Genomic DNA, 56047 nt, shown 5'->3' on the forward strand with positions numbered 1-56047 from the left:
ACGACCTGCACCTTGAGCGTGTCATACGCCACCTGGTCGGTCTCGAAAGTGCCGATGCGGCTGTAGTACCCCAACCACGCCTGGTTCACGTTGCTCGGGATGGTGACCTGCTGGGACATCGTCTGCATTTCCGTCGCTCCATAGCCGCCGAACCAGGCGTAGTTGGAGCCGGTGTTTGCCGGGTACGTCGACCAGTTGCCGACGAACGACCCACCCATCGTGGCCGTCCAGTTCCAACCGGCCGTGCCTGTCTGGCCGCCTGACGTGTTGGCCTCGAAGCTGGAGTTGAGCAGGCTGGGCCGGTAGTCGATGGTGTGCCAGTAGACCCAGTTGCGGGTATTGTTCGACGTGTCCAGCCCGGCGCCGGGGCGGTCGTTCTTGAAGAACTCGTCGAAGCTCGACTCCCTGTGATTCAGCAGCAGGTTGATCGTGCTCGCCTGTCCACCGTCGACGTTGTTCCACAGGTCGAGCAGGGAGCCGGCCACGCGGCCTTCCACCGCGTCGCCGTTCTGCCAGTTGGTGCTGGAGACCGGCTGGCCGGAGTTGAACCAGGTGGAGTTGATCATGCTGACCGAGGAGCCGTTGGGCCAGATGAACTGGTTGTCGCCCTTGACGCTGCCGGCGACAGCGTTGGCGAACCCCTCGGTCCAGGCGCACGAGGTGTTCAGAGCCCCCCAGATCAGGTGACCGTTGCAATTTGCGCTGGGCCACCACCAGTTGTACAGCTGGTGCATCAGAGCGTGACCGGATTCGTGGACCACAAGGTGCTCGGAGTCGGGGTCATTGTCCCGCAGTCTGATGTAACTGACAGCTGCGTTGGCCCCGGGGACGTAGTAGCCGCCGTCAATGTTGCCAGCCCACCATTGGACTGTGATCTTGCTGCAGTTGCTGGTCTCGTGGGCGGTCCAACAGCTGGTGTTGGAGCCGCGCCACCACCAGGTCAGGTTGAGGGTGTCGAAGGCGTGCCAGGCGCGCATCTGGGCTGCCGCCGGCGCCGTCCAGCCGAAACTCTGGCTGGTGGAGACGTTGTAGACTGCAGGCGTGGTGGTCGAGTACACCGACCCGCCGCTGCCGTTGGTCACCTGCCACACCGCACTCTCCGACCGGAACTCCACGAAGAGCAGGTACATCGAGTTGACCGGCAGGGTGAAGCAGAGGTTGTAGGCGCCGGAGTTGTCCGTCAGGCCGCTGGCGTAGACCTGCTGCGCACTGTTTGCGTTGGCCTTCCCCCACAGCTTCACGGTGAGGTTGCGGCCGCCCAGCCACGCCCCCGCCTGGTTGGTGAAGTTGAAGCCGCCGCTGATGCAGACCTGCTGGCCAGCGACCTGGGCAACGACGCCGGCGCCTCCGCCGGTCTGCGGAACCTTCGCGAACTTCTTGCTCACCGAGGCCGACGTCGAGCGCCGATCGCCCGAACGTCCCCGGAGCGAGGTGATGTCCACCCCCGACCGGGAGACGCTCTCGCCCGGTTTGTTCGTGCCGACGGTGAGCAGCACCGAACCGTGGGCTTCCCGCTCCGGCCGCGGCGAGTCGACGTCGGAGAGGTTGGCCTCGATCTGGGCGGGCCCCTCCGCCGTGGCGCGGACATGCAGGGTGAGGGTCCGCTTGTTGGTGTCGAGGGCCATCACGCCCTTGGCGTCCAGCCAGGGGCCGACCTGCTTGGGCGCGCTCAGAGTTGAACCCTCGGTGATGAGCTGGAGGGTGTCGGGCACCCGGACTGTCAGCTGGGCGCGTGCGACTTGGATCTGGGAACGGAGGCTGACCCGCAGGGCCGCCGTCTCACCCTTGGCCGGGAGCTTGTCCAGCTTCACATCGACCGCGACACAACTCGACGGGGTCTCCGACCTGGGGCTGGCCGGGACGTTGAGCGTACATTTCGGGCTCGCGGTCTGGGGGACAGCTGTCGCCGTCGACGCGAGCCCACTGGATATGAGGGCGGCCGCCACGCCGATCGCGACGGCCCATCGTCTGGGCCTGAACCTGGGGATCATTACGGTCCTCCGCTGCGAGGGGAGCTCCTGGCAGGGCTGGCCAGGAGGTTGACACAGCATGGAGGCAAGGTAATCCAGTGTGCAATATCACATGACACATAATTTTGGGTGGGTAATCCAGCACACACTGTGAAGATGAGCACGGCTGGCCACCGGCGAGGCGGAAGGGCCGGGAGACCACCAGACGCCCAAATCGCCTCGCCAGGGCTTACTCTGCGGTCACGTAATGCGCTCGCTGTCCTGCTTGCACCGCGGGATATCGAGAGGGAGGCTGGGGCCGGGTCGACACCGGTCACGACCATTCCGCGGCCGGCCAGTATCAGCGCGAACGTACCCGTCCCGCGCCTCACGTCGAGCACCTGACGTGTCTTCAATTCCCCGGCTACGGCAGCGCATACGTCCAGGTCGCTGGCAGAGGGCCACTCCGGGCGGCCGGGCCGTGGCCGGGAGTTTGGCCCGGAGCACGCGGTCGGTTGCGACGAGGTGGTACATCGCTGGAGAGCGGATGAGCGGAACACCGTCATATCGGGTTCGGCGGGAGGCCGCGCGGAACCGGACCTGCCACGGCAGACACCTCGCCGCGCTCGATCTACCCGCCCACTGGTGCCGGGCAAGCCAGGCTCTTCTTCGCGAATCGCTGGGCGGCTAGCCTCCGGTCATGAGTCTGACGCTCGCTTGAACCTCCTGGCCGTCCTGGTCGCGTTGGCAACGTCAGTGGCCGTCTCACGGCGTCAACTGCGGCTTGCGCAGAACTCCAATGTGCTGCCCGTCGTCATACAGCTATTCCGAGAGACGAGAGAGCCAGAGTTCTCCCAAGCGATCGAGTACGTAAGTACGCAGCTTGCAGCCGATCATCCACCCGACAGCGGGTACAGACGCCTGCCGCCTGAGGCGAAGCGCCATGTCCGCCGCATCAGTCTCTTCTACGACGACGTGGGCAAGCTCGTTGCTCACGGCGTAGTCGATGAGCGGCTCATCATCGGTTCCTACGGCCTGAACGTCGTGAACATGTGGGACGCCTTGGCTCCCTACATCTACAGGGAGCGGATTTTGACCACCAAGGCAATGCTCTACTTCGAGGACCTCGCAGCCAGGGCCAAAGCAAGGCCCATGGAGACTGTGCATGCCGAGATCGGGCTCTCCCAGTGCCCCCCGGGACGCTGAGCCGACGGGCATGTTTCGGCGCTCGGAGAGCATCGCGGCCCAGCGACGGCCCCAGGATGCCGGCAATCCCTCCGGAGGGAGCATCGCCACAGGGCTTGCTGGCGTAACGAAGCACTTCTCGCCCGGGTCTGCCCCGGCTGTTCGGGTAGCGGCCGGGGGCTGGGTTGTTCAGCGGCGGTCGACGCCGGCTGCGGCCAGGAACAGAGTCGTCAGCGTGCCGGACTCCGCCGCCGGAAGCACCTGATCAACAGGGTCGCCACTACCCATCCCACGATCCTCATCCCACGATCCTTGGTCAGCGTCCATCCCAGGGCGGCACCGCTGCGCTTGTAACGCCTACTCGCTACGCCCTCTGTTGCGCACGCGGGCGCTCCTTTCGAGTGGGTGGGCGCCGGACGGAGTGGGTCCTGCTCGCCCGGGCCGCGGGCACCGCCTGTCACGTCGTCAGGTGGTGCGTCGTGAGGGGCGGTGCCCGCGGGCGGCCGGACCGATCGCCGTCAGCCGTCGGAGGGTTCGACCCGTAGGACGACGTGGTGGCCGTCGCCGGCCTCGTTCAGGACGGTGATCCTGGTGTTGGTGTCCGGGACGATCACGCCGCCGGTGGGGTTGGCCGGGTCGTAGTAGCGGTTACCGTGGTGGTCGTCGAAGACCGGCACGCCAGGCTGCGCGGGCACCTGCACCTCGACGCCATTGCGGTGCAGGGTGAAGGCGTCGGTCGGCTGAAGGCCGAAGGGAGCATCGAAGGTCTGGGTCAGGTTGGTCATCAGCATGCCGTCGGGCCAGCGCAGCGGGGTCGGGTGGGCGTCGACGGGCAGGATCTGGCCGTGGCCGGGGTGCTGGCCGACGTTGTTGTCCGGCTGGGAGGTGTCCCACAGCGAGATGAGCAGGCCGTTGTGGAAGGGGTAGTGCTCCACCCACCGCGGGCGGGTGGCGCGCCAGCCGAAGTTGTACGGGCCGGTCTGCAGGGTGGTGTCATAGGAGACGTACTGACGGTTCTCGGCGATGTAGTACTGCGGGTAGCGGGTGATGAAGTTCTCGCCGATGCGGGAGAAGCCGCTCGCGGTCCAGCCGTTGTCGCCTCCCTCGACGTCGTCGGAGAGCAGCGTGGCGGCGTCGGCGGTTACGGTGATGGCGTCGGCGGCGTAGCCCTTGCCCTGGACGGCTTCGTCGGTGGCGTAGCGGAACCTTAGGTCGATCTTCTGGCCGGCGTAGGCGGTCAGGTCGTAGGCCAGGTTCTTGTAGGCGCCGCCGGTGCCGGTCAGGGCGGGCCTGCCGGCGCCGTCGTGGCCGATGGGCGCGCCGTCGGCGGTGCCGTTCAGCGCGGTCCAGGTGGCGCCGCCGTTGGTGGAGGCCTCGGTGTAGAGGAAGTCCCAGTCCTGCTCGATGTCCCACCAGCCCTTGAGGGTGAGGGCGGCGGTTGCCTTCCCGGTGAGGTCGAGGGGGCGGGTGAGGGTGTTGGCCAGCTTGTCGCCCATGCCCGACCACCACTGCCTGGCGCCCTGGGCGGGCGTGGTGATGGGGGTCGCGACCTGCTTGTCGGGCAGGTCAACGACCAGGGCCTGCGGGTCCTTGCTGTTGAACTCGGCGTAGCCGAGCTTGTAGGTGCCCTTGGCGGCGGCCTTGGCGGTGGCATAGTCGAGCCAGCCCAGCTGAAGCTTGTCCCATGCGTTCATGTCGCCGGGCAGGTCGCCGATGGTGCCCTTGCCTCGGCCGAGCCAGGAGCCCTGCGACATCACGCTCCAGGAGCCGGAGGAGGATTCGCCGGTGCCGCTGGTGTCGTAGTGGTCGGGCAGGCCGAGGTCGTGGCCGTACTCGTGGGCGTAGATGCCGAGGCCGCCGTTCTCGGGCTGCATGGTGTAGTCGCCGACCCACAGGCCGGTGTCGCCGATGGAGGTGCCGCCGGCCTTGTTGCCCGCCGGACCGGTCATGCCGGCGTTCTGCCCGTAGACGTAACTGCGGTGGGCCCAGATGGCGTTGCTGCCCTGGGCTCCGCCGCCGGAGGACTGGTCCTCACCCGCGTGGACGATCTGGAAGTGGTCGAGGTAGCCGTCGGGCTCGTTGAAGTCGCCGTCGCCGTCGTAGTCGTTGCGGTCCCACTGGTCGTAGGAGGCGAGGTCGGCCTTGATCTGCTGGTCGGTACGGCCCTTGGCCTTCTGGCCGGCCACCCAGGCGTTGACGGCGTCGCGGACCAGGTCCTGGACGTTGTCGCAGATGCGGGCGCCGCAGAAGTCGGAGCCGTAGCGGGCCTCGTTGTAGGGGACCTTCACCCAGTCGACGACCGAGCCGTCCACGGAGTAGCGGCCCGAGGACTGCCGCTCGTAGTACTTGGCCACCGACTCCTTGTCGGCGTCGTGCGAGAAGTACAGGTCCTGGAAGTGGTCGCGGTCGTAGTCGGCCTGCCAGGCGGTGGAGTTGTCCATTGCCGGGTCCGGCTGCGCGATCTGGTTGTGCGCCGGCCCGGGCTCGCCGCCGTACTTGACCACCGGCGGCTTGGGGCCGGCGCCGTCCGGGTCGTAGGTGGTCGTGTTGTCGACCGTGTCACCGAACTCGGCGAGGATGACGAATATCCTGTCGGTCCTCTCGCGGCCGAGCTCGGCGTACTTGCCCTTGCCCAGGCGCACGACCTGGGAGGCGTCGCGCTTCTCGGCGGAAACCTTGCCGGAGAGCACCTGCTCGAGGGCTTCTTTGCGCTGGGCCCGGTTCTTCTTGGTGAAGGGGCCGGGCAGGTCGTGCTCGTCGGGGCCGAGTTCCGCGCCGGGATCGGCTGCGGCGGCCACGCCGTCGACAGCCGGGTCGGCGTCGGCCGTCGAGGGCACCGCGGCCAGAGCGAATCCGGCCAGCATGGCCGTCGCAGCGAGCAGGGTAACGGACGGGCTGGTACGTCTCTGATGCTTCAAAGCAGGGACCTCCTGTGTGGTGTGTGACATTGCACAGCAGAGGAACGGGAAAGAACAAGACCTAGGAGATTTCTGAGGATCGTGGGGTCGTCTGCCTTAAGGGAGTGTGTCAACTTGAGGGTTATCTTGCGGTGTTATGGGTTATTTCATGGTCGGGTGAGTCGGTCTTCGAAGGCGATCCGGAAGGCGTTCAGCGGCGCTTTTCCAGCGCATGGTCCAGCGTCGGCGGCCCCCTGCCCGTGGGATCCAATGACATCAGCGCCAGGTAGGCACAATTGAGCGCCGCGGACTCGTTCGGGAAGTGCCCGCGGGCCTGAACGGCCTCGCGGTTGATGCCCGCCCCGCTACCGGTCCTGCACGTCGACTACCAGCACCTGGTACGGCGCGACGATGCCCCGCTCGATCGCCTCCTCCAGCGGGAGGTGTTAGGCGACGCTGCCGAAGAGGCCGCCGGATCGTCCAGCATCGAGGCGACGAGCTCGCCCGGGCCGCGGCGGCCGACGGGCTCGTCCTCATCGACCTCTCCCGCCTGCCACACACGCGGAGCTGCGGCATGTAGAGACGACGCTCGGCGGGAATGCCGGAGTTATCGTGAACGACGGCCCACGGCTTACCAATCCGGCCGCTCGTACGGTGCACCTCGTCCACGATGACCAAGTTCCACGGCGGCATGCCCGCAGTGTGGGCGCCCTCCAGAAACCTCAGCACGAGCGAGGCATAGGTCGCGAAAACGGTGATGCGACCCGGGCCATAGAATGCAATAGCAAGAGAATGCGGATTAGCTGTGTCGGATCCCCGGGCGGCCTGCCCGATCACGGATCCCATGCACCGTCCATCTGGCCTTCGGGGGCGGGGAGTTGAGATCGGCCCTGTTGGTAAGATCCGAGCAGACGCACAGGAAGCCCAGCACGGTTCCAGTCCACCGTTGCGATGGGATTTGTCGAGATTTCGGATCCGCTGTGCCCGCCCGCAACATCTGGGCCTTGACACAGTCTTGGCCACAAGACAGACAAGCTCTGCCGTGGGACTGACCGGCTGACCTTGACCGCACAGCTCCACTGGAGGCAGCGCGTACCCGACAGTTCGGGAGGCCACTTCCGAAAGGGATGCGTGTGCCCACCGATCACGGGTGGCCGGTCGAGCTCCGCTTTTCCTTCCGGTCGCTTCCCCACTGGCAAGAGGACCGGATCCTTGGAACCCCTTCACATCGCGCTCGCTGTGCTCGTCTGCACGGTGCTCTGCTGCGCTATCGCTTTCGTCATCGGCTTCAGCATGGGCACCGGCAAGCGGCAGGTCATGCCGTTCTGGGCTTCAGAGTCTGTTTCTGGAGGTTGTGTGCTGATTCGCCTGCGCTCTTTGACTGCTGGCTGCATGGCGGAGACGCTGATTCCATGGGCAGCAAGCTGGAGAAGAGGTCCGGCCAGCCGTTGCACGTGTCAAGCAGGACGGCTAACGGCCTGACGACGGTGCCGGTGACGGGCGAGGTGGATCATGCGACCTCGGCCCAGCTGGAGGGCGAGCTGGAGCTCGCTGTGACCAGCGGTGCTCAATGCATTGAGGTGGACTTCTGCCGGGTGTCCTTGTGCGACTGCTCTGGACTGAACGCCCTGCTCAGCGCCCGCTCCCATGCCCAGGAAGCAGGTGTCTGCTTCGGCGTGAGAGGGGACCGGTCGCGCCCGTGGTGGCGCGGCTGTTCCAGGTGGCGGAAGTAGAGCCGCCGCTGTTGACGCGGAGAGCTGCCTGAAGGTCGACTGCTGACTGAGCTGTGCGGGCAGCGGCTTCTTCGTCCAGCCCGGTTGGCCGCATCGGGTCAGGCGCGCAGCCCCACTGTAATAGGAGAAGGCGACGGCTCGTGTCGTCCCACCGGGGGAGTGTCGAGACCATAAGACGCCTACCACGAAGCCGCGATCGGAGTTGTCCACGCGATGCTGACAGCTCGATCGCCCAGATGGCGGCATCGCTCATCGGGCAGGGCGGAGTACGGATGAACCCGCTCATTGTCGCGTCCATCATCTCCACAGCTAACGACGTTGTCGGCTATTGATGTTGAGGCGTGATGACCTGAGAGTTGGGTGGGCGATTTAGCAGGTCATCGGGCTGACGGGCACGAGTTCGGTGCTCGGTTTGCGGCGGGTGGGCCGCTGGGAGGCTCGGTCGGAGACCAGGCCGGCGCCGGCCCGGTGCGTGGCCGGATAGTGCTCGCGGCGGCCGAGGAAGCGCTGCAGCGGGCGCCACTGCTTGTGCTCAGCGTTGGCGTGTTCGACGCAGATCCGCGCCGAGGGCTGGCGGTGCCGTCGCTCACGCCAGGCGTACCGGTCACCGAGCGGGGCGTCTTCCTTTGGCTTCTTCGGCGGCGCACTGACATGTTCGGGGAACTCGTTCGCCAGACCCCCGTAGCCCTCATCCACCTCGGCTCTCACGTCTGGGTGGAGGCGGAACTGCTCGGCGATGCCCTCGGTGCGCATCGCAGTCTGATCGTGCATTCTTCCGGGCCGGTCGGCCACGGACCACAGGGTGCGGCCCTGGCCATCGCTGATCGTGGTGGTCTTCATGGTGTTCTGCTTCTTCTTGCCGGAGCCGAACGCGCAGCGGCCCGGGCGGTGGGCCTTCGGGCGGCGGACCTGGGTCTCGGTCCCGTCGATCCGCGAGGTCACGCCCTCCGCATCGGCGTAGGCGAACACGTCGGCCAACGTGAGCAGGCGCAGTCCGGGCTGGTCGGGGACGGCGAAGCCGCGGTCGGCGCGCGGCGGGCGGATCTCACCGATGGCCTCGGTGACGGTGGAACGGCCGACCCCGTACAGCTCGGCGAGCGCGGCGTGCGGGAGCTGAGTGCGCAGGTGGACCAGCGCGACCAACATCCGGTCGGTGAACACCAGCTCGTGCTTGCGGCCCGTCCCGGCGGCACGGTGACGCTTCCCTCCCCGCCGCTGATGCAATGCTGATTCCCGCCGGGCCTGCCACGGCCCGGCCAACTCCTCGATCAAACCGCCGAGATGTGCACGCGAGACGCCTGTGAAGGCAGGATGGGACAAGGCCGCACGGGCCCACTTCTTGGTCACACTCGAAGAACCCGTGCGGTCGTCCACATGTCACGGCCTGTGACCGGGCTCATGGTTGGCGGGCAGGACGGAAGTTCTCCTACAGGAACGCCGAAACCGCCTCGGTGAACGCCTCCGGCGCTGCGTGGTGGATCAGGTGTCCAACCGGGATGGTGACCACTCGCCCGCCGGGGATGCGGCGGGCCAGCTCGGCGACGCCGTCCTGGGGAATATGGCTGTGTGAGCCGCCGGCGAGCACTAGGGTCTTGGCAGTGATCTGGCTGAGCCGCTCCAGCCACCTGGGGTCAGGCACATCGATCTGCCGCCTGACGGCCAGCACCATCTCCCAGTCGAAGGTCAGGGCGCCGTCCGGCCTGGTCGGGGTGGTCTGCTCCCGGGGACGCGGGATTGGAACGTCCTCCAGGATGAGCCGGCTCACCCGCTGCGGATGGTCCTCCGCGAGCAGGTAGGCCACGATCCCGCCCATGGAGTGCCCGATCAGATCCACTGGCCCAAGTCCCAGTGCGTCCAGGAAACGGAGCACATCGGCCTGCATGAGTTCGAGCGAGTAGTCCCCCGGCCAGTCGCTTCGGCCGTGACCGCGAAGATCGAGGGCATACGCCCGTCGACTCCTGGCGAGGGCGGGCACCACCGCCTCCCAGTCGGTGGCATCCTCGCCCAGCGCGTGCAACAGGACGAGCGGCGGAGCATCCGGCGGACCCGACATCTGATAGGCCAGCCGGACCCCGCCAACGTCGACCGAGCGTTGATCAACCATGTCCGGAGGATATGCGGACGTGTCCTGCCGGAGGATCGGCGTTCGCCAGCGGCCGAACCACCCTCCCCAGCCAGCATTTCGGGCCTCAGCCGCACGGTTCTGGCCCCGATCTTCAATAGCCGACAACGCCGTAAGACCGGCATCTTCCGGCAGCCGTATCTGGTCCGCCCAACGTCGACGACCGGTCGCTCGCGACGGCCCAGCGCAAGCTGGACGCGTCCGCGCAGACGCAACTGCATGAACTGCTGAGCTACACCGCGACGTCGGGCTCCGCCGCCGAGGCCATGGCAGGGCTGGGCGGCGACGTCGGAGGCAAGGCCGCGAGCGGTCCATGCTGCGGCGCGCAGGACGCCGACCTGCCAGACCGCGGTCGCGCCGGCCGTTGCTGCACCCAGGACGGCGGTGGTGGCGTAGCCGCCGACGGCGACCTTTCGCCTGCGGGCGGGGTCGTCGGCGAGGACGCCGCCACACCGGACACCCGGAGAGCGCCCAACAGTTCTGGTGGTAGCTCGCCGCCGGAGCACCGCGCGGCGGCGTCCTGCCTGCACCTGCACCACCTCGCGCTGGGAGAGATGTGGGAGGCCAAGCACTGGCGGCACCAGGTCACGAACTGCGTGATCGACGCCGAAACGCTGGACGAGAACTTCCTCACCATGCTGAAGGTGGTCGCGCGCTGCGTCCGCCACAACGGCTCCACGGCAAGTCCTCCCCCCGGAGGCCTCGAGATGGAAGTCGACCGGTTGGCGGAGGACGGCAATAACTCCTGCATCATCGTCCGCCGGCCCGACCGCCTCCACGACTTCACCCGCCGCTGACCACCCGTCACAAAGCAAAGGAGCCCCGGCTCCGACCTCGATTCCCGGTGACGCTGCTTGCAAAACCGCTTTTGACCGGCAGTCCGCCGCGAACGCCCGCCCTTCACCCTGCTGAATCCCGCCGAGCCGCCTCGAAAGGGGCCGATTCGCCGAGGGCGAGGGGGTCCTCGACATCGCCGAGGGTGAGAGGCAGCGTCCCGCTCAGGACGTAGATCCACCCCTCGCCGAGGTGGACCCTCACGCCCTCCGCAGCACTCGCCCTTCTTCACCCTCCGTCGGCCGGTCTCCCCGTCCCGGCCTGATCGGGGGAGTCCGGGCCCAAGGCGCCTGTCGCGCTCGACCGCCACGTAGCGGGGCGTTACAACGGGACCTCGGGCTAAAAACCGGCGAGGCACCCTCCGGCGCCGGGAATCGGGCTGCCCGCATGGCCCCCACCCGCGCGGCCTGCCCACCCTCCGACGACCGGATTGAGACCGTGACAGATTTCCTGCCTGACACTGCGGCGCACGCGGTGCGGATCGTGCTGGTCGCCGACCCCGGAGTGGCGTCGGAGATCGCCCAGGAACTGGCCGACAAGCTGCCGCAGCAGCTGAGGCGGCGGGTCCGCGCGGACGTCGACTGGCGGGTGACGGCGCGCACGGCACCCCTGGTCGCGGACGAGCAACTGGACGTCTCCTCCGCGGCCGACCTGGTACGCCCCCTCCTCCCCGAGAGCGACTGGGAGGTAGGAGTCTTCCTCACCGATCTGCCTCGACGAGCCGGCCTGCGCCCGGTCAGCGTCGAGGTGAGCCCGGAGGACCGCATCGCGCTGGTGTCCCTGTCGGCGCTTGGCTCCTGGCGGATGCGACAGCGCGCCCGGCACGTCGTCACGGATGTCATCGGCCTGCTCACCCGGGGACGTGCCGATCTCGCTCCGTCCCCGGAGGAAGCTGGCTGGCTTGAAGCTGCGGGCGCCGGCGAGGATGGCGTGCAACGCCTCATCGTGCCCGGCCTGCGCGGACATCTGAGTCTCGTCACCGGTATGGTGCGGGCCAACCGGCCCTGGCGGCTCTTCGCCACCCTCTCCCGCGCACTGGCCGGTGTCTTCGCCACCGCCGCCTTCGGCCTGATCAACAGCTCGACCTGGATCATCTCCTCGGGCCTGGACGTGGGGCGCCTGATCGGGGCCTCTGTTGCGTCCCTCCTCGCCCTCACGGCATGGATCATCATCGATCACGAGCTCTGGGAACGCCCTCACGGTTCCCTCTCCCGCTCCTTCTCCCGCCTCTACAACACAGTCACCTGCATGACGATCACCATCGGTGTGCTCTCCCTGTACGTGGTCCTGTTCCTCGCCCTCTTCGGCGTCTCCGAGCTCATCCTGACCCCGTCGGTCTTCGGCACGGTCATCGGGCAACACACAAGGGTCCACGACTACGCCGTGCTCGCCTGGTTCGTCAGCTCCATGGGCATGGTCGGGGGTGCGTTCGGATCCGGACTCGAAGACGACGGCGCCGTCCGCAACGCGGCCTACGGCGAGCGTCAGCGCCAGCGGTGGCAGAAGCTGCGAGAGGAGAAGAAGGTGCGGGAAGAGACGTAGAGCGCCCATAGGCCGAGCTGGAGATGTCCACGCTGGGCCGCCTGAGGGTCCATGCGCCCGGTGGCTCCGGGCCCGGCTTGGGAGGCGTCACGGCATGGCGAAAGTCGAAGCCGCAGTCGCGGCACTGCATGACCCCTCTGCGCACCTTGTTGCCACACACCGGGCAGTAGCGGCTGTGCGGCCCGGTGATGAGCCACATGACACCCAAGATGATGTCGCCGAGAGCCCACAGCAGAATGATCAGGCCGACGCCGATGCCGGTCCCGACCTGACCGGCTTGGCAGATGGTCAGCTCGTCGCCGACCAGGCCTTTGCAGCTCTCGCCTGTGGAAGCTGCAGTGATGGTCCAGATCAGCATGATCACGTTGAAGGCATCGGGCACGTCCTCCTCCTGGCCGGTGGCCTTCCACACCTGCTTGAACAGCGCACCTGCCAGCGGGCCGCTCACCGCGCCCAGGAGTCAGGCCGACCGGACGCTTTCATCCGCTCTTCCTCCTGCGGCAGAGGAAGACGACCGCGGCCAGGGCCGCCCCGGCGCCGATGAGCAGGCCCCGGCTGCTGCGCGCGGTCTCTATAACGTGATAGGCCTTCTCACGGGTCGGCTCCGAGGTCCTGTCCTGGAGTTTCTCGCCGAGGGCGTGGGCGGACTCGGTCAGCTGCTGCTTGGCATGGGCGGCCTTCTCGCGTACCGGCTCGGGTACCTTGTCCTGCACCGCATGCAGGGCGCGGCTGGCCTTGTCCTGCACCTGGCTCTTGACCGCGCCGGCCTTCTGCTGCGCCTGCGCCTTGACGTCGGCCTTGGCGGTCAGCGCATCGACCGTCTCGGTGAGTTTCTCGCGGGTTCCCTCCGCCCGTTTCCGTAGTTCCTCGGGGGCGGGGGTGGAGCCCTTGTCCTGGGACTTGTCGGTCATGTGCCCTCTCCTTGATCTCGGTCACATCGCCCTTGACGCCCAGGATGGCTTGTTCGGGGGTGGGCGGGGTGGCCCGGCTGACCTGCTTCTTGCCGACAGCAGCGAGGACGCCGGCCACGGCAAGCAGGACGACGGTCACGGTCAGGGCCGCCACCCACAGGGGCCAGATGAGATCCAGGCGCCACGATCGCGGTGGCGAGCCCGCCGCCGATTCTGAACCGATCGGGCGGCAGCGGTGCCGCCTAGGCGAAGCCAGCCGCCCGCGAGGGCACGGTCAGCGCCGCCCGGCGGTGGGACGGGCCTCGAGCTTCACGACGCTCGTCATGGCGTCGGCGTACTGGCCTCGGGGGGTGTTCTCTCACCCCGCATTGGGGTGCTGAGGCTGTGCCAGTGGTTCTACGAAGCTGTAGGGCGGTAGTGGGCCATTGACCCGGATCTCCATGTGGGGCTGTTCCTGGCGCACTTTGTCGACGGCGGCCAGCCATGCCTCGGCGTTGCTGCGGTCCACCAGGAACGACAGGTTGGCGAGCCACCCGGTGCTTTGTGGCCCCACACTGACCGCCGCGGCGGCTGGTTGTAGTTCCTGCCGCAGGAGGGTCGCATCCGTTTGCTCCTGCTCCTGGACCGCTGCGGCGACCATTTCACCCAGTTGCACCTTCTGCTCCTGGGTACCGCCGCCCGACTTGCGGTTTTCCTCGGCCAGTGCCTGGATGCCCTCGTTCTGCTCCATCACCAGGCGCAGCACGGCCTCTTCGCGGTGGCTGGCTTTGATGTTGTACTCGGCGGTGTCTTCCAGATCACGCAGCTGCTCCAGGTAGGTGTCGGTACGCTCGGCCAAAACGGCTTTGACCGCCTGGTCGGTGGGTGCGAGGTTGCCGAACCGCATCGGTAGCACCACCCCGCCGCTGCTGGCCTCGGCGAGTACCTTCTGGTGTGCTAGCAGGTCACGTCGCTTGGGGCGCAGATCCTCGGGTGCGTCGCTGACGATGGCGGCCAGGTTGCCCTCGCGCAGGATGCGCACCGGCTGTGGCGGGTCGCCGATGCCGGGGTTGTTCTCGGGCAGCGAGGGGTGCGAGCCGTGGACGATGCCGTACACGTACGTGCTCATCGCTCCTCCTCGTGCTGGGTCCGGCGCCGGGGAGCCTTCTCGCGTTCCCGGCCATGGTCTCGTGCCTGCTGGAAGGCATCGGAGACGGCCTCCGCGGCGCCGGACAAGGCTCCCTTGGCCTTGGCGCCTTTCTCGGATCCGGTGAGCTGGCCGTCGACCACCTCCGGCAGCCCGGCCGGCTTGCGTGGCCCCGCTTCCAGGTCTAGACGGTTGCATGCCTCGGCGAAGCGCAGATAGGTATCCACACTCGCCACCACCACTCGCACATCGATCTTCAAGATTTCGATCCCGACCAGGGACACGCGCACGAACGCGTCAATCACGAGACCTCGGTCGAGCACCAGCTCCAGGACGTCGTACAGGCTGCTGGAGCCTCCTCCACCCCCGCCTTGCGCCGACACCACACTCATCTTGACCAGCTCCTCCACCGTCACAGGGAAATCCGCGTCCAGCCCGCAACCACATCTGTGCGAGACCCAGCCGCGGTACGCCGGACGTGATCGAGTAACCCGCACCAATGGGATCAAACACGGTTTTCTCGGTGACGGCCCGTGGAACCGTGAGGGGCGGGTGGCGAAGGGAGTTGACATGACCTGCGCGTTCCAGTGGGCAAGTCGGACCGTTTTCACAAGGACCGACGGCCCGCCGGTCCGGAAGCCCGGGAGCGCGGCGCCGAGGGCCGCGGGGTCCTTGCTCGTGCGTGTCTTCCGCGAACCTGCCGCGGCGCCGTCGTTGGTCTACCCTCGGCAAGCGCGTACAGCTGCCCGCCGGCGTTATCGAGCGCATCGACACGGCCGCAGAAACGGTCTACGTCAACCGGACCAAAGACCAGATCAAAGACGCTCCCGAATTCGAGGAGGCCAGGTACGCCGGCGAGCCCACCTACCTGGAGCAGTTCGGCCGCTACTACGGCCAGCCGCACATGTAGCAGGAATGAACCCCGGTGCAAGGGAGCCCATCCGCACGATGGAGTCCCGAGCACCGCGTCACTACCGGGGCGCCCCCCTGTCGCGCACACGGGACGATCAGTCGGTGGACAACGCCTGGAGCAGATCACCGACCTTCGGGTCCGGCAGGGCGCGGGCGACGTCGGCCTGGGCGACCATGCCGACCAGAGTGTGCCCGTCGATGACGGGCAGACGCCGGACCTTGTGCTCACTCATGGTGCGCAGGATCTCCTCGGCATCATCGTCGGCGCCGATGGTGACGGCCTCGCCCTGGGCGAGGTCACCGGCCTTCACCGCGGCCGGGTCCTTGCCCGCGCCCAGGACCTTCACCACAATGTCGCGGTCGGTGAGCATGCCCTTGAGCCTCTCGTCCGTGCCGCAGATCGGCAGCGCACCTACCCCCAGCTCGGTCATCTTCTTCGCGGCCTCAAGCACCGTCTCCTGGGCGCCAATGCACTCGGCGCCCGCCGTCATGATCTCGCGCGCGGTCGTCATCCGGCAGCACTCCTTCTTCCTCACCTACAGGTGCGGGCCACACCGCTGAAGCGGACAAGCCCCGGGCACCCCATGGGTGCCCCGCACCAACGCCCCCTAACGGCGCCACCTGGTCGTCCACCCGGTCGCGCTCACTCGATGGGCCGATACCTGACCGAGAACTTGGCCGCCCGTCTTCATGAGGTTCCTGAAAACGGCCAGAGGCCCTCTTCGCCTCAGTTCGTGGGTGCCTCAACCCGAGTGGGGAAGCTGGGGAGCGAAGAGCGTGCTCGGGCCCACTGCGCCCCGAGTTGCCGCAGGACCGCCGAGCTGGATCCGGGTCGGTTCGTCGAGCAGGGCGAGCCGGTCCGCGTTGGGGTTGTGGGCGAGGTCGGCCTCCTTGATGAAGCGGGCGCCCAGCGTGGCCAGGATCGCTCAGGTACTCAGTCCAGCGATGCGGCTCAGGCATGATCCACGAGTCGACTGCTACCGCTATCCGCTGCACCAACGACCCTCGCTCAGGCCCCAGACCCAGGCAGCGCGCAGCGCGACACGCCACCTGGCCGTAGCTGTACGAGAACAGGGCCTAAGGAAGAGATCACATCGGGCTCATAGGATGCAGGGACCGAATGGAAGTCTCTCTGGAGGGCACATGGCTACCGGGATCGTGAAGTGGTTCAACTCAGAAAAGGGCTTCGGCTTCATCGAGCAAGACGGCTGTGATGGAGGTGCTCACTGCGGGGCACGAACAAGGAGCCATCGACCACATCTGTCCTGTCGGAATCGAATCTGAGACAGGTGTGAGCCCGAGACCTGGGCATCCTCGGATCGATTGAGACGCTGGGGCTGCGTTCGTCTCATTGGAGTCGGGGCAGCACTGGGCACGGTCGCGGATGCGTCTATCAGCCGGACTCTTCCTGCAGCGCATGCTCGAGGAAGGCCCGTACAGTGTCCCGTAGTTGCTGAGGTTTGCGGGTTGTCGTCGGGTAGTGACGGTCATGTCCCTGCGGTATGCCGTTGGTATGCGTTATCCGGAGGGTGGGGGCCTGACCGCTGAGCGTCGGGCCTTTCGGGAGAAGATCCGGCTGCCGACCGGGGCCCGGTTCGCGCCGGGTGAGAAGACCGCGGTGATCGCGAAGGACCTGCGGGTGAGTGTGCGCTCGGTGGAACGCTGGCGCCGGGCCTGGCGTGAGGGCGGGATGGAAGCCTTGCGCTCGGCAGGTCCGGCGAACTCCCCGACCGTCACCGGTGCCCAGTTCGCCGTGCTTGAGGAGGAACTGGGCAAGGGCCCGGCCGCGCACGGCTTCGAGGACGAGCGGTGGACCCTGGCCCCCGGGTCCAGATCGTGATCCGCCGCCGGTTCCGGCTGACTCTGTCGATGGCAACGGTGTGGCGTCTGCTGAAACGGCACGGCTGGTCCTGGCAGACACCCGCCCGCCGGGCACTGGAGCGTGATGGGCACGCCGTCGAGTTGTGGAAGAAGGAGGTGTGGCCGCGGGTAAAAGCCTCGCGGCGGCGTGTGGGGCGTGGATCGTCTTCGAGGACGAAGCCGGCTTCTCCATGACGCCGCCCCGCGCCCGCACCTGGGGCCGGCGCGGACACAACCCCGTCATCCGGGTTCGCGGAAGATCCCGCCGCAGGACCTCGGTCGCCGCGCTGTGCTGCTACAAACCCGGCCAGAACAGCCGCCTGATCCACCGGCCTCGCAGCCACCTGATATTGAAGGGCGCCCGGAAGAGCTTCTCCTGGAAGGACTACCGGGACCTGCTGGTACGAGCCCACATCCAGCTCGGCGGCCCGATCGTGGTGGTCTGGGACAACCTCAACACCCACCTGGCAGCAGGACTAAAACGGTACGAAGCCGAGCACGACTGGCTCACCACCGTCCGCCTCCCGCCGTACGCACCCGACCTCAACCCCGTCGAAGGGGTCTGGTCACTCCTGCGGAGAACGATGGCCAACACCGCGTTCAAATCGCCTGACGACCTCGACCGCACACTCCGCCGAGAGTTACGCAGAATCCAGAACAGGCCCCACCTCGTCGACGGCTGCCTCACCGCTACCAGACTGCCCCTGAGTACACCGACACCAGCCTGAAAACCTCCATACGTTGTTGGTGGGTTGATTCCGGTCACTCGTAGGATCGGGAGGCCCAGGGGCACCGGGTGTGGCTGTCAACCTCATGCCGCAGGAGTGGCTTCTACTGATTGGCCGCCCGGTGCCCCGCGACGACTCGGCCACTGATTGGGATGCGCGCGGCAAGATCGCTTGGTAAGGACACGCTGGCGAGGTCGTCTGCTGGGACTCGAACAGGAACGACTCCGGAGGTGGTCGTGCCCGAACTATGGGCCGGTACGGATGCGGGCAAGGCTGAGCATCACTGCGTGGTGATCGACGCGGAGGGCAAGCGCAGGCTGTCGCGGCGGGTGGCCAACGACGAGACCGCGTTGCTGGAACTGATTGCGGATGTCCTCGCTCTGAGCGAAGGAGAGCCGGTGACCTGGGCGATCGACCTCAATGCCGGCGGGGCCGCACTGATGATCGCCCTTCTGACCGACAACGGGCAGCAGGTCCTCTACATCCCCGGCCGCACCGTCCACCACGCCTCCGGCTCCTACCGGGGTGACGGGAAGAGCGACGCGAAGGACGCTTTCATCATCGCGGACCAAGCCCGCATGCGCCGCGACCTCCAAGCGATGCACCATGGCGACGATATCGCCGTCGACCTGCGCATCCTCACCTCTCGCCGCCTGGACCTGGCCGCGGACCGCACGAGGGCGATCAACCGGATGCGGGCCCAGATGCTGGGGTACTTCCCGGCTCTGGAGCGGGCCTTCGACTACAGCACTTCGAAGGCGTCCTTGCTCCTGCTGACCGGCTACCAGACGCCGGCCGCCCTGCGTCGGATCGGCAGGAACCGCCTGGCCGTCTGGTTGAAGAACCGCAAGGTCCGCAACTACAGGCTCGTCGCGGCCACCGCCGTCGAAGCCGCCGAGGCCCAGCACACCGCCGTTCCCGGAGAGAAGCTGGCCGCGGCCGTCGTGGCCAGGCTGGCGAGGGAGGTGATGGCCCTCGATGAGGAGATCGCCGAGACCGACGCCCTGATCGAGGGCCGGTTTCGCGACCACGGCCCTGTCCTGGCCGCCGAGTTCATAGCCCATACCGGCGGCGACATGAGCGTCTTCGGCACCGCCGATCGCCTTGCCGGTGTCGCCGGCCTGGCGCCCGTTCCGAAGGACTCGGGACGGATCAGAGGCAATATGCGGCGACCTCGTCGCTACTGCCGTCGCCTGATGCGGGTTTTCTACATGTCCGCCCAGGTCGCCGCCCGATGCTGCCCAGTCTCCAAGGCGTTCTACGAACGCAAGAGGGCCGAGAAGAAGACCCATAAGCAAGCCGTCATCGCCCTCGCGCGACGCCGCCTGAACGTCCTGTGGGCACTCCTACGCGACGGTCGCCCCTTCGAGAGCGGCCCGCCACTTCGCGCTGCCAGCCTTGGCTGAGGTGGCTACAGCCAGTCACAAGTCAGGCGTTGACAACCACATTGGGAATCAGTAGGCGGCCGGCGCGACCTGTGTCAGGAGTGTGCGCGGCTCATGCCGCCAGCCTTGGGACGCCACTGACAATCAACGGTCCGGAATTCGCGGATAGCTCCAAAACGGGAACTCGTGTTCGCGCGAGGGTCTTCTCTGCGGCATCCGGGCAGGTCGAGCAGGCAGCGCCAGCGGCGCCCCATGCCGACCGTGGTGGCGGTATCCCGGGCAGGCCGCCACGCCGGCCGGCTGGGCATGCGCTTCGCTCACGCGGTGTCGCCCTGTGCCTCGCGGCGCAGCGTGTCTTCGACGAAGGCGCGGACGATGTCCTGCGCGCGGGCAGCGGGCACGGTCTGCTCCCATCTCACGTCGGGCTGGGGCCAGTGGCTGCACGAGAGACTGATGGACACGGATCCGTCCGGTTCGGTACGGGCAGCCCTGGTGCGGTTGCGCGGCGCAGCCCTCGTGCGGGTCGGGCACGTCCCTTAGCGTCCTTGCCCGCCAGTCGTTCCGGCAGGCTGCTTCACGGCCTTCTCGTATGCTCCCCCGCTGGCCGGCACCGGCCGCGTTCGTTGACTTCATGGCACGGCAACCTGCGGCGATCCTCTCGGCGGCTGCGCCAGCGTGCCCGGTACCTGTCTTGCCTCACTGGGATGAGGGGGGTGGTCGGGGATCAGTTGGCGGCTGTTTGGTAGAGGCCTCGGCCGGCGCGCTGGGCCCGTGATGTGGCGACGAGGCGGTCGAGTGTGCTGCGGATGGTGTTGATGCCGTTGAGTGTGTCGTCGCGGCCCAGGGCTTCGGCGATATCACGGGCCCGGACTGCCTTGCCGCCGGACTTTGAGAGAACGGCTACGACCTGCTCGGTCAGGCCTCCGCTCTCTGCAGGGGCCACAGCGCGCGCGGTGGTCTTCGCAGCGTTTGTCTTTGCGGGCTTCGCCTTCTTGGGTGCTTTCGCGGGCTTCGCGGATGTCGCCTTCTTCGCGGGACGCCTGCTCTGCTTGTGTGCTGCGGGCTTCTTCGCCGGCGCCTTGCGAGGGGCGGCTGACGCGCGGGTGCCGGAACGTCCCGGCGCGGGGGGAGTGCCGTCGGATGTGTTGTTCTCCTGAGCGGTCACCGGGGGTGCGGGAGACCGAGGCGAGTTCTTTCTCGAGCATCTGCTGGTGTTCTTCCAGGCGGGGAAGTTCCTCTTCCAGCAACGCTGTTGTGGCGGTGATGCTCGCCGGCGTATTCGCTGTTGTGGCCATGGAGATTGCCTTCGATCCCGGTCACCGCCGCTGTCTCGTGTCAGTGACTCATGTGGTGCAGGGTACGGCCAGTAGTTGGGAATGAACATCCAGCACCCGGAAGAGACCCCAAGCACACAGTGGTGTCGACAGCGAATCGTTGGGTGGATCACCCGGGCCGGCCCGGGTGCCCGCAGGCGCCCCGCCTAGCGTTTTGCGAGGTGGGGCGCCTCGGCATGCTGGGTTGTCAGCCGTGGGTGTAGAAGTCGACGTCCCTCACAACGCCTGCGGTGCCGTTTCCTGAACACACTGCGCTTGAGGTTTTGCCCCATCCTTTGCTGGTAACTGACTGTCGTGGACCGTGGATGGTGAAGGTGCGTCCGCCGCTATTGCGGCAGAGAACCTCGGCGTGCTGACCTACGGGCTGGGAGGAGTGGCTCTTGGGCCCACAACGGGTGTTGCCCGTACTGCCGCCGTTCGATATCCACTTGTTGCAGACAGGATTGATGAGGACCGTGCCTGGGGGAATTGCCTGTGATGGTCCGGCCGGGGCGACGAGCGCGGTGAGCGCTAATCCCGCAACCGCCGCGGCGCGTACTGCTGACTTCATGAGGTCTCCCAGGTGAGTTGCTGGTGTCAGGGGGCTACGAGTCGGTTCTCGCGGCCGACGCCGTTTTCGTTGCCGTCGGCGTACAGGCTCAGCTCGCCGTCGGTCCAGCGGACGATCGTGTCGTCTGGCCAGGGGTTGTCGGTGTGGTCGCCGCCGGTGACGATGACGGCGTGGGTCCAGGTGTCGTTCGGGGCCTGCCATTTGTGTTCGGTCCCCGGTCCGCTTCCGGTGAAGTCTCCGTAGCAGGTGACTTCACCGTCGGACCAGCGCACCACGAGGTCCCAGACGTTGCCGTGGGTATAGTCGCCGGAGCCCAGTTCGACTGCGTGCGTCCACCGGTCGTTTTTGGCGCGGACTGTGATCTCTTTGCCGAGTTTGTCGCCGGTGTTCTGGTACACCGTCAGTTCTCCGTTGGACCAGCGCACTACCAGGTCGTCCTGCCACTCGTTGCCGCCGAACCGTCCTGCGGTGAGCGCAGCGGCGTTCTTGGCCCAGGTGGGGTTGGGGGCGACGAGCTGCTTCTCGCCGTGGAAGCCCTTCTCGTCCACGGAGGGGTAGAGGGTCACTTCGCCGTCGGACCAGCGGACTATGAGGTCGGAGCCGTTGTCGCCGGTGAAGTCTCCTGCGACGATCTGCTTGGCGTGGTCGGCCCAGAACTTGTCGGGTTTCTGGACCCTGAACTCTTTGTCGAAGTAGTTCAGATTCTGGCCGGCTCCGCGGTAGAGCGAGAGTTCACCGTCTGACCACATGACGAACATGTCCATCCGGTCGTCTTCTATAGGCCCGCTGAGGGTGAAGTAGCCGGACTGGATGTCTTTGGCGTGCTTCCAGGTGGATGCCTCGGGCAGCACGACCGGTGCCGGTATCCGGCCGGCGACCGCCGCGTCGAAGATGCGCTTCACCTCGTCCCCGAAATAGGAGGAGTACGAGGTGTCCGGGCTGCTGCCGCCTGTCTTCCAGCCGCCGGTCACACCCACCAGCCGCGGAGCCTCGCTACCCGCGGTGATGAAGGGCCCCCCGGAGGTACCGCCGATATAGCCGTCACAGTTGATCTCGGTGAAGGTGCCGCCCTTCCAGTCGCCCTCGTTGCCCGTGCTGAACTTCTTCATGGGCGTGACGCAGTCCAGCGGGTTCTGCTTCGACTCGAAGCCGGGGTAGCCGATGACCCGTGTTTTGGGGTGGTCGAACCCGAGGTTGATGCCGAGCGGGATGGAGCCGACAACGTCCTGGACCAGCTTTCCGTCCGAGCGTGCGCCTGTCTTGAGGATGGCGAAGTCCAGATCTGTGTGTGCCTTGAAGCCGCCCTTCTTCATGTAGCGGGGGTCCGCATAGATCTCCCCCTTTTGAATGGGGAAGACGCCATACGGCTTGGGGTTCGTCTTGCTGTGCTTAGGAACGAACACCAGCGCATGCCGCTGATCGCTGTCGTCGAAGCAGTGCGCCGCCGTGGCCACCAGGTTCTTGCCCGGCGACGTGATGACAGTGCCACCGCAGAAGCGGTAGTAGAGCTCGCCGTTCTCGTCCGTCTCAGCCCAGTAGAAGGTGCCGACTTCCTTGATGCCTTCGAACGGATGCGAAGGCGAACGCTTCGCTCGTGCCGGCACACCAGATGGCACCAGAGCCTCGCGTGCGTGCTGCTCCTCAACTGGTACGGCCTGGGCCATCCGCTCGGCGGACCAGTAGGTGTCCAGCCCGGCTTCGGCGTCAGAAGCCGGAGGACCGATGGGCGAGGTGGGCGCGGGCGGCACCGTCGGATCGACGGACCTGACCGACGGAGGAACAGATGCCGTTGGAGCTGTAGGCGTGCTAGGAGTGAGATTCGGTCGTCCGGTAGTCAGTCCGGGCGACGGGGCCGCCGAGCTCGGCTCGGCGGTTGCCGAAGCAGTCGGGACGGTTTCGCCATGGGCTGGCACCACCCCCACGATCGCTACCACACCGCCGGTTGCTAATGCGAGCAGGGTACGTCTGATTCTCATAGAACTTGCTTCCCCCACGATGAGATTCAGCGGATCTACAGCCTCCTGGGCAAGATCCGCTGTGGTCTACAGGACCGTAGCTGGGCCATTCCTCGCCAGGCCAGCGATTTCAGGCCGATGTTCCACAGGCAATGAACCAACGGACCGCCGATGCGCTCTCCTCGAAGAGGGGAGTCCATCGAAGGGGGAGAACCATGAATGCGGTCATCCGGAATATGTCAATCCTGGCCGTGGGGGCGCTTGTTCTGACTGGCTGTGGGGCCGATGATTCGTCGAAAAACCCTCCCTCGCCGCGCGCTAGCGAACCCGCCCATGCAACGGCGTATCGGGCCGGTTATGTGACGGGAAAATCTGTGTATGACTCAGGAGGTAAGGGCACCGCGGTGCGCGAGACCGTATGGGGTGGCTGCACACGACGAGCCCTGGACGCCGGCGCTTCTGCTGAAAGCGACCGGGGCGCCTGGGTGCAGGGCTGCCTCGACGGTGTCGCCGCCAGGCCGCAGCATCTCCCGACCGCGACAGTGACCAAGCGCGAGGAGAATGCCGAACTACTCAAGAGCTTCCGCACATGGGCCAGTCGTAACGGCGCACAGGATGAGGCCAAACACACGAGCAGACTCGTGACGGTTCAACTCACGGAAAACGACTTTGACATCGAACTGTCCACCGACTACAACGGAAAATCGCAACAGCAACCAGAATTGCTCGCGCAGCATTTCGTCAAGTGGTGGGACAGTGATAGCGGCGGCGACGGAACCGCCAGAAACATCTTGATCCTTGAAGCTGCCGGAAAGAGGATCGTCGCCAAACGTATCTGAGGAATAAGCCTTTGTGCGCAACCTTAGACAGACCCTTTACTTTGAAATAGCGCATCGGTTCATGAAATGTAAGGCTGGTAGTGGTTTCGGGATGGCAGGACATCTCGGTCAAACAAAGGAATGATTCGAAGATGCTTAAGCGACTCTTCATTGCCCCCGCGTTATCTTTCGCGATAACCGGCATACCCGTTGCGCCAGCGGATGCGAGCGGCGAAGTGACACGTTTTGCAGTCGACTACGGGAACAGCTATATCACCGGGTCCCTTACCTGGCACAACCAGGATGTCATATACAAGGGTACGATGAAAATCCCCTCCGGTGTGAGCAGGTGCCGCTTCGTTCGCTTCGATCCAGTTGCCTCGGATGGTGATCCCGCGGGTAGGGATAGTTACACGCAGAGGTTCTGCGGCGAGGGAAACTTTGCTTACGAGGGGAAGATAGAAGTCTCGTTTGCCGGTGGTCCTGCCCGAGTGCGTGTCTTATTCTTTCAGAATAGAGCAAGCTCGTCAGCGCACACGGACAACCTCCTGGGGGAGAATACCTGCCGCCGCACCGGCTGTACCAGCGACCCGAGTTGACATGCATCCTCGTCGAGTCGGCCGTTCTGTATGTGGCGGCCGTCTCGTGCCACCCACCCGCCCGCAGCTCCCTTGAATGCTCTCTCCGCGGCTGGCCGGCGGCCTGTTGTTGACCGCGTCGTCGTACAGCTTCTTGGCGTCGCCGTCGAGGTAGGAGCTGTAGGAGATGTCGTCGACGTTACCGCCGGTGTGCCAGCCGCCGATCACGCCGATGATTCCCCACCCTGCCCTCTTCCTGACGAGGAAGGGGCCGCCGGAGGCGCCCCCGGAGTAGGTCTTGCACTCGATGCGCAGGAAGCTTGCTCTGTTTGTCGGCGGGCAAGGGGTGGCGGACGCGGAGCAAGTGCCGCTGCCGAACAAGGGATATGCCTCAGGCACCGGCCCGGCAGAGCCAGGCCAGAATGTCGTGATCACCGTCAAAGAAGAGCCAAGAAATCCGCATCCGACGGGGGTGGAAATGCCCAGTTCCGCTCTGGACAAAGGAAACGCCCTGGGGGACCCGGCCGTGCCTGGGTCGGTTCGGGACACATTCTCCCGAACACCAACCAGGGACGTACAAGGTGAAGTTCACCCTGACCTACCAGGGTGCCCGGTGCGTGAACGAGGCAGACCGGGACAGCGTCTGCGACTACGACCCCACGGTTCTCTGGAGCGAGGTCAAGGTAGAGGCCGCTGGTGAACGGCAGGCCGACGGCTGGAGATTGTGGCAACGAGCCGCACTCGGCGTCGCGGCCGCGACACTGGCTGCGTTGAGTGTCATCGGTGTTCGCCGACGGGTCGCACGGTTTTCTCGTTCCTCCTGAGCCGACAACGATAAGCGCACGCCTGATCACACGGCCGTCATGTTCGACCGTGTGATACCGCCGGGTCTCTCCCGTCCTGAACCGCCACCCCACACCTGTGACAAGGAGACTGAGTGTCCCGCGTACTCTGGCGGTTGGCTCTGCCGGCTGCCACCGCTCTGCTGTTCTGTTCTGCCTGCACAGGCTCGACATCGGGAGGCGAACGCCCCTCGCCCGCCGCCTCGGCTGGCGCGGCCGGCATCGGTGACAGCCTGTTTCCCCAGCTGGGCAACGGAGGGTACGACGTTGCCCACTATGCACTCTCGCTCACCTATCAGCCCGATGAAAACATGCTGAAGGCCACAGCAGTGATCACCGCGCGGGCCACCCAATCGCTGAGCTCTTTCAACCTGGATCTGCACGGCCTCACCGTGCACAAGGCCACGGTCAACAAACATGCTGCCCAGACCGTGCGTCGCGGTGACGAGCTAGTAGTGACGCCGTCCGCCGCGGTTCGCCGCGGCCAGGAATTCACCACGGTGATCGTCTACGACGGTGTGCCGGAAACGATTGAGGACTCAGAAGGGTCGACGGAAGGCTGGATGGAGACCGATGACGGCGCGGTGGGCCTCGGAGAACCCACAGGTTCCATGGCCTGGTTCCCCGGCAATCACCACCCCTCCGACAAGGCCAGCTACGACATCACCATCACGGTCCCCGAGCCGTTGAAGGCCATCTCCAACGGCACGCTGAAAGGCCGCACAGTGAAAGGGGGATGGGGGACGTATACCTGGAGTAGCCCAGACCCCATGCCAAGCTACGCAGCCATCGTCGCGGTCGGTGACTTCGACCTCAGCGAGACGAGAAGTGGCCGCCTGCCCGTGTACGTGGCCATAGACCCAGACGAAAAGGCCAAGGCGCAGCGCATCCCATCGCTCGTGGGCGAAGTGACCACGTGGGCCGTCACGCGTTTTGGCCCCTACCCGTTCGCATCCACCGGTGCCATCGTCGACCACTTCCCCGACCTGGACTACGCGCTCGAAACCCAGACCAGGCCCTACTTCGACACGGCCCCGGACGACAACCTTGTCGTCCACGAGATCGCTCACCAGTGGTTCGGCAACTCAGTGACACCCCGCTCGTGGAAGGACATGTGGCTCAACGAAGCCTTCGCAACCTACGCTGAATGGCTGTGGGAAGAGGAGCAGGGCGGCAACACGGCACAGGAGACCTTCGACGCCTTCTACAACGGCACCCATCCGGAGAGCGACGGCATCTGGGACTTCCCCCCGGCAGCTCCGCCCACTCCGGAGCAGGTATCGGACCCGCCCGTCTACGGCCGAGGTGCCATGACCCTGCATCAAGTCCGCAAAGCCGTAGGCGACAAGACCTTCTTCTCCATCCTGCAAACGTGGACTCAGGATCACCGGCACGGAAGCGCTCAGTCAGCAGACCTCATCGATTTATGCCGAAAAAAGTCCAGGCTAGCCCTCGATGCTCTGTTCAACGACTGGCTCTACAAGCCAGGAAAGCCATCCCTGGCAACCGCCTTGAGGTGATCGTTTCTGCGGTGAACTTGTCCACCCGCATGGGTGAGTGCTCCGGGCGTGCGAGACGTTTCTCGACAGCTACAACTCCGCTCGTGATCAAGACTTCTGCGCGCCGGGGAAGCGGTCGGGCTCGCCATCATGCCCCCTGACCACGAGTGCACCGGCACATGCGCGTGTTCTCACGCCCGCTTGGCCAGGCACTCCCCATAGTCGGTCGGTGCCCGACGAAGCCCCACCCGGTCCAGTTCGTGCAGGGCGGCCAGGGCAGTCGCTGCGTCCGCGGCCCTGATGTCCAGCACCAGCATGCCCGGCCCGGAGGCTTGTTGCTCGTTAATAGCGTCCATGATCTGAAATAGCGTCCATGGTCTGAGGGCCGACAGCGGCCGCGCGCTCTCGTTGATGTGGCAGATCGCCTGCAAGGGTGAGCGTAAGCCTGCCTGTGCGACGGTGGGGTCTGGTGCACGATCGGGTGACATCTTGACCTGTCACCCAAACCTGCACCAGACCCCTTCGTTCCACGGACGGGTGGTATTGATGAGTTTGGGAGGCACCGGGTCTCTTGCCAGGGCAGCATCGGGATGCTCCTGGTGAAAGGTGCTGGTCATGCCGCAGATGTCGAAGGTCGAGCTGTACGCGGCGATCCGGCGTGACCATCGCGGCGGCATGTCGATGCGGGAGGCCCTACACCTTGCTGCGCCAGGCGCTGGAGCGGAGCGCGAAGGTGGCCGTGGCGAAGTTCGCGTGGCACGGCCACGAGCGCCTGGGCCTCCTGCGGGTGAAGGACAAAGCGATCATCCTGCACGCGATGCGGTGGCCGGACGAGATCCGCTCCGCCGAGACGCTCACGCCGCCGGAGACCGACGTGGACGACAACGAGATCGACGGGGCCCTGGCACTGCTGGAAGCCATGGGCGAGGACGACATCACCGGATACACCGACCACTACCGCGAGGCGCTCGAGCAGGTCATCGCGGCCAAGGCCGAGGGCAAGACACCGCCCAAGGCCGAGGGCGAAGAGCCGCCCGCCGGGCAAGTCGTCGACCTGATGGCCGCCCTCAACGCCAGCGTTCAGGCGGCCAAGGAGTCCCGCGGGGAGAGCCGCGAAGACGCCACTGTGCACGAAATCCCGGCCCCAAAGAAGCGGACCGCGAAGAAGACCGCCGGGAAGAAGACCACGGAGGCTGCGAAGAAGGCGACGCCGAAGAAGGCTCCCGCCAAGAAGGTGAGCGGCCGCAAACCACGCAGCGCATGACCGCTGCTGCCCGGCAGCGGGGTTCACGGCCCCGCCGGTCCAGACCCCCTTCACCTGCACTTTCTACTGTCGAGGGGATGTCCTGTCCGTGACGGTTACCCCTCCGGTGGCGCCGATGCTGGCGCTCGCCGTTCCGCAACTGCCCGGTCCCGCAGCGTTGCCCGGGGGCACGGTGTTCGAGCCGAAGTACGACGGCTACCGGATGCTCGTCTTCGCACATGCCGGTCAGGTGTATCTGCAGTCGCGGAACCTGCGCGAACTGACGGCTGCGTTCCCCGAGATCGCAGGGGCGGCGGCATCCTTGGGGGAGGACGTCGTACTGGACGGCGAGGCCGTGATCTACACCGAGGGCCGACTCGACTTCACCGCGTTGCAGCAGCGGATGAACCGCCGACCGGGTGCCGTGGCGCAGTTGGCCACGGCCCAGCCGGCACATTTCGTCGCCTTCGATCTCCTGGAACACGCGGGCGCCGAGATGTTCAGCTGGCCCATTGCAAAGCGGCGCGCGGCTCTTGAGTCGCTGTTCCAGGGGCATGAGCTACAGTCCCCGTGGGCTCTCACTCCCTCCACGACCGACAGCGAGCAGGCTGGTCTGTGGCTGCAGGAATGGGCGGACGTCGGGGTGGAAGGAGTCGTGGCCAAAGGCGCCGCCCAACCGTATCTTCCCGGCCGCCGCGGCTGGCGCAAGATCCGCGCCCACAACAGTGCCGAGGCCATCATCGGAGCCGTTACCGGCCCCTTCACCCGCCCCAGCAGCCTGCTGCTCGGCCGCTACACCTCCCGCGGGCGCCTGCGCCTGGTCGCCCGCAGCACGCCGCTGCCGCCTCCCCTCCAGCGCGAACTCGGCCACCTGCTGTCCCCCGCTGGTGCCAGCATCCCTGGCAGGACATGCGCATCACCTCCCACTGGGGCAGCCGAGAGCCCCTGACCTTCACCTGCGTGGCACCCCACCTCGTCGCAGAGTTCGTGGGCGACACAGCTGTCGACCACGGCCGCTGGCGACACCCCGTTCAGACGAAACGGATCCGGACCGACCTCGCCCCAGCCGACGTGCCTTCAGCCGACTAAGCGATGTCCGGGCGATCTTGTCGGCCCGAGACGCTGGGGGGAGTCTGGCTCCCTCCGTCCCGGCTGCGGTTCAGCCGCTCTCGCTGAGGCTGCTCATTACGTCCTTCATATCCTTGATCAGGAGTGGTTCGAGTTCCTTGGGAGTGGGAGGCAGGGACACGTCTCCCCTGGCCATGACGGTCAGCTCCAGCGTGAACTCGGCTCTGCCGTCGAGCACATTCAGTTGCATCCAGTAGAAGCCGTCCCCGAGTTCGTTGGTCACCAGATAGGCATGGTCCGCGAGGCCGGGAACACGGTGTACATCGGTCTTTCCCTCACCCCCGCCCGCCGCGAACCGCTTCCTGGTGCCTGCCCGCCTGGCCTCGAACTCGGCTGCCAGGTCGGTCTGTTTGTGCAGGACGACCGAGAGCTTAATCCGGCCGCGGTGCAGGTCCTTTCCGCTGGCCTGCAGCCCACCGAAGCAGTCCGCCGTGTCCATGGCGGTGTGCCTCGTCACCGAGGACCTCCAGTCCGTGTCCTTGGCGAACCGGGTATTCAGCCCCGGCAGGAGGGCCTTGTCGCACAGCTGGTCTGCGACGTGATAGTCGACCGTGTCGGGTGTGCCGGGAAGCCCCAATGCGTAGAGCCCTGAACCCCACACGACCGACGCCGCCACGACGCCTCCCAGCCCGCCCAATATCCAGGCCTTGACCCGGGGTGTGCGGGGCGCTGATGGGGCTTCGTCGTCCGCGGTGTCCGGAGCGGGCGATTCCAAAAAGCCTCCGATGACCTCGGGCTCGCTGATTGCGTTCTGCTGTGGGCTGTCCATGGTCGTGAACCTATGTTGACCAGCGGCTTCCCAGGAGAGCTCGCTGATAACGATGTGAATCGCCGAACATGATCGCCCGGACAAGTCCTAACTCTCTGGCGCCGACGCTCACAGGTCCTGGCCCGTCGACAAGCCGACATGGACAGGCACGCCTGGTGCAACGGCCCCCTCAGCGAGGGGCCGCCCACAAGAGTGGGTGCCCGCGGTCAGAGCGCTGTACCGCGGGCACCCCGATCATGCCGGATCACGCCGCCGTCAGGTCGCGCGGGAGCCAGTCCAGGTGCGCTAGGCATACATCCCGCCCGCCGGCGGCCGCGCAGTTCATCACGAACGACCAGGGCACGCTGCAGGGGCCAGCCGCGATGGGCCAGGGCGGCCTTTGTGGCGGGCCCGGATTGTGGATGTACAGGGCTGGTGACGCAGCACCGGACCGGCTCGGGCGTCAGATGGCCCGTGTCACAGCGGTGTGCAGCTCGCGCACGCCGCTGGTGCGCGGGTGCCGCTCGGCCAACTCGTGAACGATGCCGCGGATGGCGGGCCGATCCCGAACCTCTCCAGGGCTGGCCCGGTAGGCATCCAGCAGGGCGCGGGCGGTCTGCTCCGGCCGCTGCCACGCCCACCAGGCTCGCGCCATGTCGGTACCCATGCGAGCCTTCCGCTCAGCCGTCGGGAACTGGGCGGCACGCAGGTTCTTCCCGGCCTCCAGTGCGGCACCCGCATCGCCGAGCGCCCAGTGGACGCCGACGGCATACAGGTCGACGGCTGCCGGGCTGAGGGGGAACAGGCGGCCCGCCGGCGCAGTGGGCGGCAGTTGGCGGGCGGCGCGGCGGGCCTCCTCGATCATCGCCAGGGCGTCGGTGCGCTGCCCGCCGCGGGCGGCGGTGTAGGCCAGGGTGCACAGCATCTGTGCGTACGCGGCGGCCGAGGCGCCGGTGCGCAGTCCGGTCGCCTCCACGTCGGCGGCGGCCGACGACATGAGGCGCTGGGCGGCGGCGTTCTGGTCCTGGTGGCGCAGCACGATCGCCAGCTCCCGGGCGGCAGCCGCCGCGGCGAGCGGGGAGCCGGAGACCTGGGCCCAGGTGCGGGCGCGGTCTGCGGTCAGCCGCGCGCGGTCGTAGGAGCCGAGCTTGATGAGGACGGCGGAGGCGAGGCTGTAGACGGAGGAGAGCCGGGCCTGATCGAGGTCGCGGCGGGAGGCGACCGCGGCGTGCGCGTCCGCGAACAGGTCCGGAAGCGAGGCGAGAAGCTGCTGGTGCGCGCCCTTGTCGTACAGCTCGCGGCCGGTGGCTAGGCGGGCGTCCAGGGGCCCAGCGCCCGGCCGCGGGGCGGGGGTGTCGGCCAGGGCCTCGTCCAGGCCCATCAGCAGGGCGGCCGGTCCGGCGGCCGCCGTGGCGGTGAGCAGCGTACGGCGGCGCATGGAGTCCTCCTCGGCATCACGCGGACTGGCCGTCACTCTAGTGGCGGCCGGTGCCAACGCGGAGGGTGGCGCCAGAGAAGTCACCAGGACGTGTCGGGGCATCCCGACTTCGAGTGCAGCGCGGTGCACCAGGGCCAGGTCGACGATCCGCGTGCGGCGCTCCAGCCGGGAGACTGTGGCCGCTGAACAGCCGAGCCGGTCCCCGAGCGCGGCCAGCGTCCACGCGCGGTGTTCACGACCGAGCCGGATCAGACCGCCAGGGCGGCGTTGAGCGGCTAACGCACGTGCCTTCGTACTGTTCCAGAGCGGGTCAACGGGCACGGGACCCTCCACGCTGCACAGCAGGGCTCTCCACGATACGGACGCCCGGTGGGGGCGTCGAGACGGCTTGCACGACGTGCAAAGGGCTTGCGTAACAAGCGATCTGATCACCATTCAGCTGGCCAGCGCGGTGTTCTGGATGCACCGCCCCGGTCCGCGGGGCACCGTCCATCGGAGGCACCATGGCAACCGCAGTTGCACCCCAGGCCACCGGCACGGCGACCGGCCCGTTCCGCTCCGTGCGCGACGTCGTGCCGGCCGCGCTGTGGGACAAGCAGGTGGCGCTCCTCCAGCGCGACTACCCCTACGACTCCGTGATGGCCGCCCGCGTCCTCGGCCAGGGGTACGCCTACCTGCTCACCGCGATGGCCCACCGGGGCGAGTCGCTGGGACTCGCGCCGAGCACGCTCGTCGACATCGGCGTCCACACGATCATCCTCGACACCGTGGCGTACGCCGAGCTATGCGAGAGGTACAACGCCGGGCACTTCCTGCACCACGTACCCAAGGTCGAGTACAAGAACGACGGCTCCGTGATGAAGACCGCCCATCGGATGGCCGCCGACGGCTGGGAGGTCGACCTCTCCCTGTGGACAGACGCCGCCGACTGCGGCCCGTGCCACCCCGGCAACGACTCGCACTGACCGCCCCCATCACGGGCACCTCGTGGCCCCGGCCGACCGGCCGGCGCCACGAGGCACGCCAGGGTGAGATTCCGCCGAACCGGCCCACTGCCGGGCCACGCCCCGCCAGGATGAGGTGGTGACCACCACCACCACCACCACAGACCTCTGGCACCACTACGGCCGCACCCGCGCCGCCACCGACCGGGCCGTTCCCGAGACTTTCTCCTGGACCTGGGGCCAGGACGGCGGGCCCGGCCCGGAAGTCCTCGGCGACCTGACTGGCCTATGCGTCGGCGACCTCGGCGCCGGTACAGCCCGGCACGCCGCCTACCTGGCCACCCGTCACCAGCCCGCCCAAGTCTCCGCGGTCGACGCCTCGCCCGCCCAGTACGCCATCGCCACCGACCTCTTCGGCCACCTAGCGCCTTGCCTGCGCCTCGTGTCGTCGGATGTGGTGGACCACCTGTACGCCACGGCCGACACCTACGACGTGCTCTACAGCGTCTTCGGCGCCCTGGACTTCACCGAGCCGCGGGAGCTGCTGCCAGCCGCGGCGGCAGCGCTGCGGCCCGGTGGACGGCTGACGTTCTCCACCCTCGCCCACTACCTCAGCGGCGCATCCGCCCAGCCGGACGTGGTGCACGCCGACATCCCGGCGAAGACCCCGGACGGTGAGGCGACCACGATGCGCCGCTGGGTGCTCCAGGAACACGTATGGACCAAGCTCCTTGATGAAGCCGGGTTCACCAACATCAGCATCGACGTGCTGCCGGCCGCCGCCGACGGGCCGCGCACCGCCGACACGCTGCTGGTGACTGCCTTCCGCCAGGTGCTCTGACCTCAAGCGCCCAACCCCCGGCGGGACACGGCCTTCCTCAGCGGTCGCGCGTTCCCCCAGCACTACCCGCACAAGGGGCCCGGGCCGCAGGGAACCGGTTCTCCGTCCAACGCGCCCGGAGATGCCAAGCAGCCGAAGCACCCGGCCCTGACCGCGGCTCTGGGCGAGGGCCCACTGGTCTTAGACGGTGTTCTACGTGGTGAGGCGGATGATTCGCTTGTAGCAGCACAGTGCGGCGGCGAGGCCGGGAAAGGCCAGGTAGTTGCGAGGGTGACGTTCGTAGCGGGGGCTGAGCCGCCGGTAGCCGGACAGCCGCGAGATCGTGCGCTCGATCACCCATCTGCGACGGCCCAACCGTTCGCTGGACTCGATGCCATTGCGGGCGATGCGGACGCCAATACGCTTGCCTCCTAACCATTTCCGCAGGTGGGGGATGTCGTAGACCTTGTCTGCATGCAGCCGCTGCGGCTTGAAGTGGCGGCCGTGTGGGGGTCGTGTCTCGTTTGGTGACCCTCGACCATCGGTTTCAGGCCTTCGCTGTCGTGGACGTTGGCGGCGGAGGCGCCGACGACCAGGGGCAGTCCGTTCGCGTCCGACAGGATGTGCATCTTGGAGCCCGCCTTACCTCGGTCCACGGGGCTCGGACCTGTGTGTTCGCCCCGTTACCTTCTTCGTGGCCTCGCAATGAGGCTCCCGGCCTTCGGCCCCGGTATGACTTGAGCCCCCAGTCGAGATGATCGAAAAGGTGGTGTCGCCGGTGGTCGAAGGCATTGGCAGACCGCTGATTAGAGGCACGAGCGCCGATCCCCTGACAGAGGCGAGGCAGTCTCTTCGTAACGTGGATGCCGGCAGTGCGCCGTGTGGCGCCTCGTTGTATACCCGACTCAATCGGGAGGAACTTGGAGGAATGTTCCTGGGTCACCTGGCTTACCTGGACGCGAAGCGCGAGGGGACAAGAGCATGCCAGGAAAGCGGACCGTTCGGAGGCGTCCAGGGCGGTGGCCGTCAGACCCGCGCGATATGGCCAAAGCTGGATTGCCTGAAGCCTAATCTCCAGCGGCGTGCACCACCGCCGTCGGAATGACGTCTGCCACCGATACCCGTCCTGCCTGCCGAAGTTGCCGGTCGGCCGGGCAACCTCCGGGTCGGGGTGCGTCGCCCAACGAGGGCGGTCAAGGAGATGAGTGGGCGGCCTGCGTCGCGCTCGATATGTACAGCGAGGACGTACCACGGGATCACCTACAGGGCGCGAGCCCCATGGTGACGGAGTGCCCGTAGTAGTCGCAGGAGTCACGACCTGCCGAGGGGGCCGGGAAAGCCGGACCGCAGGGCGAAGGGGCACAGGAGGTCAGGACGTTCGGTTCGGGAGGTACGCGTAATGCAGAACGCCGAAACGGTGCTGAATGTCATCCGGGAACGCGGCAGGAAGCGCCTGCCGTTGGAGAGGCTCTATCGGCAGTTGTTCAACCCGCAGTTGTTCCTCATGGCTTACGGCCGCATCCACGCCAACGCGGGTGCGATGACGCCGGGGGTCACCGGGGAGACCGTGGACGGCATGTCACTGGCAAAGATCGGCGCGATCATCGGCGCGTTGCGCACGGAATCGTACCGATGGTTGCCAACCCGCCGCGTCTACATCGAGAAGAAGGGACGTACGAAGAAACGGCGCGGTTTAGGTCTGCCGACATGGTCGGACAAGCTGGTCGTCGAAGTGGTCCGCTTGCTGCTTGAGGCGTACTACGACGTCCAGTTCTCCGACCGCTCCCACGGGTTCCGCCCTGGCCGGGGCTGCCACACAGCGCTGAGCGAAGTGGCGGAGACGTGGAAGGGAACACACTGGTTCGTCGAGGGTGACATCTCCGACTGCTTCGGCAGTCTGGATCACAAGGTTCTCCTTGGGATCCTTGGAGAGAAGATCCATGACAACGGGTTCCTGCGGCTGATCGACCGGATGCTCAAGGCCGGGTATCTGGAGGACTGGCGGTGGAACGCCACGCTCAGCGGGGCACCGCAGGGCGGCGTCGCCTCACCGATTCTGTCCAACATCTACCTGGACCCGCTCGACCGGTTCGTCGAACAGTGCCTACTGCCGGAGTACAACCGAGGTGTCGTTCGACGGCGCCATCGTGAATACCAGCGAGTCGCCGACCAGATCGCACGGGCTCGGAGGCGCGGGGACATCGCGGCAGTGCTGTTGCTCCGCCAGCAGCAGCGCCGCAGGCCCAGCCTCGATCCCAACGATCCGGACTACCGGAGGCTTCGGTATGTCAGATACGCGGACGACTGGCTCCTCGGGTTTGCCGGGCCCAGGAGCGAAGCCGAAGAGATCAAGGAGAGGATCCGGGAGTTTCTGCGCGACACGCTCAAGCTGGAACTGTCCGAGTCCAAGACCCTGATCACGCACGCCGCCAGCCAGCCGGCGCGCTTCCTCGGCTACGACATCAGGGCCCAGCGCAGTGACACGAAGATCTCCCGGGGACGCCGAGCAACCAACGGCGTCATCGGGCTCTACGTGCCACCTGCTGCGATCCGGCAACGCTGCGCGATCTACATGCGCGGCGGGAAACCTGCACGCCGCGGAGTGCTGATCCACGACAGCGACTATTCGATCGTGATCAAGTACCAGGCGGAGTACCGAGGGTTGGTCCAGTATTACCTTCTCGCCCAGGATGTTCATCGCCTGGGCCGCCTGCGCTGGGTCATGGAGACTTCCATGCTCAAGACCCTCGCCAGCAAGCACTCCTGTTCCGTCCGGAAGGTGGCCCGCAGGCTCTACGCGACCATCGACACTCCTGACGGTCCCCGGTGGTGCTTACAGGTCACGGTTCCTCGTGACAGCGGAAGGAAACCGCTGGTCGCCACCTTCGGCGGCATCCCGCTCAAGGGACAACGCGCGGCTGAGCTCCGAGACCGGGCACCAGCCACCAACCGGAGCCGAGGCAACGAACTGTTGCACCGGCTCCTGGCTGGCGAGTGCGAGATGTGCGGGAAACGGACAGGACTCCATGTCCATCACGTCCGCAAGCTCGCTGATCTCAAACGCCCCGGTCCGCCCGACCCTTCACCATGGGCAGTGCTGATGGCGAAGCGGCGACGCAAGACCCTCGTGGTCTGCGAAGCCTGTCACCACGCTATCCATGCAGGCCGGGCCACATCCTCCACCCGGAGATGATCGCTGGAGAGCCGGATGCCTGGAAAGCGGGCCCGTCCGGTTCGGGAAGGGGCCGTCGAAAAAGGACCCGAGCCACGGGCACCTCGTCGGCGGCCTACTTCACCGCTGATGCCGCAGGTGAGGCCGGAAAAGCGCGAGCACTGGAGCGACGGGCGTGACGGCAGCGGCTTCGCCACCGCAGGACACCTCGCCGCCTACGCCGGCCTGGCACCCGTGACCAGAAACTCCGGCTCCTCCATCCGCGGCGAACACCCCTCGCGACGCGGCAACAAACAACTCAAACGGGCCTTCTACCTTGCCGCGTTCGCCTCGCTGTCCCAACCCGAGTCACGCGCCTACTACGACCGCAAACGCCGCGAGGGGAAACACCACATCGCCGCCTCATCGCACTGGCGCGACGCCGCATCGACGTCCTCTTCGCCATGCTCCGCGACGGCACCTTCTACCAACCACCTACGCCAGCTACGACTTGACGAAAGCCATAGAGGCACCTTTTTAGCACGTACGTGGGCGGAGTCAAGGACGAGGCGGGACACATCTATGAGGCCCGCGTCGTCGAGTTGGTGGAGGCCGGCTGCGGGGGCGGCCGCGTACCCCGCGGACCGGCGGGATGGCTTTCACCAGTGGCATCAGCTGAGTGAGGTCGTGACGGTTTGCGCTGGTCAGCGAGACGGCCAAGGGTGTGCCGTGTCGGTCGACGATCAGGTGGTGCTTGCTCCCGAGCCGGGCACGGTCGACCGGCGAAGGTCCGGTGTGAGCGCCCTTTGAGTGCCCTGACGTGCGAATCGTCGACCGCGGCGTGCGGCGTCAGCTCGGCCAGCAGCACCTCGTGCAGGCGGGGCCAGACACCGGCTTCGGTCCAGTCCCGAAGACGCCGCCAGGCCGTCACCCCGCTGCAGCCGACCCGCTCCGCGGGAACGTCCCGCCAGCTCACGCCCTTGCACAGCGCGTAGACGATGCCCGGCAACGCAGCCCTGTCATCCGCCGGCAACCGCCCGGGGTACCGCTGCCGCCGAGGCGGACGAGCAGGCAAAAGGGGCGCCACACGTAACCACAGGTCATCAGGCACAAGATCAGCAGACACCCAGCAGATCCTGCCGCCACAACACCCAACTACCAAGCCCTACACCAGATTTCATTCTGAAACGATCAGTAGGCGCCGGCCGTCGCGAACGGTGGCCGGCGCATTAGGCGTACCCCCATGAGTGTCGGGCCCGCAAGGCGCACTGGAGGGCGAGCAGCCGGGCTTCGGGGCTGGCGCCTTTGGGGAGTGCGGCGGCGAGATAGCTGAGCATGTCCTGGACGCGGACCTGGTCGGACGCGCCTCTCGGCCTCGCAACGGCCATGGCTATGGGGTGATGATGTGCCCGGTGCGCGGCGAGGTCCGCCCCGACTGGACCTCGTGCCAGACCCGCTCGAGGCTCTGCGGGCCGTGGCTGTGCACGATGTCGACCCATCCCTCGGCCACGGGCAGGAACTCCTTCCACGCCGCGGCGAAACGGCGGTCCAGCCCTTCCCGCCCCCAGTCGCCGATACGCTTGCGCATCTGGTCGGGGGCGAAGAACATGCCCGGCCCCGTGTCCGCAAGGGTGCCGGCGGGTGCGGGTTCCTGGTTGGTGATGCCGACGACCACCTGGTGCACCAGGGCGTCGCCGAGGTGGGCGCCCAGCCGGGCGGACAGCTGCTGGTCGCCCGCGAAGTCGGCGTACAGCGTCTGGGTGCGTGGGAGCCGGGAGACGTCGTCGTAGGTCAGCACCCGGTCGTAGCAGCCGAGGCCCTCGGTGAAGGCGAGGTTGCGCGGGGAGGTCAGGCCGACGACCTCGCAGCCCTGTCCCTGGAGCAGGTGGGCTGCGCCGTAGGCCGTCTTGCTCGAGGCGGACGACAGGGCGACGGTCTTCGCGCCCAGCCAGGTGTTGTCGACGAGCCAGTCGGCCAGCATGAAGGAGGTCCAGAACAGCGGGCGGTACAGGACGTGAAGGTCCTCCCGGCCGGCCTCGTAGGCGATGTCGCCGGTGGTGAGGGCGTAGGCGTTGTAGGGCCGGGGCAGTGGCACGCGATGGGGGCTGGCCTCGCGGAAGCCGCGCTCGTCGACTCGGTCGGGGCTGACCAGGAGGTGGCTTGCGGACGGGAAGTAGCCGTAGTAGCGGCTGCCGGTCTCGATGCCGTCGACCCGGGAGGCGACGACGTCGGCGAAGCCCCAGAGGGGGACGATGCCCCAGCCGGCGCTGGGCGCGGGGAAGAACTCCCAGTAGCGGAACGAGTCGCCGAGCGCGGCGTAGGTGACGTTGTTGGCGGTCAGGCCGACCCGGTCGACGCGCAGCAGCGCCTCGCCGTCCCGCACCTGCGGGACGGGGGCGTCGGCCAGCTCCGCGGTCGACAGGTCGCCGCGGCGGACGAGCAGGTTCCAGGCGGTGGCAGCGGTGGTGTTGTCCATGACTGGAAGCTACTTGAATCCGCATTCGGATTCAATGCTGGTCTAGGATGCCCGCATGCTCTCCCCTGACTCCGGACCCGAACAGTCCGCGCGACCCCAGTCGGCCGGGACGCGTGCCCGGCGCGGCTTGCGCACCCGTGACGCCCTGGTGGCCGCGGCCCGGCGGATCTTCGAGCGGGACGGCTATCTGAACGCCCGCATCATCGACATCGCCGCCGAGGCGAAAGTGGCCACCGGCAGCTTCTACACGCACTTCTCATCCAAGGAGGAGGTGTTCGCCGCCGTCCTCGCGCGACTGCAGGACGAGATGCTGCATGCGGGAGTCAGCGACGGCTGCGACGGCGGGCGCAAGGACCTGTGGCGAGGGGTCGAGGACGCCAACCGCGCCTACCTGGAGTCCTACCGCCGCAACGCCGCCCTGATGGCCGCCATGGAACAGGCCGCCGCCGTCGACCCCCAGTTCCTGCGGCTGCGGCTGGAACGGTCGCGCGTGTTCATCGACCGCAGTGCCGCCGCCATAGCCCGCCTCCAGCAGTCGGGCCTCGCGGATCCGGAGCTCGACCCGGACATCACCGCCCGGGCCCTGAGCGCGATGGTCAGCCGCCTGGCGTACGCGACCTTCGCCCTGGGCGAATCCGTGCCCTTCGACACGCTGGTGGAGACCGTCACCCGGCTCTGGACGAACGCGCTGCGCATGCCGCAGGCCTGAGCCGGCAGGGGCGCAGCCTGTGATCCGAGCCATGGCGGGGCCATAACGGCAGGTGGTTGACGGCGGCGCCGCGCACCCGCAAGTGACCTGCCCGGACGTTGTCGAAGAACAGCTCCGCCGTGTCGGACTCGGTCTGCCCGAGCATGTTGAGCTTGCGCCCTCGGGTGAACGCAATCGGGCTGCTGCGGATGCCGGCCCAGGCAGGCTTCCCCAGGGCCCCACGGACGGCTTCCAAGCCCCGGCCGTGGATCTGCTGTGCAATGTCCCGACTGAGGGAGAGCTTGATGCCTGCGGCATCGCAGTAGCGGTATCCGCCGAGTTCTGCGAAGCGCTGAAGGACCTGGAGGCCGTCGGGCTCCCACAGGCAACCCATGCCGGGACACACGACGGTGGCCTTCGGGTCGGCGGCCCGGATGGTCCGGCTGGCTCTTCGGGTCATCTCGACCAGCGTCTTCACACCGCCGTTGAAGAGCCGGGGATCGTTTGCCGGCGCCCACAAATCGTACGCCTCGATACGCCCCCGACAGCGGTGGACGAGGGCACTCACGAAGGTGTCCCAGTCGGCGAGGCGGTCGGGCGGAGCGGCACGTGAGTCGTCGGCATACGGGCCGACCGGGCCGTTCGGCCTGGCCCACTGCGGTGTGCCGCGCATGACGAACAACGCGGGCAGGCCCGCCTGTTCGGCCCCGCTGACCAGCCGGTCGAGCACCGACCAGTCGAACTCGCCGCGCTGGGGCCCGATCTCCGCCCAGCGGGTACCGCTGTCCCAGAGGCGCACAGCACCGGTCCGAAACGACGGCATCGTGCCCGTGGTGCTGTTGATGGTGACGCCGAAGAGGGTGGACGATATCGGAGCCGGGGAAGTGACCCAGGCAGGGCCGCATATCCACTGGCCCGGTTGCCGTGCCAAGAGGTTGGCTGCTGCTCGCTGCGGTCAGGACCACCAGGAGGGTCACCACCGCTGCCGCGAGCACGAACAGCGGCGAGCGTCTTCGCGTACCGCCATCGGGTCCGGCCGGGGCGGATGGCGACCGGTCCTGGGGTGCGTCGGCCGCCGGTAAGCCGGGGCCGACAGTGGTGCGGACGCCGGACTGCTCGGATTCCTCACGGATTTCCAAGTGGGTGTCGCTGTTGCCCACGCCCGCTGCCACGAGTCCGTGTGAATGCCCGCCGCGAGGATCCGCCCCCGCTCGGCCAGGGCCGCCTCGTTGTCAGCGTTCCAGGGCCGGTTCGAAGTCCACAGTCCGTTCCACACCTCCGCCACGTCGAAGCCCCGGAAGGGGAACATGAAGTCGCCCGACGGGCAGGGCGCATGCGGGTGCGCGGCCACGCACAGGCCCTCAGCTTGATGGACCTGGTCCAGGCACTGGCCGATCAGCCCATCCCGGACCTGGTGGTTCCAGTCGACGATCTCGCCGGGTTTGATGCCGAGCGCGAGCCAGTGCCCGGTCTTCGTGGTCACTTCCTCACCGAGAAGGATCAAGAAGTCATCAGCGGCCAGATGCCCCCATGTACCGGGGCCCGTGGCTGAGTTGTGTTCCGTCGTCGCGATGAAGTCGAGCCTGGCGGCGCGCGCCCGAACGGCCAACTCTTCAGGGGTGAGTTCCCCGTCCGAGTGGACGGAGTGGACATGACAGTCCCCGCGGTACCAGGCCGCCCCGCGCCCGACCGCCCGTGCTGGCGGGAAGCTCAAGTTCGACAAGGTTCTCCCCCCGAAGTCCTGTCGAGCCGACGCGCAAGCAGAGCAACCGGTTCCGTCGCGGCACTGAGCAACCGTCTCAGCCGGGAGGTCAGACCAAGATCTCATTCTCAACGATCAGTAAGCCGCCGCCTGCTCCAGCCAGTCTTCCGGCAGCAGATCCCATTCCGGATCCTCCAGATACGCCTCCACCGCAGCCGCAAGGAACGACTGCGGCAGCGAAACCACGTGCCCGAGCCCACGGGCATCCATGCCCGCATTCAAGAGCGCACGTGCACCTGCCGGGGCCGTACGGTAGCGGTCCAGAAGCTCTGGAGCCCCCGCCAGATACTGCGTGATGCCACCGCCCCCTGCACGCCCCTGCGCAATGGCCAACCGCGGATCGTCCATAGCCTTCACCGATAGATCCCTGAGGGCAGCCGAGTCGAATCGCGCTGGTACCGCAATCTCATGCCCAGCCAGCAACTCCCGGGCCTGCGCGTGGATCCCGTTCCTGCGGTTGAGGCTCGGTCATCAATACGGGTACCCGGGCCCAATCGTCCCCAGCACGAGCACCGGTCCGCGATGGCGGGAGCGCAGCAACTCCCGTAAACCGGCAGCTATCTCCTCGCCTGCCCCATCTCTCGGATTCAACAGGTAGTGCTGAGCCTCGTTGAGCCAGATCACCGTGCAGGGCCCCACGCGCGGCAGCCCGGCCAGAGCTGCGCGTGGCCGCTCCGGATCAATCGGATGCCATACCCGCCACCTGTCGGGCACCTGCTGCACAGCCTCCCAGCACGCCCGGGTCTTGCCCGTGGAGGACTGTCCCACCGGCATCACCATTCGGCTCTCGCCGGCTACCGCATCGTCCACGACCCGGCGCAGCACAACGTCATGTGGCCGCTGCACGTAAGCCGGCAGGAGCGGGAGCTGCTCCTTGTCGGTACCCACGACATCGATTGCCCGGTGCACCTCGAGGTCCAGGGGGTTGGTCAGGTCCCGAACGGGCTGGCCCGGCAGCCGCTGCCGTTTTGCGTGAGCCCACAACTCAGCACTCGTTGCGCCGCATGTCCGGCTTGCTCCTTCGGCGCGCCTGCCCAGTGACTGAGGAAGGTCACCAGGGCACAGACGTCGGCCTGCCTCGATGGAATGTCCGAGGAGCTGATGATGCGTTGGATGGTGTCCCGCGAGGGGGCTGCGCTCAACGAATCATCCTCTGATATGGACGTGGCCATCTGGTCCAGGGTGGGACGTCCAGCGGCGAGATACGTCTGATGGACCATGTCCTTGAGATCGCGTCATGGCCCCGGCGGCAATTCCGTCGGCGAAGGGTGCGCGCCGACCCCACGTGGCGATCCGCCCCGTCGCGTTTCATCGCATCATCATCCCGCATCTGGCTCGCCCGATGCCCTGAACGGGCGTAAGAGCCAGCCGCGGAGAAGACCTGTCGCAGCCCAGAGTTGATCTCCCTGAAGCCTCGAACGTGGACTCCGGCCGCCGGCTGCCCGCGAACCACTTCCACAGTCCAGGAGGCCACCATGCCCTGTACCCGTCCGCCCCGACGTGAGCGTGTCGCGCTGGCCACCGCCGCCGTCACCGGCCTGCTGTCCGGCATCGCTCGGGCCCTGGTCGACTGGCTCACCGGGCAAGCCAGCTGAATCCCCGGTGTACGCACCGTACTTGGCGTTGCAGAACCGGCAGGCGCGTCGCGCTGAATTCAACATCCGGAACAGGGGTATCAGGCCTCGGCTGTTGTCCATGAACACGCATCTCACGCAGCAGATGCGCTCGCGTTCGGCGACCAGGCCGGCGTCGATCTCCCGTATCGCGGCCAGGACTTCGCGTTCGCCGATCTTCGGGTTGGCCAGCTCCCACAGGATGGGCTGCCGGTGGGGGTGCAGAGCAGATAGAGGCGCAGGCCCCAGAAGAACCGCGAGTGAGAGGCCAGTAGCCGTACCCGGCGCGAGGTTCGAACGTTGCCCCGTTGGGCGGGACATCCCACACGGCGGTGGCGTGGAGGCGACGGTCCAGTGGTTGCCGAACGAGAGGTCGCTGTCCATGGCCAGCTTCCGGATCATCCGCTTGACCAGGGGCGGCGCCGCTCGCAGTCGCTTGTTTTAGCCCGACTGCTGAGGCAAGTAGGGGAACATGTCGGTCAGGTGCTTACGGGCGAAGCGCAGCCAGCGTGCCTCGGGGCGGTGGCCGAGCAGGGCTTGCGCCACGGCAAGGCAGACGAGCTCGGAGTCGGACAGCAGCGGCGGCCGTCCCATCCATCGGGTCCCTCCGATCTCGTCGTCGTTCACGTGCATTGCGGTCAAGAAGGTATTTAAGTCTTGCGTCACAACATGATCTTTAACGCCCTCTCTTCCTGCCCGCGCGCCGGCCCAGACATCGCACTCATTCGTCCAGCAGGTACCTCGCCGACGGCCCACCAGTACCATGCTGCAAACTTGTCCGCCGCGGTCGAGAAAACCTGCCATCAACACCGCTCCTGCCTGCACCAATAAAGGGGGAGCGCGTTGTCCCCACCGTCGATGACGCCGTGGACCAGCGGGCCGTACGAGCGGGCTCACATGTCGAAAGCGGCGGTGAACTCGTCGTGGCCGGCGGCTGCGGACGCGGTCGTTCGCGCGCCGGGTGGGGCCGTCCTCGGGCTCCTGGGCAAGGAGCGGGCCGGGCTGATCGTCTTGGCGGGGACGGGGCCGGCTACTGGGTACCGGGTCCCAGCGCGTGGAGCAGTCGTTCGATTGCAAGATCGAGGGCGGTCTCGCTGATGGCGAAGCACAGTCGCAGGCGTTCGGGGGCGTCGAAGACGTCCCCGGGTACGACGGCGAGGAGGGCTTCATCGAGGAGCCAGGCGGCAAGGTCACCGGCAGCGGTCCAGCGGTGCCGGTTGGCGTCGATGAGGCCGGTGACGGTAGGGAAGACGTACAGGCCGCCGTCGGGCAGCGGACAGTGGATGCCAGGCACAGAGTTGAGGGCCTGGGCGAGGCGGTCTCGGTTGGCGCGGTAGCGGGTGCGGGCTTCGCGCAGCGGGCGCCCAGCGCCGCGCAGCGCTTCCACGGCGGCAGCCTGAGTGATCAGCGGGGCGTGGGTGACGGTCTGTGCCACCAGCCGTGAGGCGTACGTGACGACGGGCGGGGGCCCGGCGAGCCACCCGATGCGCCAGCCGGTCATGGCGTGTGCCTTGGAGACTCCGTTGACCGCGATGCAGTGGTCGCGAGCCTGCGGCGCGGCGGCGAGCAAGGGGGTGGGCACGCCGTCGTAGACGAACTGGTCATAGATGTCGTCGGTGATACACCACACGTCGTGCTGCAGTGCCCAGTCGGCGATGTCGGTGAGCAGGTGGGCCGGGTAGACGGCGCCGGTCGGGTTGGCCGGACTGGCCAGGATCAGGGCGCGGGTTCGCGGGGTGCGGGCCGCGTCCAGGGTCTCGGGGGTGGCGAGGAAGTTGTTGTCGGCGCTGACTGGGACCTGGCGGGGGTGTCCGCCTGCGGCTTGGATGGCGCCGTGGTGGCCGGGCCAGCCGGGGGCGGTGACCAGTACGTCGTCTCCGGGCTCGAGGACGGCGGCGAGCGCGAGGTACAGGGCGTGTTTGGTGCCGAGGGCGATCTGGATGTCGTCGGCGCTCCATGCCAGGTGTGTGGTGGCGGCGAGGTGGTGCGCGGCCAGTTCGCGGAGTTGGGGAAGGCCGACGGCGGTGCCGTAGTGGTGGTAGGCGGGGTCGGCGGCGGCGCGGGCTGCGGCTTCGGTGATGTGGGCGGGGGTGGGCAGGTCGGGTTCGCCAGCGGCGAGGCTGATCACGTCATGGCCCATGCCGCGCAGCTCGGCGGCGCGTGCGCTGATCGCGAGGATGGCGTTGTCACTCACCGCGGTCTCCGGTTGGGCTGGATGTCTCGCCGGACGGGCAGAGGTTGTAGAGGTCAAGGGTGGTCTGTCCTTCGCGGAGTTCGTGGAGGATGCGGTGCTCGTCGCGGACACGCTCGTCGGCCCGCGTGATGATCGACAGCGCTGCGGCGCGCGGCAGGCAGACCACGCCGTCCGCGTCGGCGACGACCAGGTCGCCGGTGGCGACGGGGACACCTGCGAGCACAATCGGTTCGCCGAGCACGCCGGGATGGTTCTTCCTGGTGCCGGTGACCGAGATGCTGGAGGCGAAGACGGGGAAGTCCAGGCCGGCCAGTTCCGTGGTGTCGCGGACCCCGCCGTCGATGACCAGTCCGAGCAGGCCCCGGGTGCGGGCGGCGAAGGCGAGGACTTCGCCCCAGTGGCCGTGTATGGCGCGCTGCAGGTCCGCGACGAGGACATGCCCGGGCGGCGCGGCCGCGACCGCGCGGTGCAGCGCGAGATTGTCGCCGCCCAGGCCGCGCACGGTGTAGGCCGGGCCGGCCAACCGGGCCCCGGGCCACGCGGGTCGCAGCCGGGCGGCGCACGCGCAGTCCAGGCCGGAGGCTTCGTACAGCGTCGCGGTGGAGTGTCGGGTGTCGATCGTGGCGGTCATGCTGGTCCTCTTTGCAGGTGGTGGTAGCCGAAGTCGGCGCGTGCTCGGCGCAGCGGGCGTCCTTCGCGGACGGCGGTGATGATCTGGTCCTCGGTGTGTTCGATGCGCTCGGCGAGATCGACGACCTGCTCAAGGTGGCGGGCGGGGATTACGACGACTCCGTCGGCATCCGCGCTGACGATGTCATCGGGAGCCACCCTCACGCCGACGACGGTCAGCGGTGTGCCGACGGCTGCGAGGCGGACCCGGTCCTTGCCGGTGCGCATGAACACCCCACCACTCCATAGGGGATAGGCGGTGGCAATCGTGGTGGCCACGTCGCGGCAGGCTCCGTGGACGACGGTGGCGGCGATGCCGCGGTGCGCCGCGGTCCGGGTCATGATCCCGCCCCAGACCGTGCAGTCGGTGCGTCCGGCGTTGTCGATCACGATGACGGCGCCGGGTGGTACGTCGTCGAGGAAGTCCCCGACGCTGCCCTGGTCGCCGTCCGCGGGTTCGTAGGCGACGGTGAAGGCAGGGCCGGTGGCCCGTGCCGCCGGTGCCAGTGGTGCCAGGCCGTGGAGGGAGCCGGGCAGCGCGAGGGCGTCCAGCGCGTCGGAGATCGCTGCTGTCGGCAGGGCGGACAGCCGCTCGGACAGCGTGGTCATCACAGCAGGACTCCCTGGTTGTGGTCGTGTCCCGCGAGCCGGGCATCGCGCATCGCCTGCGGCAGGGGTGCTCCGGCGCACAGCTCACCGGCGATCGCGTTCTCCCGTACGGCGAGCGCCTCGGCAGCCTCAAGGACTTCCTCTGCGCGGTCGCGGGGTACGAAGACGATGCCGGACTCGTCGGCGACGACGATGTCTCCCGGGGCGACGGTGACCGCTGCGATCCGCACCGGCTCGCCGGTGGTGACCTGCCGCAGACGGCCCCGGGCGGTTACCGGTGTGGTGGCCTTGGCATAGACGGGGAAGCCGAGCCGGCGGGCGTCGTCGGCATCACGGCAGGCGCCGTCGGCGACCACGCCGCGCACCCCGCGCACAGTGGCGCCCAGGCTGAGCAGACCACCCCAGCAGGACACGTCGAGGCGGCCCTCATTGGCCACCACCAGCACCTCCCGCGGTCCGGCGGCCGCTATGGCGGTGGCGGCTATATGCGCGCCGGGGTGGGCAGGGCCGCTGCCGATCGGCCCGAGTCCAACCGTCGCGGCCAGCCCCACCACCTTGGGGCGTCCCCACGCCGGCCGAAAGCCCCCGACGCCGCTCGGCAGGTTCAGCCCGTCGAGGGCGTCGCTGACCACCGTGGTGTCAAGGGCGCCATATCTGGCAAGCACAGTGTTGTCGTCGCTGTTCATGCGGCCAGTCCACCAGGCCGCAGTAATATGGTGAAGGTCCGGTTCCCACTCACAGCAAGATGAGATCCGACCTGATGATCGAGGTCAGGCAGGCCCGCTACTTCATCGCCGTGGCCGAAGAGCTGCACTTCGGCCGAGCGGCGGAACGCCTGCGCATGTCCCAGCCGCCGCTCAGCCAAGCCATCCAGCAACTGGAGCGGCAGCTCGGCACCCGGCTGCTGGAGCGCACCAGCCGCAACGTCACCCTCACCGAGTCGGGCACGGTCTTGCTGCGGCACTGCTATGCGCTGCTCGCCACCGCGGACGCCGCCGCCATGGCTGTCGCCCAGGCCCAGGCCGGCTACCTCGGCACCCTGGCCCTCGGCGCGGTCACCTCCGCCTTTACCCAACCGCTGCCCGCCATCCTCCACCGCTTCCGCACCGAGCGACCTCAAATCGAGCTGCGGGTGCAAGAGCTCGACACCCCCGCAGGCATCCAGGCACTGCTCAACCACCAACTGGACGTCGCCGTCATCCGACACGGCGGAAGCGACAGAAGGCTTCGCGTCGACCCGCTGCGCCGTGACCACCTCGTGGTGGCTGTCCCGCAGGACCACGAGCTCGCCGGCAACCGCAGCGTCGACCTGGCCGTCCTCGCCGACCAACCCTGGGTGTGGCTACCGCGAACGGTCTCGCCGACCTACCACGACGAACTCATCGCCGCCTGCCGCCGAGCAGGCTTCAGCCCCCAGTCCCGCCACCAGGCCAACTCCATCCACTCTCAACTCGCCATGGTCGCCTGCGGACTGGGCGTCACCCTCGTCCCGCACACCTCCACCCAGCCCTCCCAGCCCGGGATCGCCTACCTACCCCTGCGCAGGCCCCACCACCTCGTCGAACTCGCCGTCGTGCGCCGCGCTGCCGACCCCGACCCCCAACCCCTGGTCGAACACTTCGTCCAATGCGCACAGGCCGTAGGCCCCACCGAATGAGACCAGGCCGCCGCGGCGGCCCCTGCCCGGTGGTCCCCCTCTCTCCAAGGTTGTCGCCGGTCCGGACGGGAGGCCGGCAGGGAGGGTGCCGCGGCGATCCGCGGCAGCGTCGGGCGTCGGCAGGTGCCCTGACGCCGCGCAGCCGAAGGCGCGGGGCGCTCCCGGCCACGACGTGCTGACCGTGCCCTGCCGCCACCATCAAGTGGCATCTCGTCTCGCTGCGAGTGGCAGCCGGACCTTCCCCATATGACGTCGCGCTGGTGTGCTGGGCCAGCCGCGCGAACAGCGACGAAGGGGTTCTCCCCCGACCTGCCCCGTTCGAGAGCGTGGCAGAGCGTGCGGTCCGCCACGTCGGCCGGGCACGGCCGCGGGTGCCACGGCCCCCATGATCCCGGGGCGCGAGACGTGAGCCGGCAGACGGGACCGAGATCCCCCCATGAGGATGGAGCGAGTGTGTGATGAGGGGAACTTCGACCTCTCCGGTTGCCGAGGAGGCCACGCGGCCCGCAGACGGGCCCTTGGTCGTACTGGACCGAGTGAACAAGTGCTTCGGCGCCCTGCAGGTGCTCCAGGACGTCGATCTGACGATCAGCCGGGGAGAGGTCGTCGTCGTGATCGGACCCTCGGGTTCGGGCAAGTCGACGCTGTGCCGCACGATCAACCGCCTGGAGACCATCGACTCCGGCAGCATCACCGTCGACGGCAGGCCGCTGCCCGCCGAGGGACGGGAGCTGGCGCGGCTGCGGGCCGAGGTCGGCATGGTCTTCCAGTCGTTCAACCTGTTCGCGCACAAGACGGTCCTGGAAAACGTCGTGCTCGGCCAGGTGAAGGTCCGCATGACGGCCAAGAAGCAGGCCACACAGACCGCGCGCGCACTGCTGGACCGAGTCGGGGTTGCCTCCCAGGCCGACAAGTACCCGGCGCAGCTGTCCGGCGGGCAGCAGCAGCGGGTGGCCATCGCCCGTGCTCTGGCGATGAATCCGAAGCTGATGCTGTTCGACGAGCCAACCTCCGCGCTCGACCCGGAAATGATCAATGAGGTGCTGGAGGTTATGCAGCAGCTCGCCCGGGACGGAATGACGATGGTCGTCGTCACCCACGAGATGGGTTTCGCACGCTCGGCCGCCCACCGCGTCGTGTTCATGGCCGACGGTCGAATCCTTGAAGAGGCCCGGCCCGAACAGTTCTTCACCCACCCACAAAGCGAACGGGCCAGGGACTTCATGTCGAAGATCCTCCGCCCTGAGACGTAAGGGATGTACCCATGAATTTCCGTAACGCCGCCGTCGTCGGCCTCGCTGTCCTGGCGCTGTCCGCTGCCTCCTCCGCCTGCGCCAAGCCGGGCGCACCCGGGTCCCAGTCCGCCTCCGGCGCCGGCAGCAGCCCCGCCCCGAAGGCTCCTCCCTACACCGTCAGATCCGGTGTGAAGATCGACTCGCCCACGCTCAAGCGGGCCCAGGCGCGCGGCAAGCTGGTTGTCGGCGCAAAGGCGGACCAGCCCTTCCTCGGCTTCGAAGACGCGAGCACGGGCGCACGCTCCGGCTTCGACATCGAGATCGCCAGGATGCTCGCCGCCGACCTCGGATTCCCCGCGGACAAGGTCGAGTTCAAGACCGTCGATTCCGCCAATCGCGAGACCGCCATATCCAAGGGCGACGTGGACCTCTACATCGGCACATACACCATCAACGACAAACGCAAGAAGCTGGTCTCCTTCGCCGGCCCGTACTACCGGGCAGGCCAGGACCTCCTGGTCGCCTGGGACAACACCTCCATCACCGGCCCGCAGAGCCTGAAGGGCAAGAAGGTCTGCTCGATCAGCGGCTCCACTGCGCTGGAGCGGATCAGCGACAAGAAATACGGCGCGACAGTGGTGGCGCTCGGCAAGTACTCCGACTGCGTCAAGCAGTTGACGGACGGTCAGGTAGATGCGGTCACCACCGACGACGCCGTTCTGAAGGGCTATGCGGCGCAGATGCCGGCCAGGCTCAAGGTCGTCGGCAAGCCATTCTCCAGCGAGCCGTACGGCGTGGGTCTGGCCAAGGGCGACAAGGCGCTGCGTGACGCGCTCGACGACGCCCTCACCGCCCACCAGGACAACGGCGACTGGAAGAAGGCATACGACGCCACGCTGGGCCTGTCCGGGACCCCGGCCCAGGCCCCGCCGGCCATCGTGCGCTACTGACCGGCCACCGGAGACCAGCGAGATGAACGTCCTGCTCGACAACGCCGCCCTGTTCCGCGAGGGCCTGCTCGGCACACTGTCGCTGACTGCGGTCAGCGCGGCGCTCGCCCTCGTCCTGGGGGTGGTTACGGCCGCGTTCCGGGTCTCCCCGGTACCCCCGCTGCGGACCTTCGCCGCGGTGTGGGTGACGCTGCTGCGCAACACCCCGCTGACCCTGCTGTTCCTGATCGTCGTCTTCATCGGGCCGCAGATCTTCTTCCCCGGCTTGAGCTGGTACACCCTGGCGGTGATCTCCCTCGGCTGTTACACCTCGGCCTTTGTGTGTGAGGTGGTGCGCTCCGGCATCAACACCGTGCCGCTCGGGCAGGCCGAGGCCGCCCGCGGCGTCGGCATGACCTTCACCCAGACCCTGCGGCTGATCATCCTGCCGCAGGCGGGCCGCGCGGTCATCGCACCGATCGGCAGCCTGATGATCGCGCTCACCAAGAACTCCGCCATCGCCGGGGCGTTCGGCGTCTACGAGCTGTTCACCCAGCAGAAGCGGCTGAGCGAGCTCGGCTACGGCATCCTGGCAGTCTTCGTCTGGATCGCCCTCGCCTACCTGCTCATCACCCTCGCGATCAGCGGCCTGTTCCGTGTGCTGGAGAACCGGCTGGTGGTGACCCGATGACGGCGAGTGTCCTGTATGACGCACCCGGCCCCACGGCCCGACTGCGCAACCGCCTGTACGCGGTCTTGTGCAGCGCAGCGCTCCTCGCGCTGACCGGCTTCGTCGCCTGGCGGCTGACCGCCGAAGGACAGTTCGCGCCCTCCATGTGGGAGCTGTTCCAGTACAGCGGCATCCAGCAGCGCTTGGCCGACGGGATGGTCTCCACCCTCAAGGCCTTCGCGCTGGCCGCACTCCTCTCGCTGGTCCTCGGCACGCTGCTGGCCGCGGGCCGTCTCTCCGACCACGCAGCCGTGCGCCGGATCGCCACCGCCGTTGTGGAGCTCTTCCGGGCGCTGCCACTGCTCATCCTGGTCTTCGTGCTGTACGCCAGCCTCTTCACGCCCTTCTGGGCCCTGGTGACCGGGCTGGCCCTCTACAACGCCTCGGTCCAGGCGGAGGCCTTCCGCGCCGGCGTCAACGCCGTACCCAAGGGGCAGTCCGAAGCGGCGTACGCCATGGGCATGCGCAAGACGCAGGTGATGGCCACCGTCCTGGTCCCGCAGGCCGTGCGCGCCATGCTGCCCACGGTTATCGGCCAGCTCGTGGTTACCCTGAAGGACACCTCCCTCGGCTACATCATCACCTACGAGGAACTGCTGTACGCCGGGCGCCTGATCGCCTCCAACACCACCACCGCCGGCGGCTTTCCGTATGTGCCCGTCGTGATCGTCATCGGCGCCCTCTACATCGCCATGTGTCTGGCCCTGTCCGGAACCGCCAACTGGATAGAGCTGCGCGGCCGCCGCAGCCCCAAGAAAACCTCCACCCAGCCACCCGAAACCGATACCGTCGCCGCCCGGGCAGGCTGACAGACCCCGCATACCCGACCTGACCGATCAGGCGCTGCCGTGTCACCACACTGATCAACGCCGGACAGCGAACCCTTCTGCACGTCCGTGAGCCACTTGCCGTAGCAGCGCACGCGCTCGGGCGTGAAGATCGCGATGGGCAGCGCGTGAAGCGGCGACGACCGGCCGACAGCGGGCAGACGGCCAAGGTGATGAAATCCGGTCGGCGAGAGCGAGGGCGTCCGTGAAGGGAGGCTGCGTCAGAACCCGTCCTTGAACCCGGGTGATCGGCCCGCGTGGCTCGGTTGTCAGTGGCTGGTCGTACTCTCCGGCAGGTGACAGATCATCGGAGAGAGCCGCGCAGTCTCGAAGCTGCGATCCGTGGTGCGCGAAACGTCCAGCCGTTCACGAATTATTTTGACGGAACGTCACGGCAAGATCGCAAAGTGAAGCTATCGCACGGTAGTTGAATGGTGCGGCGGGCTTTGCGGATGCATGGTTGATCACGAAGGAGAACGCAATCTGCTGTCTATGGCAGGCCTGCCCGCCAGCTCCAGTCGCAGGCCGGGCCCGCCCGGATCCTCCTCGTGCAGGCGGGGCCAGACACCGGCTTCGGTCCAGTCCCGAAGACGCCGCCAGGTACGCCAGTGAGAATTCGTGTCCTGAGCTGGTTCTTCTTTGGTAGTGGCAATGGCGGGCGGTGGCTTGGTGGCGTCTGCGCCACCGGGACCAGTTCAGTGTGCGACGGCTTCCGTCCTGGTGGGGCCTTGGGCCAGGAAGCAGAGATCCAGCAGGCGCCGGATCTCTGCCACGGTGAGCGGGACGAGGCTGGTGATGTCGTTTCTGAAGCCCCCTTTGCGGCGTCATGGGCTCGGGCGGCGAGGACGGTTAGGAAGGCATGGGCGAGCATCGTGAAGGTGATGTGCCGATACCAGCCCACGTAGCGGCGGACCTCGTATTCGTCGAGGCCGCACTCGCTCTTCGCGGCCTGGAAACACCGCTGGAAGCCTTCCCCGCAACCTTCTCCGGTGCCCGGGTCGGGCGCGCGCGTGTCCACGAAGGGGCAGTTGCTCGATCGGCAGATCGCGGACCCTGAACGCGGCCGACTGCGTGCGCGTCTTCGCCGACAAGAAGTCAGGCAAGAATGCGGAGCGCGGGGGCCTTGCCGTGCATGCGCTCGCGGTGAAGGCTCCGTACGGTGACCGGATGGACAGTTCTGTCGTCTTCAACGTCGCGACCACGAGCATCGCCGTCGTCGCAGTGGTGACTTCCATCGTGTTCAATGCGCGGCAGGCCCGCACCGCGCAGCACGCCAACCACATATCGGTGATGGTCGATTTACTCCAGGAGTTCCGATCTGCCGAGTTTCACGAGCAACACGACTACGTGTGCACGCGCCTGGGGGCGGAGCACGACCCGGAGGCTGGAGTGCGCGGGTTGCCGGGTGAGGCCAAGACGGCCTTCTACAGCGTCGTGTACTACTACCAGTCCTTCGCGAACCTCGCCGTCTTCGGGCTGCTCGACGAAACCCTGATGGTCACGGTCCTGCGGACCCGGATCGTCTCGGTCTGGCAGGCCGTCCGGCCATTCGTGGAGCGGGAGCGGGAGTTGCGGGGCGAGGGCGATGGAGGAACGTATATGTCGATCTTCGAGGAGCTGGCCCGACGAGCGGCAGAGCTGCCTCCGGAGCACGTCCGCAACTGGATGACCGAGAACCGGGGCCGACTGACGCGCCTTGGGCTGATGCGCTGAAGCGGGCGGTTGCGGTCGAGGTCCCACTTGGGACGAGCAGGGCCCGCAGGACGGCGGTCTGCGGGCCCTATAAAACTGCCGGACGTTGTTGACACCTGGGTCTCCTACCACTACGGAGATCTGGCATGCCCCCTTCTGCCAGCAAAGGCCACGGAACGCTTCAGCATGCCCACAACCTGGGGAATTTGTCCCTTCAGGCACTCAGATTTTCGGGTGTCGCGGGGCTCTACGTTCTTCGCCGGGGCCGTAGCGGATGGGCGCGAGTTCCGGGACGCGAGTGGCGGGCGATGGTCTCGACGGGCCGGTACCGACGGCATGGCTGGAGCGTGGCGCCCGGGCGCGGTCCGCCTTGCCGATGGCGGCCCGTTCTTGGGGGTCAGGTGCGCTCCGGGTGCCGTGGGCCGGGGGCGTCTGCGGGCCCGTTCTCGTCGCTGTCATCGCGCACTCCTTGCCGCTGGGGAGCTGGTCAGTCCGGTAGTCGGCGCATCTCCACCATGTGCAGGACCAAGTCCTGGAAGCGCATGAGCAGTCCGTACAGATGCGCCTCGTCGGTGACGGGGCCGAAGAGCAGCGTCTGCGGTGCCGCGGGGACTTCCTCCAGTTCGGGGAAGGCCTCGGCGATGGGCCTGGACCGGCGGCCGGTGACGCGGAACTCGTAACGCATGCCCGCACTCCCATCGGTCCTCGGGGGATCGTCTTTCCCGCATGCTGTCCGAGGTGCGGCCGCCGTGGCATCACCCGGATGAGGTGAGCGCGCAGCCGGCCCGTCAGATCAGGTGGAACTCCTTTGACCGGCGAACCGCGTCGCGGCGCCGGGAAACGGGACAGCTCCGCGCCTATCGACTGGGCAGGCCCTGGTCGGATCCTGATCCGGTGAGTGACCTGGCTACTGCCGGCTCGTTAACCCGGCTGGCAGTACGTCACTCGGTCTCGGGGGCGTGCGGCAGGTCGGTCGGGGGCGCCATATCTCGCAAGGAGTGGCCCCCGGTCCGTTGTCGGCCTCCTGCTTCCTGGCAACCCGCATCGCCCCGCCCTGCCGGGCTCCATCAGCGATACCCCCGAACGGGGTTCTTGCGACAGTCCAGCCGTTCGGGGGCCCTGTGATCACACATCACGGCTCCGGAGGGAGCGATTCCAGTATGAAACGGGCACCACGTGCTTGCAGGACTTGCGCGCTGAGTGGCCTTAGGTCTCCTGGGAGTGCTCCCGGGCGGCGTCTCCTCCGTGGTAGCGGCGGGCTGCACCGCAACCCGAGAGCTACGCCGCCGGGTGAAGGGAGCCTTGGGGAGGCCACCGGCGGGCGCCTGCACAGGAGCGCTACAGCGTGGGGTCGATGTCCCCGGGTCCCTTGCCGCTTTCCTGTTCGCTCTGCTCCTTGAGCTGGCGGGCCTTCTCCTTCAGCTGCTGCCGTTCGTCGGGATCAGTGACCCGCTCCGCTGCCTGTTCCATCTCCTGCGCCTTCTGGCGCAGCTGCTGGGCACGACCGCCGGGCTCGCCTGCAAGGCTCATGATCACTCCTTGACGTGGTTGGGGCACAGCTCCCCATCAGCGAAACAGCGCCGCTGCAGCGACGCATCCCGAACGATCACCCACCGCTATCGCCCCATCCCGATGGTGGCTGGCTGCTCCCCGGAGTGCGGGTCGCCGTCCCGGTCAAGCACCAGGTTCAGGAGCCGAGGTTTGCGGTTACCCGTTCGACATGGAACCGACAAGGCGTGACAAAGCGGACGGGCAGTACCGGCGCGAGGGCGGGTGGGGAGGTGCAGGCCCGGGGGCGGAGCCGACCGGCAGTCGGCCCGGTCCCGCTCCAGAGGTGGAGCGCGATGCCCCGGATGAACCCACCGCGATGGGCAAGAGGTCATGGGGGGCGGTACTGAAAGGCACGATGGCCGAGTTCAAGGACGACGAGCTCGCCGACCGGGCGGCGGCGTTGACCTATTACGGCATCCTGGCGCTGTTCCCCGCCCTTCTGGTGCTGGTCTCGCTGCTGGGCATCGCGGGGGAGTCGGCGACGCAGAGCGTCCTGGACAATCTCACCAAGCTCACGCCGGGATCGGCCCGCGACATCATCACCAACGCGGTGGAGCAGCTGCAGTCCACCGGCGGCACCAGTTCCGTTCTGGCGATCGTCGGCCTGGTCATGGCGCTGTGGTCGGCGTCCGGCTATGTCGCGGCGTTCATCCGCACCTCGAATGCCGTCTACGACGTCCCCGAGGGCCGCCCGGTCTGGAAGATCACGCCACTGCGGATGGTTCTGACCCTGGTACTTATGGTCCTGGCCTGCGTCAGTGCGCTGATAGTGGTGTTCACCGGAAGCCTGGCCAAGCAGGTCGGCACCGCGCTGGGGATGGGGGACACGGCGTTGACGGTGTGGTCGATCGCCAAGTGGCCGGTGCTGGTGGTGCTGGTCACCATCATGATCGCCATCTTGTACTGGGCCTCACCCAATGCACGGGGCCGCGGCTTCAAGTGGGTCACCCCGGGCAGTTTCCTTGCCCTGGTGATCCGGATGATCGCCTCGGCGGGCTTCGCGCTGTACGTCGCGAACTTCGCCTCGTACAACAAGACCTACGGCACCCTGGCGGGCGTGATCATCTTCCTGGTGTGGCTGTGGATCACGAATCTGGCGATCCTGCTGGGCCTGGAATTCGACGCGGAGATGGCCCGCGAGCGCGCGATCATCGGCGGCCACCCCAAGGACGAAGAGCCCTAC

At 67.4% G+C, this 56047-nt stretch carries 50 protein-coding genes and 10 pseudogenes (2 of these 60 cut by a window edge); 25 read left to right on the top strand and 35 right to left on the bottom strand.

Going from position 1 to position 56047, the window contains the following annotated elements; translation table 11 throughout:
- Positions 1-1991: the 5' portion of a hypothetical protein gene (locus ACQEVG_RS37685; RefSeq protein ID WP_432992538.1), read on the bottom strand. The gene continues 184 nt to the left of window position 1, outside the view; 1991 of the gene's 2175 nt are visible here — the first part of the coding sequence; its start codon is at positions 1989-1991; the stop codon falls past the left edge of the window.
- 603 nt (positions 1992-2594) lie between these two features.
- Here ACQEVG_RS37685 and ACQEVG_RS37690 point away from each other — a divergent pair.
- Positions 2595-3155 (top strand): DUF4760 domain-containing protein, encoded by a 561-nt coding sequence (locus ACQEVG_RS37690; RefSeq protein ID WP_432992541.1) that lies wholly within the window; start codon positions 2595-2597, stop codon positions 3153-3155.
- A 497-nt stretch (positions 3156-3652) separates the two neighbouring features.
- Here the strand turns inward: ACQEVG_RS37690 and ACQEVG_RS37695 are convergent, their stop codons facing one another.
- From ACQEVG_RS37695 to ACQEVG_RS37705, 3 genes and pseudogenes are all read right to left on the bottom strand, one after another.
- Complete coding sequence (locus ACQEVG_RS37695) at positions 3653-5998, bottom strand: immune inhibitor A domain-containing protein (protein ID WP_432993192.1); 2346 nt, start codon at positions 5996-5998, stop codon at positions 3653-3655.
- A 200-nt stretch (positions 5999-6198) separates the two neighbouring features.
- Positions 6199-6380, bottom strand: a pseudogene (locus ACQEVG_RS37700) (IS256 family transposase); the annotation flags it as partial.
- Between the two features lie 874 nt (positions 6381-7254).
- A complete protein-coding gene (locus tag ACQEVG_RS37705; RefSeq protein ID WP_432992544.1) occupies positions 7255-7425 on the bottom strand; it encodes a hypothetical protein in 171 nt (56 codons plus the stop codon).
- Between the two features lie 18 nt (positions 7426-7443).
- Between ACQEVG_RS37705 and ACQEVG_RS37710 the strand changes: the two genes are divergently transcribed.
- A complete protein-coding gene (locus tag ACQEVG_RS37710; protein ID WP_432992547.1) occupies positions 7444-7764 on the top strand; it encodes an STAS domain-containing protein in 321 nt (106 codons plus the stop codon).
- 369 nt (positions 7765-8133) lie between these two features.
- Here ACQEVG_RS37710 and ACQEVG_RS37715 read toward each other — a convergent pair whose 3' ends face one another.
- Both ACQEVG_RS37715 and ACQEVG_RS37720 read right to left on the bottom strand, forming a co-directional pair.
- Positions 8134-9111 carry a transposase family protein gene (locus tag ACQEVG_RS37715; RefSeq protein ID WP_432992550.1) on the bottom strand — a complete coding sequence of 326 codons (978 nt, stop codon included), beginning with the start codon at positions 9109-9111 and terminating at the stop codon, positions 8134-8136.
- Positions 9112-9190: 79 nt separating this feature from the next.
- Positions 9191-9868, bottom strand: a complete 678-nt coding sequence (locus tag ACQEVG_RS37720) for an alpha/beta fold hydrolase (RefSeq protein WP_432992553.1) — start codon at positions 9866-9868, stop codon at positions 9191-9193.
- Positions 9869-10152: 284 nt separating this feature from the next.
- Here ACQEVG_RS37720 and ACQEVG_RS37725 point away from each other — a divergent pair, with 284 nt between their 5' ends.
- Both ACQEVG_RS37725 and ACQEVG_RS37730 read left to right on the top strand, forming a co-directional pair.
- Positions 10153-10683, top strand: coding sequence for a hypothetical protein (locus ACQEVG_RS37725; RefSeq protein ID WP_432992556.1), 531 nt, complete (start codon positions 10153-10155; stop codon positions 10681-10683).
- Between the two features lie 475 nt (positions 10684-11158).
- Positions 11159-12262 carry a hypothetical protein gene (locus tag ACQEVG_RS37730; protein ID WP_432992559.1) on the top strand — a complete coding sequence of 368 codons (1104 nt, stop codon included), beginning with the start codon at positions 11159-11161 and terminating at the stop codon, positions 12260-12262.
- Positions 12263-12741: 479 nt separating this feature from the next.
- Here the strand turns inward: ACQEVG_RS37730 and ACQEVG_RS37735 are convergent, their stop codons facing one another.
- The 4 genes and pseudogenes from ACQEVG_RS37735 to gvpJ form a co-directional block, all read right to left on the bottom strand.
- Complete coding sequence (locus ACQEVG_RS37735) at positions 12742-13173, bottom strand: DUF3618 domain-containing protein (RefSeq protein ID WP_432992562.1); 432 nt, start codon at positions 13171-13173, stop codon at positions 12742-12744.
- Positions 13174-13249: 76 nt separating this feature from the next.
- Positions 13250-13327, bottom strand: a pseudogene (locus ACQEVG_RS37740) (phage holin family protein); the annotation flags it as partial.
- A gap of 204 nt (positions 13328-13531) precedes the next feature.
- Positions 13532-14281 (bottom strand): GvpL/GvpF family gas vesicle protein, encoded by a 750-nt coding sequence (locus ACQEVG_RS37745; protein ID WP_432992565.1) that lies wholly within the window; start codon positions 14279-14281, stop codon positions 13532-13534.
- A complete protein-coding gene (gene gvpJ / locus ACQEVG_RS37750) occupies positions 14278-14691 on the bottom strand; it encodes a gas vesicle protein GvpJ (RefSeq protein ID WP_432993195.1) in 414 nt (137 codons plus the stop codon). The genes ACQEVG_RS37745 and gvpJ overlap by 4 nt, the downstream gene beginning before the upstream one ends.
- 290 nt (positions 14692-14981) lie before the next feature.
- On the opposite strand from gvpJ, the gene ACQEVG_RS37755 reads away from it, so the two are divergent.
- Positions 14982-15209, top strand: coding sequence for a hypothetical protein (locus ACQEVG_RS37755; protein ID WP_432992568.1), 228 nt, complete (start codon positions 14982-14984; stop codon positions 15207-15209).
- A 97-nt stretch (positions 15210-15306) separates the two neighbouring features.
- On the opposite strand, the gene ACQEVG_RS37760 is transcribed toward ACQEVG_RS37755, so the two are convergent.
- Positions 15307-15723: a CBS domain-containing protein gene (locus ACQEVG_RS37760; RefSeq protein ID WP_432992571.1), complete on the bottom strand. Its 417-nt coding sequence runs from the start codon at positions 15721-15723 to the stop codon at positions 15307-15309.
- Between the two features lie 595 nt (positions 15724-16318).
- On the opposite strand from ACQEVG_RS37760, the pseudogene ACQEVG_RS37765 reads away from it, so the two are divergent.
- From ACQEVG_RS37765 to ACQEVG_RS37775, 3 genes and pseudogenes are all read left to right on the top strand, one after another.
- A pseudogene (locus ACQEVG_RS37765) lies at positions 16319-16435 on the top strand (cold-shock protein); the annotation flags it as partial.
- 289 nt (positions 16436-16724) lie between these two features.
- A pseudogene (locus ACQEVG_RS37770) lies at positions 16725-17799 on the top strand (IS630 family transposase).
- A gap of 236 nt (positions 17800-18035) precedes the next feature.
- Positions 18036-19205, top strand: a complete 1170-nt coding sequence (locus tag ACQEVG_RS37775) for an IS110 family transposase (RefSeq protein ID WP_432992574.1) — start codon at positions 18036-18038, stop codon at positions 19203-19205.
- Positions 19206-19501: 296 nt separating this feature from the next.
- Here ACQEVG_RS37775 and ACQEVG_RS37780 read toward each other — a convergent pair whose 3' ends face one another.
- The 3 genes from ACQEVG_RS37780 to ACQEVG_RS37790 form a co-directional block, all read right to left on the bottom strand.
- On the bottom strand, positions 19502-19645 hold the full coding sequence (locus tag ACQEVG_RS37780; RefSeq protein ID WP_432992577.1) for a hypothetical protein: 144 nt from the start codon (positions 19643-19645) through the stop codon (positions 19502-19504).
- Between the two features lie 263 nt (positions 19646-19908).
- Positions 19909-20349 carry a hypothetical protein gene (locus tag ACQEVG_RS37785; RefSeq protein ID WP_432992580.1) on the bottom strand — a complete coding sequence of 147 codons (441 nt, stop codon included), beginning with the start codon at positions 20347-20349 and terminating at the stop codon, positions 19909-19911.
- 745 nt (positions 20350-21094) lie between these two features.
- The gene (locus tag ACQEVG_RS37790; protein ID WP_432992583.1) at positions 21095-22816 is read right to left on the bottom strand and encodes a trypsin-like serine peptidase; all 1722 of its coding nucleotides are present in this window, start codon (positions 22814-22816) and stop codon (positions 21095-21097) included.
- A 422-nt stretch (positions 22817-23238) separates the two neighbouring features.
- On the opposite strand from ACQEVG_RS37790, the gene ACQEVG_RS37795 reads away from it, so the two are divergent.
- The gene (locus tag ACQEVG_RS37795; protein WP_432992586.1) at positions 23239-23862 is read left to right on the top strand and encodes a hypothetical protein; all 624 of its coding nucleotides are present in this window, start codon (positions 23239-23241) and stop codon (positions 23860-23862) included.
- Between the two features lie 506 nt (positions 23863-24368).
- Here the strand turns inward: ACQEVG_RS37795 and ACQEVG_RS37800 are convergent.
- The gene (locus ACQEVG_RS37800; RefSeq protein WP_432992589.1) at positions 24369-24854 is read right to left on the bottom strand and encodes a hypothetical protein; all 486 of its coding nucleotides are present in this window, start codon (positions 24852-24854) and stop codon (positions 24369-24371) included.
- 146 nt (positions 24855-25000) lie between these two features.
- On the opposite strand from ACQEVG_RS37800, the gene ACQEVG_RS37805 reads away from it, so the two are divergent.
- Both ACQEVG_RS37805 and ACQEVG_RS37810 read left to right on the top strand, forming a co-directional pair.
- The gene (locus ACQEVG_RS37805) at positions 25001-25243 is read left to right on the top strand and encodes a hypothetical protein (protein ID WP_432992592.1); all 243 of its coding nucleotides are present in this window, start codon (positions 25001-25003) and stop codon (positions 25241-25243) included.
- A gap of 113 nt (positions 25244-25356) precedes the next feature.
- Positions 25357-26781: a M1 family metallopeptidase gene (locus ACQEVG_RS37810; protein WP_432992595.1), complete on the top strand. Its 1425-nt coding sequence runs from the start codon at positions 25357-25359 to the stop codon at positions 26779-26781.
- 170 nt (positions 26782-26951) lie between these two features.
- Here ACQEVG_RS37810 and ACQEVG_RS37815 read toward each other — a convergent pair whose 3' ends face one another.
- Complete coding sequence (locus tag ACQEVG_RS37815; RefSeq protein ID WP_432992598.1) at positions 26952-27116, bottom strand: DUF6207 family protein; 165 nt, start codon at positions 27114-27116, stop codon at positions 26952-26954.
- Between the two features lie 344 nt (positions 27117-27460).
- Here ACQEVG_RS37815 and ACQEVG_RS37820 point away from each other — a divergent pair, with 344 nt between their 5' ends.
- Both ACQEVG_RS37820 and ACQEVG_RS37825 read left to right on the top strand, forming a co-directional pair.
- Positions 27461-28024 carry a Ku protein gene (locus ACQEVG_RS37820; protein ID WP_432992601.1) on the top strand — a complete coding sequence of 188 codons (564 nt, stop codon included), beginning with the start codon at positions 27461-27463 and terminating at the stop codon, positions 28022-28024.
- Between the two features lie 88 nt (positions 28025-28112).
- Positions 28113-28952 (top strand): ATP-dependent DNA ligase, encoded by an 840-nt coding sequence (locus ACQEVG_RS37825; RefSeq protein ID WP_432992604.1) that lies wholly within the window; start codon positions 28113-28115, stop codon positions 28950-28952.
- A gap of 210 nt (positions 28953-29162) precedes the next feature.
- Here ACQEVG_RS37825 and ACQEVG_RS37830 read toward each other — a convergent pair whose 3' ends face one another.
- A complete protein-coding gene (locus ACQEVG_RS37830) occupies positions 29163-29900 on the bottom strand; it encodes a hypothetical protein (protein WP_432992607.1) in 738 nt (245 codons plus the stop codon).
- Between the two features lie 442 nt (positions 29901-30342).
- On the bottom strand, positions 30343-31638 hold the full coding sequence (locus ACQEVG_RS37835; RefSeq protein WP_432992610.1) for a helix-turn-helix domain-containing protein: 1296 nt from the start codon (positions 31636-31638) through the stop codon (positions 30343-30345).
- A gap of 182 nt (positions 31639-31820) precedes the next feature.
- On the opposite strand from ACQEVG_RS37835, the gene ACQEVG_RS37840 reads away from it, so the two are divergent.
- Together ACQEVG_RS37840 and ACQEVG_RS37845 are read left to right on the top strand one after the other, a co-directional pair.
- Positions 31821-32282, top strand: a complete 462-nt coding sequence (locus tag ACQEVG_RS37840; RefSeq protein WP_432992613.1) for a glycine-rich domain-containing protein — start codon at positions 31821-31823, stop codon at positions 32280-32282.
- A gap of 118 nt (positions 32283-32400) precedes the next feature.
- Entirely contained in the window at positions 32401-33102 is a 702-nt protein-coding gene (locus tag ACQEVG_RS37845) for a methyltransferase domain-containing protein (RefSeq protein WP_432992616.1), read from the top strand.
- Between the two features lie 192 nt (positions 33103-33294).
- Here the strand turns inward: ACQEVG_RS37845 and ACQEVG_RS37850 are convergent.
- Positions 33295-33761, bottom strand: a pseudogene (locus tag ACQEVG_RS37850) (IS5 family transposase); the annotation flags it as partial.
- A 719-nt stretch (positions 33762-34480) separates the two neighbouring features.
- On the opposite strand from ACQEVG_RS37850, the gene ACQEVG_RS37855 reads away from it, so the two are divergent.
- Together ACQEVG_RS37855 and ACQEVG_RS37860 are read left to right on the top strand one after the other, a co-directional pair.
- The gene (locus ACQEVG_RS37855) at positions 34481-36274 is read left to right on the top strand and encodes a reverse transcriptase domain-containing protein (RefSeq protein ID WP_432992619.1); all 1794 of its coding nucleotides are present in this window, start codon (positions 34481-34483) and stop codon (positions 36272-36274) included.
- A gap of 159 nt (positions 36275-36433) precedes the next feature.
- A pseudogene (locus ACQEVG_RS37860) lies at positions 36434-36747 on the top strand (transposase); the annotation flags it as partial.
- Between the two features lie 18 nt (positions 36748-36765).
- Here ACQEVG_RS37860 and ACQEVG_RS37865 read toward each other — a convergent pair.
- The 4 genes and pseudogenes from ACQEVG_RS37865 to ACQEVG_RS37880 form a co-directional block, all read right to left on the bottom strand.
- Positions 36766-36849: pseudogene (locus ACQEVG_RS37865) on the bottom strand (IS5/IS1182 family transposase); the annotation flags it as partial.
- Positions 36842-37358, bottom strand: a pseudogene (locus ACQEVG_RS37870) (IS5 family transposase); the annotation flags it as partial. The pseudogenes ACQEVG_RS37865 and ACQEVG_RS37870, both read right to left, overlap by 8 nt.
- 103 nt (positions 37359-37461) lie before the next feature.
- Positions 37462-37620, bottom strand: a complete 159-nt coding sequence (locus tag ACQEVG_RS37875; RefSeq protein ID WP_432992622.1) for a hypothetical protein — start codon at positions 37618-37620, stop codon at positions 37462-37464.
- 2 nt (positions 37621-37622) lie between these two features.
- Positions 37623-38708: a DUF2855 family protein gene (locus ACQEVG_RS37880; RefSeq protein ID WP_432992625.1), complete on the bottom strand. Its 1086-nt coding sequence runs from the start codon at positions 38706-38708 to the stop codon at positions 37623-37625.
- A gap of 55 nt (positions 38709-38763) precedes the next feature.
- Between ACQEVG_RS37880 and ACQEVG_RS37885 the strand changes: the two genes are divergently transcribed.
- Positions 38764-39417 carry a TetR/AcrR family transcriptional regulator gene (locus ACQEVG_RS37885; RefSeq protein ID WP_432992628.1) on the top strand — a complete coding sequence of 218 codons (654 nt, stop codon included), beginning with the start codon at positions 38764-38766 and terminating at the stop codon, positions 39415-39417.
- Here ACQEVG_RS37885 and ACQEVG_RS37890 read toward each other — a convergent pair.
- The 9 genes and pseudogenes from ACQEVG_RS37890 to ACQEVG_RS37930 all read right to left on the bottom strand — a co-directional run bounded on the left by ACQEVG_RS37890 (position 39374) and on the right by ACQEVG_RS37930 (position 46929).
- Positions 39374-40219, bottom strand: coding sequence for a hypothetical protein (locus tag ACQEVG_RS37890; protein WP_432992631.1), 846 nt, complete (start codon positions 40217-40219; stop codon positions 39374-39376). The genes ACQEVG_RS37885 and ACQEVG_RS37890 overlap by 44 nt on opposite strands.
- Positions 40220-40369: 150 nt before the next feature.
- On the bottom strand, positions 40370-41110 hold the full coding sequence (locus tag ACQEVG_RS37895) for a PHP domain-containing protein (RefSeq protein ID WP_432992634.1): 741 nt from the start codon (positions 41108-41110) through the stop codon (positions 40370-40372).
- A gap of 123 nt (positions 41111-41233) precedes the next feature.
- The gene (locus ACQEVG_RS37900; RefSeq protein ID WP_432992637.1) at positions 41234-41506 is read right to left on the bottom strand and encodes a hypothetical protein; all 273 of its coding nucleotides are present in this window, start codon (positions 41504-41506) and stop codon (positions 41234-41236) included.
- Between the two features lie 123 nt (positions 41507-41629).
- The gene (locus tag ACQEVG_RS37905; protein ID WP_432992640.1) at positions 41630-42046 is read right to left on the bottom strand and encodes a hypothetical protein; all 417 of its coding nucleotides are present in this window, start codon (positions 42044-42046) and stop codon (positions 41630-41632) included.
- An 839-nt stretch (positions 42047-42885) separates the two neighbouring features.
- Positions 42886-43437, bottom strand: a pseudogene (locus ACQEVG_RS37910) (IS982 family transposase); the annotation flags it as partial.
- 364 nt (positions 43438-43801) lie between these two features.
- Complete coding sequence (locus ACQEVG_RS37915) at positions 43802-44965, bottom strand: aminotransferase class I/II-fold pyridoxal phosphate-dependent enzyme (protein ID WP_432992643.1); 1164 nt, start codon at positions 44963-44965, stop codon at positions 43802-43804.
- Complete coding sequence (locus tag ACQEVG_RS37920) at positions 44958-45596, bottom strand: RraA family protein (RefSeq protein WP_432992646.1); 639 nt, start codon at positions 45594-45596, stop codon at positions 44958-44960. The genes ACQEVG_RS37915 and ACQEVG_RS37920 overlap by 8 nt, the downstream gene beginning before the upstream one ends.
- Complete coding sequence (locus ACQEVG_RS37925) at positions 45593-46243, bottom strand: RraA family protein (protein ID WP_432992649.1); 651 nt, start codon at positions 46241-46243, stop codon at positions 45593-45595. The genes ACQEVG_RS37920 and ACQEVG_RS37925 overlap by 4 nt, the downstream gene beginning before the upstream one ends.
- Positions 46243-46929: an RraA family protein gene (locus tag ACQEVG_RS37930; RefSeq protein ID WP_432992652.1), complete on the bottom strand. Its 687-nt coding sequence runs from the start codon at positions 46927-46929 to the stop codon at positions 46243-46245. The genes ACQEVG_RS37925 and ACQEVG_RS37930 overlap by 1 nt, the downstream gene beginning before the upstream one ends.
- Positions 46930-46988: 59 nt before the next feature.
- Between ACQEVG_RS37930 and ACQEVG_RS37935 the strand changes: the two genes are divergently transcribed.
- The 5 genes from ACQEVG_RS37935 (at position 46989) to ACQEVG_RS37955 (ending at position 51603) form a co-directional block, all read left to right on the top strand.
- Positions 46989-47900, top strand: coding sequence for a LysR substrate-binding domain-containing protein (locus ACQEVG_RS37935; protein ID WP_432992655.1), 912 nt, complete (start codon positions 46989-46991; stop codon positions 47898-47900).
- Between the two features lie 458 nt (positions 47901-48358).
- Positions 48359-49153: an amino acid ABC transporter ATP-binding protein gene (locus ACQEVG_RS37940; RefSeq protein ID WP_432992658.1), complete on the top strand. Its 795-nt coding sequence runs from the start codon at positions 48359-48361 to the stop codon at positions 49151-49153.
- 11 nt (positions 49154-49164) lie between these two features.
- Complete coding sequence (locus ACQEVG_RS37945) at positions 49165-50085, top strand: glutamate ABC transporter substrate-binding protein (RefSeq protein WP_432992661.1); 921 nt, start codon at positions 49165-49167, stop codon at positions 50083-50085.
- Positions 50086-50107: 22 nt separating this feature from the next.
- Positions 50108-50755 carry an amino acid ABC transporter permease gene (locus ACQEVG_RS37950; RefSeq protein WP_432992664.1) on the top strand — a complete coding sequence of 216 codons (648 nt, stop codon included), beginning with the start codon at positions 50108-50110 and terminating at the stop codon, positions 50753-50755.
- Positions 50752-51603 carry an amino acid ABC transporter permease gene (locus ACQEVG_RS37955; RefSeq protein WP_432992667.1) on the top strand — a complete coding sequence of 284 codons (852 nt, stop codon included), beginning with the start codon at positions 50752-50754 and terminating at the stop codon, positions 51601-51603. The genes ACQEVG_RS37950 and ACQEVG_RS37955 overlap by 4 nt, the downstream gene beginning before the upstream one ends.
- 508 nt (positions 51604-52111) lie before the next feature.
- On the opposite strand, the pseudogene ACQEVG_RS37960 reads toward ACQEVG_RS37955, so the two are convergent.
- Positions 52112-52576 (bottom strand): annotated as a pseudogene (locus tag ACQEVG_RS37960) (hypothetical protein); the annotation flags it as partial.
- Between the two features lie 212 nt (positions 52577-52788).
- Between ACQEVG_RS37960 and ACQEVG_RS37965 the strand changes: the two are divergent.
- A complete protein-coding gene (locus ACQEVG_RS37965) occupies positions 52789-53334 on the top strand; it encodes a DUF4760 domain-containing protein (RefSeq protein WP_432992670.1) in 546 nt (181 codons plus the stop codon).
- 466 nt (positions 53335-53800) lie between these two features.
- On the opposite strand, the gene ACQEVG_RS37970 is transcribed toward ACQEVG_RS37965, so the two are convergent.
- Entirely contained in the window at positions 53801-53998 is a 198-nt protein-coding gene (locus tag ACQEVG_RS37970) for a hypothetical protein (protein WP_432992673.1), read from the bottom strand.
- Between the two features lie 653 nt (positions 53999-54651).
- Positions 54652-54843, bottom strand: a complete 192-nt coding sequence (locus ACQEVG_RS37975) for a DUF6381 family protein (RefSeq protein WP_432992676.1) — start codon at positions 54841-54843, stop codon at positions 54652-54654.
- Between the two features lie 190 nt (positions 54844-55033).
- Between ACQEVG_RS37975 and ACQEVG_RS37980 the strand changes: the two genes are divergently transcribed.
- A protein-coding gene (locus tag ACQEVG_RS37980; RefSeq protein ID WP_432992679.1) for a YihY/virulence factor BrkB family protein crosses the window boundary here: on the top strand, positions 55034-56047 show its 5' portion. 63 nt of this gene lie beyond the right edge of the window; only the first 1014 of its 1077 coding nucleotides appear in the window; the start codon lies at positions 55034-55036; its stop codon lies beyond the right edge, outside the window.

Source organism: Streptomyces sp. CA-135486 (assembly GCF_050936555.1).
Classification (GTDB): domain Bacteria; phylum Actinomycetota; class Actinomycetes; order Streptomycetales; family Streptomycetaceae; genus Streptomyces.

Coding starts and splice junctions, on each gene's coding strand:
- ACQEVG_RS37695 (WP_432993192.1), bottom strand. CDS start 5,998: ATGCTGGCCGGATTCGCTCTGGCCGCGGTGCCCTCGACGGCCGACGCC.
- ACQEVG_RS37705 (WP_432992544.1), bottom strand. CDS start 7,425: ATGCAGCCAGCAGTCAAAGAGCGCAGGCGAATCAGCACACAACCTCCA.
- ACQEVG_RS37710 (WP_432992547.1), top strand. CDS start 7,444: ATGGGCAGCAAGCTGGAGAAGAGGTCCGGCCAGCCGTTGCACGTGTCA.
- ACQEVG_RS37720 (WP_432992553.1), bottom strand. CDS start 9,868: ATGGTTGATCAACGCTCGGTCGACGTTGGCGGGGTCCGGCTGGCCTAT.
- ACQEVG_RS37725 (WP_432992556.1), top strand. CDS start 10,153: ATGGCAGGGCTGGGCGGCGACGTCGGAGGCAAGGCCGCGAGCGGTCCA.
- ACQEVG_RS37735 (WP_432992562.1), bottom strand. CDS start 13,173: ATGACCGACAAGTCCCAGGACAAGGGCTCCACCCCCGCCCCCGAGGAA.
- ACQEVG_RS37745 (WP_432992565.1), bottom strand. CDS start 14,281: ATGAGCACGTACGTGTACGGCATCGTCCACGGCTCGCACCCCTCGCTG.
- gvpJ (WP_432993195.1), bottom strand. CDS start 14,691: ATGAGTGTGGTGTCGGCGCAAGGCGGGGGTGGAGGAGGCTCCAGCAGC.
- ACQEVG_RS37760 (WP_432992571.1), bottom strand. CDS start 15,723: ATGACGACCGCGCGCGAGATCATGACGGCGGGCGCCGAGTGCATTGGC.
- ACQEVG_RS37795 (WP_432992586.1), top strand. CDS start 23,239: ATGAATGCGGTCATCCGGAATATGTCAATCCTGGCCGTGGGGGCGCTT.
- ACQEVG_RS37815 (WP_432992598.1), bottom strand. CDS start 27,116: ATGGACGCTATTAACGAGCAACAAGCCTCCGGGCCGGGCATGCTGGTG.
- ACQEVG_RS37830 (WP_432992607.1), bottom strand. CDS start 29,900: ATGGACAGCCCACAGCAGAACGCAATCAGCGAGCCCGAGGTCATCGGA.
- ACQEVG_RS37840 (WP_432992613.1), top strand. CDS start 31,821: ATGGCAACCGCAGTTGCACCCCAGGCCACCGGCACGGCGACCGGCCCG.
- ACQEVG_RS37855 (WP_432992619.1), top strand. CDS start 34,481: ATGCAGAACGCCGAAACGGTGCTGAATGTCATCCGGGAACGCGGCAGG.
- ACQEVG_RS37875 (WP_432992622.1), bottom strand. CDS start 37,620: ATGGCCGTTGCGAGGCCGAGAGGCGCGTCCGACCAGGTCCGCGTCCAG.
- ACQEVG_RS37880 (WP_432992625.1), bottom strand. CDS start 38,708: ATGGACAACACCACCGCTGCCACCGCCTGGAACCTGCTCGTCCGCCGC.
- ACQEVG_RS37885 (WP_432992628.1), top strand. CDS start 38,764: ATGCTCTCCCCTGACTCCGGACCCGAACAGTCCGCGCGACCCCAGTCG.
- ACQEVG_RS37890 (WP_432992631.1), bottom strand. CDS start 40,219: ATGCCGTCGTTTCGGACCGGTGCTGTGCGCCTCTGGGACAGCGGTACC.
- ACQEVG_RS37900 (WP_432992637.1), bottom strand. CDS start 41,506: ATGGACGATCCGCGGTTGGCCATTGCGCAGGGGCGTGCAGGGGGCGGT.
- ACQEVG_RS37920 (WP_432992646.1), bottom strand. CDS start 45,596: ATGACCGCCACGATCGACACCCGACACTCCACCGCGACGCTGTACGAA.
- ACQEVG_RS37925 (WP_432992649.1), bottom strand. CDS start 46,243: ATGACCACGCTGTCCGAGCGGCTGTCCGCCCTGCCGACAGCAGCGATC.
- ACQEVG_RS37930 (WP_432992652.1), bottom strand. CDS start 46,929: ATGAACAGCGACGACAACACTGTGCTTGCCAGATATGGCGCCCTTGAC.
- ACQEVG_RS37935 (WP_432992655.1), top strand. CDS start 46,989: ATGAGATCCGACCTGATGATCGAGGTCAGGCAGGCCCGCTACTTCATC.
- ACQEVG_RS37940 (WP_432992658.1), top strand. CDS start 48,359: ATGAGGGGAACTTCGACCTCTCCGGTTGCCGAGGAGGCCACGCGGCCC.
- ACQEVG_RS37945 (WP_432992661.1), top strand. CDS start 49,165: ATGAATTTCCGTAACGCCGCCGTCGTCGGCCTCGCTGTCCTGGCGCTG.
- ACQEVG_RS37950 (WP_432992664.1), top strand. CDS start 50,108: ATGAACGTCCTGCTCGACAACGCCGCCCTGTTCCGCGAGGGCCTGCTC.
- ACQEVG_RS37955 (WP_432992667.1), top strand. CDS start 50,752: ATGACGGCGAGTGTCCTGTATGACGCACCCGGCCCCACGGCCCGACTG.
- ACQEVG_RS37965 (WP_432992670.1), top strand. CDS start 52,789: ATGGACAGTTCTGTCGTCTTCAACGTCGCGACCACGAGCATCGCCGTC.
- ACQEVG_RS37970 (WP_432992673.1), bottom strand. CDS start 53,998: ATGCGTTACGAGTTCCGCGTCACCGGCCGCCGGTCCAGGCCCATCGCC.
- ACQEVG_RS37975 (WP_432992676.1), bottom strand. CDS start 54,843: ATGAGCCTTGCAGGCGAGCCCGGCGGTCGTGCCCAGCAGCTGCGCCAG.